The organism is Ancylomarina euxina, assembly GCF_003863355.1.
Taxonomy (GTDB): Bacteria; Bacteroidota; Bacteroidia; order Bacteroidales; family Marinifilaceae; genus Ancylomarina; species Ancylomarina euxinus.
Genome location: NZ_QQWG01000025.1, coordinates 1 through 42361 on the forward strand (window position 1 = coordinate 1; position 42361 = coordinate 42361).

Here is a 42361-nt window from a genome sequence, read left to right on the forward strand (position 1 = left end):
CTTAACTCAACAGCATTTAATTTAAACTCTCTACTAAATTTTCGTCTCTCTTTTTCCATTTTCTAAGATATAAATTATTAAGATAATTATACCTTAACTCACTGTCCAAGTAAATGTAGCAACTCCACACATTTATACTCGTCCTGTTACTTTTTACCCCACCCTTTTGAAAAAAAAGTCGCCATGTTACTTTTTAACCCGTCATGTTGAACATGGTGGATAAATAATTAACATGAGCATCAGAAAAGTAACATGGGCACTCATAAAGTAACATGGAGAGGCAAAAAAGCAGCAGTGGCAGGTAAAATTCGACATGGCGCTATCTAAATCAACATGGGGCTTTTATCGCTTATCAGATATAATCGAAAAAGACTTCCCCATTCCTTTTTAAATCTTAATAAAGCGCTTATTTTTGTGATCCATTTTTATAAGCGTTATTTTGAGTGGTATGGGTATTCCCTATCGCGAAACATACCATCTCCGCAAAGACTAAACCTTTTATTTAGTTTGTAAGCAAAATATCATGATGAGAGATAAGTACAAAGACATATTCGAAGCCGGAACCGATTTACCCTTGGTTGAGGACTTCTATACCATACAAGGCGAGGGTTACCACACGGGTAAGCCAGCTTACTTCATCCGTATTGGCGGTTGCGACATCGGTTGCCGTTGGTGCGACTCTAAAATTTCGTGGAACCCCAAAGAGCATCGTTTAATCTCGGTTGAAGAGGTTGTTCGAAAAGCTGTTGAGTCACCAGCCAAATCGGTTGTAGTGACAGGTGGTGAGCCATCGCTATACAATTTGGAGCCTTTGTGTTCGGAATTGAAGAAACACAATATCGAGAACTTCCTTGAAACTTCAGGGGCTTATGAGATCACTGGTGAGTGGGATTGGATTTGTTTATCGCCAAAAGCGAATAAAGCCCCGGTTGAAAGCTCATACAAAAAAGCAAACGAGCTGAAGTTTATCATCTTCGATTTGGAGAAAGATTTTGCTTTAGCTGAAGAGCATGCCAAATTGGTTGGTGATGATTGTCTGCTTTACCTTCAATCGGAATGGAGTCAGTACGTTCACAACATCAAAGCCATTGTGGAGTATGTGAAGAATAATCCAAAGTGGAATATTTCTTTGCAATCGCATAAGTTTATGCGTATTCCATAAGCAGAAATTCAAGCAGTACAAAAGATATAATGACCATGAATTAGACAGATAAATTTCTCTCTAATTCATGGTCATTCTTCATTTATTGCCTAATTTTCGGATTCAATTTATTATTATCTTAACACCCCTCTGTCCTTCGGACATCTCCCCTGAAAAGGGAGAAATAAAAAGTTAGAAATTAAATTTTTCCCTTTTAGGGAAAATGTTGGCAGACAAAAGGGTGTTTTTTTTGTTCAATTATGAATAAAAAAACTAATTACAGCTAGAAATAAATAATCACAAGCGTGAAGAAAACAATCCTTATTCAATATGCCATTCCAAAAGAAGGACTCAAAGCACTCAGTCAATCATTTGATCTCATTTATCCTGATAAAGACTGTTTCACACAAGAGGAAATGCTCAAGCACATTCCCAATTGCGAAGCCTTGCTTTCCATCTTTAATCAGCCCGTGAATGCAGACCTGATTGAAGCAGGAAAAAAGCTTGAGATTATTTCCAACTATGGTGTAGGCTACAATAATATTGATGTGGAGGCTGCGACACAGAGAGGTATTGCGGTTTGCAACACGCCCGAGGCCGTTTGTGAACCAACGGCAGAGCTCTGCTTATCGCTAATGCTAGCACTTACTCGACGAGTAGCTGAGTGTAACCATCGCCTTAAAACCGAAGCTGATTTCAAATGGGGTGTGATGCGCAATCTGGGCCAAACCCTAAGAGGAAAAACGCTAGGCATTATTGGTATGGGTAAAATTGGTAAATCAGTTGCGCTAAAAGCTCAGGCCTTTGGTATGAAAGTAGTTTATAACAATCGTACACAATTATCGGCCAGCAAAGAAGCAAGCTTGAATATTGACTATTTAGGCTTTGAAGACCTACTTAAAACTGCTGATGTCATTTCATTACATTGTCCTTTGAATGAATCGACACATCATTTGATTAGTGAAAAGGAACTTAAGATAATGAAGACTTCAGCATACCTGATTAACACGGCTCGTGGGCCTGTTGTTGATGAACAAGCTTTAGCTGTAGCCTTGAAAAATAATCTAATTGCAGGTGCAGGCTTGGATGTTTTCGAAGATGAACCCCACATCACAGAGCAACTAATGACACGTAATGATGTGGTGCTAGTGCCTCATATTGGAACGGCTTGTATTGAGACCCGAATTGAAATGGCTGAGGAAGCCGCACAAAACATATTGGATCATTGGGAAAAAGGGAAATCAAAGAATCAGGTTAATTAGATGATACGTTGATTAGAGAATGCGATGATTAGAGGATTTGGTGATGTGGATTTTTAAAATAATTTTCCACAAGTTATCTCAAATTACACAAATGGGTTTCTTATAAAACTGGATAATGAACGCACTTCGAAATTTAAGACGCGATAAATCGCGATCTCTACAGTTTATCTTTATTCCTTTATCCTTATCAACTTTAACCTTTACAATTATGGCAACAGAAATAGAACACAAATACCTCATAAAAGAAGATCTTCTTAATTTACCGGCTGAAGGGAATCGTATAGTGCAAGGCTACCTTTGGAGTGAAAAAAGCAAAAGTATGCGCATTCGCATCACTAAAGGCAAAGGCTTTTTAACTATCAAAACAGGAACAAATCCTTTATCGAGGTTGGAGTATGAGTATGAGATTCCATTGACTGAGGCCGAGGAACTTTTAGCTCAATGCGATAAGAAGATTGAAAAGTGCAGATTCATTATTGAGTTTGCAGGAATGAATTGGGAAGTTGATGTGTTTGAGGGAGAAAATAAGGGGCTGGTAATGGCTGAAATTGAATTGGAATCGGAAGATCAGGAATTTGAAAAACCAGAATGGTTGGGATTGGAAGTGACTCAGGATAAACGCTACTTAAACGTCAATCTGATTAATCAGCCAATTAGCTTATGGTAGATTAAGCTCCACGACATTCTGCGTCGTATCTTCTACCACAGGAGGGTTTATAGCATCGTAAAGACACTCTTGAATTTTTGTTCTAACGTCCATTTGCATCAGCTTGGTATTCCAATCATCAGGGAAAACACGATTCGAGAGAAATACATAGACCAAGTCATAGTCTGGATCAACCCAAACCAAGGTTCCTGTATAACCGGAATGTCCAAAACTATTAGGTGAAGCTTTTGTTGTGGTTGGTCCATTGGTATCGGTACGATCCAAAAAAGGCTTATCAAAACCGATTCCTCTTCTGTTTTCACCATCAGGATAAGCTCTCGAAGTAAATTGCTCCAAAGTTTCTGGTTGAAAAAAAGTTACGCCACCATAGGAACCTTTTTGCAAATACATTTGCATGAGCTTAGCCACATCAGTCGCATTACCAAAAACTCCAGCATGACCAGCCACACCACCCAACATCGCTGCTGTCGGATCTTGGACATAGCCTTTGATCAACTGCTTTCTGAAAAACTGATCGTTTTGAGTGGGAATAATACGTGACAAACTAAAACGCTGACGAGGGTGATAGCCTAAAGTTCCTGCCCCAAGCTTGCGATAGATATTCGTTTTCACATAGCTTTCCATACTACTAGTTAAATGCTCTTCAAACATTTTCTTAAGTAAGATAAAGCCCAAGTCACTGTATTTATAACCATTGGTTTCACTATAATCAGTAGCCAGAATCTGCTTGTAGATGGTATCACTAAATCCCTCGTGAATATACATATTCTTCGCAATCTGAACAGGGAACTCTTTTGAAGCACTTGCATTAAAAAGCCCCTTACGGAATCGATAATTTTTATTGGCAAAAAGATGATTCCCAAGCCTTACTCTATAGATCCTTGAAGAGTCACAACTATATAAATCACGACGTAAACGAGCCGTATCTACCGCCTCTCGATGGAAAGGTTTCCAAGGAAGAAGTCGGGCTTCGTGGGCCAATATCTTTCTCAGGACCAAAGTATCCTTATTAGTACCCTTTGCAGCTGTTAAATAATCGCCCAATTGGCCATCAATATCGATCTCCCCTTCATCAACCAACTGCATCAGTATAGGCAACGAAGCAGCCACTTTGGTTACCGATGCCAAATCATAAATATCGGTAGTTTTTACATCCACATTCTTTTTATAAGTGTGATATCCATAAGCTTTATTGTGAATGATTCGTCCCTTATGAGCAACTAAAATCTGGCAGCCAGGTGTTGCCTCTTGCTCTATAGCGTCATAAACTATAGAATCAATCTTCTTGAATTGTGAACCATCAAATCCCGTCTGACCCGGCAAAGCGTATCCTAATCTGTTTTTTTTTGTATCCTGTCCTGTTCCTTCAGGAATGTCCTTATTAACCGAAACCGGCAAGCGACCTTTAGCTCCTATTCCACCAAAAATAATTTGAGCTGATGCCTTTTGAGTTTCTTCATTGTCCTCATATGAAACAAGAGTTGCCTCTAGTCTATCCAGTTTTTTATAGAAATCCAGCGCATAAGGACTAGCAAACAAATCGAAAATAACCTTCTTCCTTTTCGAAAGGTTACTCACAAATGAAATGGTTTGGTCTGTTACACCAAACTTTTTAGAGGCTCTTAAATTGCTATCGTGCTTGCTGACAATGACCAAATTGTAGGACTCCAGATTTTTCAAAAGCGTATTGTATTGCTTTTGTGAGGCATTCTTATCAATCTGATAAAAATCAATATCGGTATAACGACCTATATACTCTTGAAAATGGTTACGCTTATGAGCTCCCATAGCTACAGAAGCAATTCGTAAGGTATCCAATCGTTGCAGAGGCAATAAGTCATTCTTATTGCTCACCACTGTCATAGCATTCTCAATCAGCATGCTTCGTAAAATCATTCCCTGCTGCGTATTCAATCCTGACCACAAACGATCTGATGAAACAGGCTTATACTGGTTTAATCCCAACCAATACTTCGTTTTAAGAATTTTTAAACAAGACTGATTGATATTCTCCTGAGATAGTTCACCTCTGGCAATGGCTGCCATTATTTCTTTGATGGCCTTAGGCACATCTTCTGAAAATAAAAGGACATCGTTTCCTGCAATAGCTGCCTTGGCATCAACCTCGCCTGGCTTATAAAATTTACGAACACCTTGCATATTCAAAGCATCGGTAAAAACCAAGCCTTTAAAACCCAACTCATTTTTCAATAAATCAGTTACGATAGGTCGAGAAAGGGTCGCGGCTTTTGCCTCTTTGTCAAGAGCTGGCACATTAAGGTGAGCAACCATTATACCCCCGATGCCAGCTTCAATAGATTCTCTGAATGGGTGTAATTCTAAATCATCAAGCTCTTCTCTTGAGCGACCGACAATGGGTAAATCGTGGTGAGAATCTTTATCTGTATCACCATGACCTGGAAAATGTTTTCCAACGGCTACTACGCCTCCAGATTGCATACCTCTGGCAAAAGCAATACCTTTTTCTGCCACATTCACTTTGCCTTCTCCATAAGAACGTGAATTGATGACTGGATTCTTTGGATTACTATTGATATCCAGAACGGGTGCAAAATTAACATGTATACCCATTCGACGACATTCAACCGCCATCTCCTTACCTAACATGAAAAGTAAGTTGGTATCCTGAACGGCTCCCATTGTAATCTGCTGCGGGTATTTGAGTGTTTGCGTCAATCGAGCGCCCAAGCCGTATTCAGCATCCATTCCAATCCACAAAGGCAAAGTCGATTTACTTTGATATATATTAGTCAGCCGAGCTTGCTCCTGAGGAGTGCCTTGAAAAAAGATTAAGCCTCCAATTTGATAATTTTCAATCAGATTCAATATCATTTTTTCCTCGGCAGAGGTTTTGTTGGAATAGGCCGCCACCATAAACAGCTGGGCAATTCGCTGCTCCTGGTTCATTCCCGACATGATAGAATCCGCCCAAGCAGTATCTGTTCCATAAATTGAACTCAGAGGCTGTGAACTTACAAAGTCAGACTGTGCGATACTTGACAAACTCATAAAACAGAAAGTAGCTAGGACTAAATGTTTTAAGTTTGGAATCTTTAAAATCATATTCAATAAAAGGATTTAATTAGACTTGATATTTCTAATTGTTGAAGTATCTAACAAAAATAGAAATCCCAATTAGAATAAAATAGGAAAAGCCAAGAATAATATCAGAGAAGGGGAAAATAAAAAAAGGGGCTGACGACCCCTTTTTTATTACTTACAACTAAACCATATTTAAAACTCGATCGAATGATACAAGCACTAATATGTATTTTAACATCTTAAAGATGTTCAAGCTAAAAGAGGAAACTACACCTCTTTTGAACTCTACTTTCGTAAAAGTATTCGATAAGGACATGATATGCAAGTGTCAAGTTTGTCAAGTTTGTGACACTGAACATAAATACATCTTCTTCGATTTCGAACACTAGAAACATAAGCATATATATACCAAGCCTTACAGACTCTTAATAAAAAAAACCACTTGGAATTATCGTAAATAAAAGCTACATTTAAGAGTCTTGCAAAAAAATCCCATTTCTAACTTAAATTCATTTCCTATGAGAATATTCATGATTATTTCCATTTTAATTCTGAGTCAATTCTCTATTTTGGCACAGAATGAAGTTGACATCAAATCTCAATTGAAAACCAATGGGGACTTGCAATTTGAACTTCAGCTGGAAAGTCAGCCATTCCAATTAGAAACATTTCACAATTGGATACAATCTACTAATCACTATGTATCAGGTGAAATTGTACGAATCAATTCGAAGGAATTTATTTACAAAGGAAAATCACATATCTATTTGAGTCAAAAACCTTCAACTTTTCAAACGGAGATTTTATTCACTCTCCATATTTCTAAAAGCAATGAAGGCACTCATTATGTCCTAAAGGATATTCATTACAAATCGATTCCTGAGTATGGAAAACAAGGGACTCCAGCTTTTCACACTTATTGCTCTGATTGGTTTACTCACAAAAAGCTTTATAAGAAATCTGGTAAGATGAAGTCACTCAATCAAAACCTGATGAAGAACTCAACAGAATTTGCTGAAGAACTGATACTCTCTTGTATCGATTAAAAAGTCATTGCATATAACTAAAGAAGATGTCAAAAAGTTTTTGGCACCTTCTTTTTTTATTGTCTCGTCTTAAAAGAGTCTAACACAAAACACTCACAAAATTCTCATAATTATCAGGACAAATATTTCAATATGTCCATTCTGAAAATTGTGTCAGTATGGAAAATTTATTTACTTTTTCAGTCAACTTCTTTTCTTAGTTAGGAAATCTATTTCTTCCCAACATACCTGATTACAGAAGCGACACCTTGATGAAACTCACCTTCAGAAAGCTCTACATCCAATTCTTGCAGCTTTACTGTTTTTAATTCTGAAAAATCATCCAATAAATTCTCTTTTGAGAAAAGCATACCTACTTGTCCTGGTCCTCCGGATTTCTTACCCAACTGCTCTTTCGAAAAACCTTCAAGAATCAAAACACCGCCAGGTTTCAAATATTTTGTGATCAATTGATGGTAATCTTTTCGCTTGTTCTCTGGTACATGTGCATAGATTAGAGCAATACAATCGAAGCTCTCTTTTTCAAAGCTGAAATCCTCAAAACCTGCAAGCTCATAATCAATATCAACCTGATTCTTCCTAGCTAATTCCAGTGCTTTCAATCGTCCCTCTTTACTTAGATCGAAGGCCGAAACCTGCCATGACTGGCTTGCTGCAAAAACAGCATTTCGTCCTTCTCCCTCAGCAGGAAGTAGTAGTCGGCCAACACTTAATTTCTGAAGTTCCTCCTTAAAGAACAGATTAGGATCAATACCATAAACAAAACTTTCGCTCGAATAGCGTTCATCCCACATTTCACTTTGTGATTTATCCATCTTATTCCCTTAATTTTTGAACAGCTTCTATAATTGCCTTTGCAGCTTGATCAATTTCATCTTCAGTACTGTATTTACCTACTGAAAAACGAATGGTCCCCATGGCATAAGATTGGTCTAAATTCATAGCCGCCAGTGTTGCTGACACCGAAATTGAATCGGTATGACAGGCAGCACCAGCTGATGCTGCAACCTGAGGCAGGTTAGATAGAAGCGTATTCGCTACGATATTTTTGAATGAAACACTTAAGGTGTTAGGCAAACAGAAGTCTGTATTTCCATTAAACTGAATATCATCAAGAACCGATAATGCTTGTTTCATTCGATTAACCAAAGATTTATCGTGAACGAAACTTACTTGCAAATTGGCTTTGGCTAATTTGGCTGCCCTACCCAAACCTACAATTTCCAAAACATTCTCTGTGCCTGCTCGTAAGTTATTTTCATGATCGGCTCCATGCATCAACTTTTGCAATTTAATGCCCTTTGCTATATACAAAGCGCCTATCCCTTTAGGCCCATAAAACTTATGGCCTGCAACAGTCAGCAAATCAACACCTAATTCTTGAATATCAACAGGCACTTTTCCAACTGCCTGAGCACAATCGGTATGAACAGCAATGCCATGCTTTTTTGCCAGTTCACTTATCTCAGTAATAGGCTGAAGGGTTCCAACCTCATTATTAGCATACATGACTGAAATCAAAATGGTTTCCGGACGAATAGCCGCTTCAAGATCTGAAAGCTGAACGCGCCCCGTATTGTCAACGGGAAGATAAGTCACTTCAAAACCTTCTGTTTCCAGATATTTACAGACCTCGCTAACAGCGGGATGCTCAATGGTAGAGGTGATGATATGATTTCCTTTGCTTCTATTTGCAAAAGCATAGCCTTTTAGTGCATAATTATTAGACTCCGTTCCTCCACTGGTGAATATCAATTCCGAAGCTTCGCAATTGAGCAAAGCTGCCAATTGTTTACGCCCCTTCTCCACCGCTTTTTTACATGCCCTACCGTAAGTGTGAGAACTGGATGGGTTCCCAAAAAAATCATACAAATAAGGTCTCATCTCATCAGCCACTTCTTTTGCGATTGGTGTCGTGGCATTATAATCCAAATATATCGGTTGCATAGCTTATATTATTTTAAGGTGTGTTTTCTATTTCTGGTTCTATTCTGTTTTTAATGGGAAAACAATTTAGAAGTACTTAAGGCACTTTAAATACTTTAGCCACTAATTATTATTTCTTTATGACTTTGAATTCAGTTCTACGATTCATCGCCTTTCCTTCTTCAGATTGATTATCTCCTATAGGTTTTGTTGACGCATAACCTTTATAAGTCAAACGATTTTCGGAAATACCTCTCTCAATTAAGGCAGTATAAACAGCCTTAGCTCTATTCTCCGATAAGCTTATATTTTGAGTCTCAGAACCTGTAATATCAGTATGACCAGAAATTTCAACACTGATACTATGATTCAAAACCAGGAACTCATAAAGGCTGTTTAACTCGCTATCTGACTCAGCTTTGATTTCCCAGGAATCTGTTTCGAAGAAGATATTTTTCAGAACGACTTCTTTTCCGATCTGAATTCGCTGCAAAGCAATATCTTTTTTCTGAGGCTGATCATCATTTCCCGTTTTCATTTGAAAATGCTCGGAATAGAACAAGTAACCATCAGCCTCAGCATGAAACAGATAATCTTTCCCCTTCGGCAAACAAACAAGATACTCACCTTCTTTTCTATCTGATTTCACAAAGGCAATCGTATCACGAGAGTCAATATCCAAAAGAACTAATGATGCCGCTAATGGCTTCTTCGTTTCTTCATCAAAAACATGTCCTTTTAGATAGCTAACCTTGGGTGGATGCAATTCGAGTGGCATTTCAAATTCATAGATGTCACGACCTTTGCCAGCGACCCTATCAGATGAAAAATAAGCCTTATCGCCTTTTGCATTGATAATTAAACCGATTTCATCATTATGTGTGTTTATGGGATAAGACAAATTCTTTGGCACGGACCATTGTCCATCAGCTGATCGATCAATCTGGAATAAATCATAAGCCCCCATACCAACTAAACCGTCAGAGGCAAAAACCAGGTAATCGTTACTGGCATGGATAAAAGGTGACATCTCATTTTCGGAGGTGTTTATTTTCAAATTCTCTGCTTTAGACCATCGCTGCCTTCCATCTTCCAAAATCTCAATCAAATTGGATTTCCATATGTCCATCTTCCCCTTTCCTGATTTACGATTGCTCACAAAATAAAGGCTTCGTCCATCAGAAGAAATACTAGGCTGAGCCTCCCATGCTCTTGTATTGACATTTGCGCCACAATTTATAGGCTCCGACCAGGTATCACCTACTTTTTTTGAGTAGTAGATATCACAGCGTCCTTTACCATCCACTCTTCCGTTGGCTGTAAAATACATGAAACGCCCGTCTGCCGTAATGCTCTGTGCACCTTCATTCCCACTTGTATTGATTCTCTCTGATAAGGCTTTAGCATTCGTCCATAAATCATCCTCATTCTCAGAGTAACACAAATCTTCCTGAAAAACGGCTTTATGGTTTCTACCTATTTTCCCGGTTGGAAGAAGACGCGTAAAAATTAGAGTCTGCTCATCAGCCGTTAAACTTGGCCAATATTCATCAGCCTTTGTGTTTATTGAATCGCTAATGCTTTGCGCATTTAAGTCCTTTGGATTTTTTAAAGCCTCAATGGCAAACTCACAGCATTTGATTTTATGCAGACTGAGGTTTCGATTTCTATTTGATATTTTTCCAATATTTAAAAAAGCACGGTATGTAGCTGAGGCCTCCTCATATCTCCCATCCTTTAAATATGCATTAGCAAGATTAAAGAGCGCATTGGGGAAAAAGTTGGCATCTATAGCAATAGCCTGTTCATACATAGCGATCATCTTTGTATCATCCCCTTTATCACTATAAAGATCTGCAGAAAATAGCAGGGCTTCAATAAAACGACTATCTCGTTCTAACGCTTTCACGAGAAAAGATAAGGCCTCATCAGACTTTCTCAGCCTGCTGGATTCCTGAGCTATTTTATAGTATCTAATGGCTTTTTTATCTTCAGTGGAATATTTTTTCTGTGCTGAAAGTCCAAAACAAAAACTCGAAAGAAGGAGAATTAAAATGATGCGTTTCATGATCTGGTGTTATAAAATCTAAACAATACTTATCTGTGACAAACCTCAATATAAGGACAAGTTCGACAAACATCAACATCCTCAACTTGCGTAAAGGGTATATCAGGATTAAAAATCTCTTCCAGAAGATCAGAAAAACCATCTAAGAATTCCTGCTTATAGGCTAAATAACTCCCAACAGGAACGCCCTTAGCTCTCCCCTCTTTTTGCTCAAGTACACACGAGAACTTCGGATTAAAAATCGACTTTAAGCCATAAACATTAGGCGATATAGCTAAATCTTCGCCATGTTTCATGTCGTAGAACAAACAATACAGCAGGGTTTGAAAAGCGGCCTTGTTTCTCTTTTTATTCTCTGAGTCAAACAGAGATTCAATATCCTTAAAAATTAGCTCTGCCGCACCTGTTTTATAATCAATTACACGAATTGTATTCTCAACCTGATCAACCCTATCGATGATTCCTGCAATATTAACCTTTCTACCATCGGATTTTAGAGGGATTTGTATCTTATAACGGCCTTCTACAGCAATCATTTTGAAAGGAGCAAATTCAGAATCAACTTTCAATAACCTATCGATAAATTTTAAGATGATATTAAATATCAGACGATTCCTACCAGTAACTTCAACAGATTTCTCTTTATCTAAGTTGAAATAAAGTTCTTTAAAGGCATCTTCCAGAATTTTGTTTTGCACCTTTTTATTTTTTCTTAAGCCTTCAAGATCAGCCTTACTTATTGTCTTGCCAATATAGGGCTCATACAATTTCTCCATTGCCTGATGAAAAAGATTTCCAAACATAGGCGGATCAATTTCCTCAAGAATAGTATCAGGCTCTTTCATCCCTGCCAAATAGCGATAATAGAATCTCAAATTACAGCCCATATACGAATTTAGTGCAGAAGGTGAAAAGCTTCTCTTATCGCTTACACAGTATTCATGAAGCTGTTTCAGTATCCTTTCATTTTTCGCAATACTTATGGGTTTTGCATTGGTAATAACAATATCGTGTGAAGGGTGCTTTTCTTCAATCTTAAATACCGATTCGTATTTAAGTTGGTAAAGAAAACGACTCATTTCACCCGTTCTAATCCCATCACTTTGTGTACTATATAATAACTTGATTTCTTCAGGTCTCTGAATTAATCTATAGAAATAATAGGCAAAAATGGCATCCTGATGGTCGATGGTTGGCATACCAAAGCCCTGACGCAAATGATAAGGAACAAACGAATTGGTGGTTCCTGTTTTAGGGAGCTTTCCCTCGTTCATAGAGAGGACTATAATCTTTTTAAAATCGAGTAAACGCGTTTCAAGTATACCCATTACTTGCAATCCTGCCAATGGTTCCCCCTCAAAAGGAATACTCAATGACTGAATCATCTTATCCAATAAACGATAAAAAGTATCGAGCTTAATCTCAATCTTATGCTGATCCAACAGTCCCGTCAATCGTTTTATGGCTAAAAACAGATGGTAAATATATTCACGCTCAATCTTATCTAAACGTCCCTCATCTTCTTTATCCAGATCGAGGTTTTTATAAATTGCTTGCAATAAATCAAGCAGGTAGGAAGAAACTTGTTCGACTGATTTTAAGGGGATGAATAGTTTTTCAATGACCGGATCGCCAACAAGAATTACACGATTAACGTGTACCCAATTGCTCTTTATAATTTGCTGAGCTAAACGATCTGCCAATTCTGGATTAATCGCATTCAGATATTGATGATTCAGAAGCGCCAAGACTTGTTTGTGATGAAATACAAATCCTGAACCTTGCTGACGTCCACCCTTTTGCAAATCGATAATCAAGCCTAACAAACTAGCGACAGGAGTGTTCTTTGCTGGATATCCCATGGTTACGTTCACATGCTCCACATTTTTTGGAATCGAATTCAAAACTGGTAAAAGCAATTCCTCATCAGCCAAAATAACGGCTGTCTCTTCCAATTTCACATCCTTCTGCTCAGCATATTCCTTTAAGTATTGATGAGCAAATTTTGCTTGTCCAACTTCTGACGAAAGTGAAATAAACTCTATTGGCTCTCTATCTGCAACAATATTCTCAAAAGAAATTTGACTCTCTGGTGATGGAAATCGTCTTAAGTTATCACGCATAAACAAGCCGGCTTCATGATAAGGATTTTTCACATACGACTTATCGTAATCCCAATAGAATTCGGCTTGCTCTCTTTCTTTAAGGCATGAAAAGATATCCTTTTCGCATTTATTCAGAGCATTGAAACCCGCAAAAATGATTTTCTCATATTTAATATCAATTTCCTTCTTCTCCAATTTATCAACCACCAACCTGCTTGCCATTCCCTCATAAGCTAAATCTTCATTTTCCAACTCTTCTCTTAAGTTGGAGTAAATGGTAAATAAAGATTCCCAAACGGAAACGAACTGCTGTTGATGCTCTGATAGTTTTTCAGGATTGAAAGTGCTCCAAAAAGAACGAATGGCTTCAATCTGTTCCTCATCCAGATAGTCAAAGATGTTTTCGATCTCTTTCTCATCGGCCAAATTTTGAAATAAATGTTTCGCATCGACGCGATATTTATCCAGATCATCAAAATCACCCAAAATCATCTCACCCCAGTGATAGAATTCATCAAAGGTTTCTTCTGATTTACAAACAGAGCAATAGATTTTATACAAACGACACAATAGAGCCAAATTATCCTCAACCATCAGTGGAGACCATTTCTTTATCAGGTCATTAATAGTTAGAACCTCTGGTGAAAAAGTGGGTTGTTCAACTAATTCGTTAAGGTATTTTGAGAAAAATAAGCCTGCACGACGATTGGGGAAAACCAACAAACAATTGGATAACTGATTGCCATATCGCGTGTATAATTCGTTTGTAACTTGTTGTAAGAATGAGGACATATATATATTGAAGATGTATGTGTTTAAATTTGACTTTAGACGCGACTAATCGCGTTTCTAACGTTATTTTTTTCTTTCTACTTTAACCTTTTTACTTTATCCTTGTTTTCTATTTACTGTAATCAAAAACCCAATCAATTTCTTTTGATTCAGACATACCGTTGGGGTTACATCCAGGTTTTCCTTCAGGAATTTCAACGCCTAACTCTTTATAATAATCGACCCAGACAGAATGAAAGGTTCCTGTTTTAGAATCTTTAAAGGTCATAGCATTTAATCTGAAAATTTCCGATCCATCACCAGAATGTTTAAACATCTCATAAATTAATTCAGAACAGTAATAAGTTGAATCAGACATGATATATATAGGATCGTAAGGTAAACCAACCAGACTTTCCCCAAACCTAATTGCCTTTTCAATTCGAGCGCGATGTTGTTCTTTAAGTCGAGCCACACGTACCTTAGGCATTCTATCTAAATTAAGGCTTCTTGTTAAAAAGCTATCCAGAGAAGTATATTGCACTGCATCACCAATAGCCTCCAAAACGACTAAAGAACCATCAAGCTTTGGTACTATGATTCCAACATGAGAAAAACTCATGGACTTTTCTTCTGCTGTTACCTCTTCAATAGCGTCAGACAAAGAACTTCCATCCAAATCTTGGAATAGCAGATCACCTGCTCGTAATTCAAAAGTTTTTGTTGAGTTTTGGTTTCCACAAGCAAAAAGAAATAGTGAGAAAATCGCAAGAACAAAACATGATATATGGCTGGTTTTCATAGGATAGTTATGGTTAAAAAAGAATAGATTTTTTATCTAGCTCAACCAAAATTAATCAATTAGAATTAGCCATCAAATATTGAAGGATAAACTATCCTATAAACTTGAAAATCGAAGAGCTTATCCACTGATAGAAAACCTCTATGTGCTGATTAAAAAAAAAGATGATTTTTTTATCTTTTAATCCTTTATAAACATTCGGATAAAACTCAATTTTAATACATTTGTTAGTGTACAGGCTTTCTTAATTATTTTTTATAATTTAATACATCTGTTTATAGACAGGAAAGGAGCTTTAAATATTTAAATAATGGATATTAAAACCATCCTCTAAATAGTCTTAAAGTCATTACATCCTGTAGATTGAATTGAATCAAAACAAAGAAAACAAAACTTGACCCAACAACTTAATACTTTTATGGATAAATTCAGTTTTTTAGGTAATAGCGAAATCGAATACATCGATGACTTATACCAATCCTATAAAAAAGACCCTAATTCGGTTGAAGAATCTTGGCAAAAATTTTTCCAGGGCTTCGACTTTGCTTCTGAAAAATTCTCAAGCAAACCTCAAACAGAAAACATAAGCACTCTTCCTGCTGAGTCGATGAGTAAAGAATTCAATGTGATTAACTTGATTCAAGCTTATCGCCAAAGAGGACATTTGTTTACTAAAACCAACCCCGTTCGTGTTCGACGTAAGTATTTCCCTACTCTTGACATTGAAAACTTCGGGCTTTCTCAAGCAGATATGGAAACCGTTTTTCAAGCGGGTAGTGAACTGGGAATTGGTCCATCAAAACTTAAAGACATTCTGGAGCATCTTCAGGAAACATATTGTCACTCTGTTGGCGTTGAGTATCTCTACCTACGTACGCCTGATAAAGTAAAATGGCTGCAAAACAAGATGGAAATCAGCAGAAACAAACCAAATTTCACCGATGAACAACGCAAGCATATCTACTACCATTTAAAATTGGCGGTTGGTTTTGAGAATTTTATTCATAAGAAATTCGTCGGACAAAAGCGTTTCTCCCTTGAAGGAACCGAAACTCTAATTCCTGCACTTGATGCCTTAATTGAAAAAGGAGCTCAGTTGGGAGTTGAAGAGTTTATTTTTGGTATGGCACACCGTGGTCGTTTGAATGTTCTTGCTAACATTATTGAGAAACCTTATGAAAATATCTTCAAGGAATTTGTAGGTGAAGAATTTGAAGATGATATTGCACTTGGTGATGTAAAATACCACTTAGGCTATGGTAATACAGTTAAAACCGATGATGGTAATGAAGTGAAGCTTCATTTAACACCCAATCCTTCGCACTTAGAGACTGTAGGAGCTGTAGTTGAAGGTATCTCTCGTTCGAAAATTGATAATGATTACAAGGGGGATGAAAACAAACTGGTTCCTATCATCATTCATGGTGATGCCGCAATTGCTGGTCAAGGTATCGTTTACGAAACCATTCAGATGGCTGAACTTCAGGCATACAGAACTGGCGGAACGATTCATTTGGTGATTAATAATCAAATTGGTTTTACAACAAACTACCTGGATGCCCGTTCGAGCACGTATTGTACTGACGTCGCTAAAGTAACCCGATGTCCTGTGTTCCATATTAATGGTGACGATGTTGAAGCTCTGATATACACAATTGGCTTAGCAATGGAATACCGTCAGGAATTCAAAACGGATGTGTTCATTGATATTTTATCGTACCGAAAGTATGGTCATAACGAAGGTGATGAACCTCGTTTTACTCAACCTTTATTATACGATCAAATTGCCAAGCATAAAAATCCAAGAGATATTTATGGTGATTACTTAATCAGCAAAGGGATTTACAAACCTGAAAATATTAAGGAACTCATTACAGAATACAACAACAAACTCAACGAGAAGTTTGATATTTCAAAAAATATTGAAAAGCTTTACATTCAGCCATTCTTAGGGGATAATTATAAGGACATCCGCTATTCTAAAGATGCTGATTTTGTAGAAACGCCGGCTTTCAAAACAAAGAAAAGCAAACTAATTCAATTAGCTGACAAAATAACGACTCTACCAAAAGACGTCGAGTTTTTCAAAAAAGTAGGCAAGTTGATGGCTGATCGTAAGAAAATGGTTAGCGAAGATCGCTTAGACTGGGCGATGGGAGAACTCCTGGCCTATGCAAGTCTGGTCGATGAAGGACATGGAGTAAGAATTAGTGGTCAGGATTCGGAGCGTGGAACTTTCTCACACCGTCATGCATCACTAACAATTCACGATTCTGCACAAAAGTATTTTCCGTTAAAACATGTTAGCGAGAATCAAGCACCCTGTCATATTTACAACTCACATTTGAGTGAATATGCCGTTCTGGGTTTCGAATATGGTTACGCGTTAGCACACCCTTCAGGCCTTACCATTTGGGAAGCGCAGTTTGGTGATTTCCATAATGTGGCTCAAGCCGTAATCGACCAGTATATCAGTGCTGCAGAAGACAAGTGGGGTGTTAAGAATGGTCTGGTTCTTCTCTTACCACATGGTTACGAAGGACAAGGTGCCGAGCATTCAAGTTCAAGAATTGAGCGTTTCCTTACGCTTTGCGCCAACAACAACATGCAAGTGATTAACCCGACAACACCAGCCAATCATTACCATGCTTTGCGTCGTCAGGTTAAGCGAGATATTAGAATTCCTTTAATATGCTTTACCCCTAAGAGTTTATTGAGAAACGCCAACTGTGTTTCAACAATGGACGAATTAGCTGAAGGCAGATTCCAGGAAGTGATTGATGACACGAATGTGAAAGCTGAAGAAGTGAGTCGCGTGGTATTCTGTTCGGGCAAAATCTATTACGATTTGCTAGCTAAGAAAACGGAACTCGATGCTCAGGATGTGGCTCTGATTCGTATCGAACAGCTATATCCTTTCCCACAAAAGCAGGTTGATGCTGTGTTGGCACGCTACCCTAAAGCTCTTCTACACCTATGGGTACAGGAAGAACCTGAAAATATGGGCCCTTGGCAATTTATTAACTACAACATTAAGAATGTGAAGTTGACACCAATAGCACGACTAGCTAGTGGTAGTCCAGCAACAGGTCTTGCTAAAATTCATAATATTGGACAAAATGAGATTATCCGTAAAGTTTTTAGAAGATGTGATTGTGACAGAAAATTAAAATATTGTGGTTTACAATGTGTGGTTGGTAGCTCGAAAGAAGATATCCACCGCCAACATGAATATTTCCAAGACAAAAAAAGTAAATTACTGATGTAGTTTAATTAAAGGAAAAAGTATCGAAGGTTAAAGGCTAAAGTTTGAGAAAAAGGAACAAAAACAAAACAACAATAAATAATATCAAAACATGCTTGAAATAAAGATTCCCAGTCCGGGAGAATCCATATCCGAAGTTGAAATTGCCAATTGGTTTGTAGCCGATGGTGATATTGTTGAAAAAGAACAGGAGATTGCTGAAATCGAATCTGACAAAGCAACACTTACACTTGTTGCCGACGAGGGAGGTAAAATTTCGATCAAAGCTAACGAGGGCGATACAGTCGCAGTTGGATCAGTTGCTTGTACCATTGACACGAGTTTTGCTAGTACAGCAGCATCATCAAGCCCAAAGGCTGAAGCCAAAGAGGAAGCTCCTAAGCAAGAAGCAAAAACGACTGAAGCTACACCTATCAAATCTTCTGATGAATTTAAGGATGTTAAGATTTCTCCTGTTGCTAAAAAGCTGATGGAAGAAAACCAACTATCTGTTGATGATGTGATTGCTGGTCTTCACCGATTATCGAAGAAAGATATTGAGCAAGTTATTGAAAATAAAGGACAGGCTCCAGCAGCTTTGGCACAGCCAGAACCTGTTGAACGCAATATTGATCGTAAGAAAATGAGCAATCTTCGCAAGAAGTTAAGTGCTCGTTTGGTGTCGGTTAAGAATGAAACAGCGATGCTAACAACCTTCAACGAAGTTGATATGTCAGCTGTGATGCAACTGAGAAAGAAATACCAGAAGCAATTTGTAGAGACTCATGATATCAAACTAGGTTTTATGTCCTTCTTTACCAAGGCTGTGAGTATTGCCCTGAAAGCACACCCTGCCGTTAATTCAATGATGGATGGTGATGAGATTATCACACCAAACTATATGGATGTAGCTATGGCCGTTCAAACCCCAAAAGGTTTGATGGTTCCCGTGATTAGGGATACTCAAAATCTTAGTTTAGCAGATATTGAAAGAGAGTTAATGCGATTGGCCAATAAAGCGCGTTCAAGTAAAATCAGTTTGGACGAGATGACAGGTGGAACCTTTACCATTACCAACGGTGGGGTTTTCGGTTCACTTTTGAGTACGCCAATTATTAACCCGCCTCAATCAGGAATTTTGGGTATGCACAATATTGTTGAGCGACCAATTGCCGTTAATGGCAAGGTTGAAATACGCCCAATGATGTATATTGCACTATCCTACGACCACCGCGTGATTGATGGTAAAGACTCCGTTGGTTTCCTTGTGAAAATTAAGGAACTGATCGAAAATCCTCATCGCATGATTACTATGGGACAAGATCCTGATAGCCTACTTTTAGGAATCTAAAAATATATTTATCCAGATAAAAGGCCAGAACTCAATTGAGATTCTGGCCTTTCTTTTTACTTCAATTTCCACGTAGTGATGTGTCAGCCATTCAGGCTGTGATTTGTATGCAGTCAAGATCTAGGGGCGCAGCCTCAAGTTAAAAGAATGGAAGGCTTTCAGCCTTTTTATGAAGCGATTATCCAATCGTAGTGAGCCTGAAGGGCTCTTATCCTTTAACTAGAGGCAAAGCCTCAAGCTTACCAAGCTGATAATCCACAGCCTGAAGGGCTGAAACTGACTAAGTCCAAAAATACTTCTCATCATATTCAACCACATCACTCTCCTTTATGTAGGATTCTAATTCTGATTTATAGGTTTTTGATTTATGATGCTCCTTTTGATGTTCAATATAGCTTTCAACTATATGTAATGCTCTGCTACTAACCGAAAAAGCACCATAACCGATTTGCCAAGTAAATTCTTTAACACCTTTCTCTTTCATCCACTTCGAACTTGACTTTTTCACTTCCTCTACAACTTTAGCCAAGGCATAATTCTTCGATAATCGAAAAAGAATGTGAATATGATCAGGCATAGAATTAACTCTTAATGATGGACTTTCCATTTTCCTCAATATTCCGATGATGTAGGCGTGCAGTTCTTTTTCGATTTCGGATCTGATATATGGCTCTCTAAATTTAGTCCCGAAAGTTAGATGGACGTAGAGTTGTGATAGTGATTGTCCCATGATTTTTTTGCTTTTGTGAGTTCGAGGTGATGCCTCTTGTTCTGGAATACCTAGAGTCGATACCTCAGCTCTTGAGTACCCAGGGGCGATGCCCCTAGTTAAAGAATAAGAGCCTTTCAGGCTCAAATAAAAAGAAGGCTGAAAGCCTGATATTCCTTAACTCGGGATGAAGTCCCGAGATGATACTCCATGTGAACCACAGCCTGAAGGGCTGATATCCCCTAACTCGGGATAGAGTCCCGAGATAAGGGATAGAGTCCCGAGATGAGAGACTGAGTCTCTAGATGATGCCCCATGTAAATCGCAGCCTGAAGGGCTGACATATATAGAATTCAGAAGAAAACCTACCCAATTACGAGGTAGGCTTTACTCTATTATTCATTCTCTTCTTATTATTCAGCAGAAACTTCTTCGTTCTCTTTTTTGCTACGAGCATTAACTACAGAATTGTATTTTTCGATAAGGCTATTGCATTCATTAATGATTGCTGCATAAGCTGGCTCTTCGCCAATTGTAGCAAAAGCCTGAATTCTATTGGTTAGCGTTCGGTAAGATTGAATAGCCTCTTTACGCAAAGCGATAAGCTTCACATCAGGAGCTGCAGCGTCTTCTTTAACACGATCTATGTAATGTGTATCAAACTGAGAATTAGCTGTGCCTAACTCCCCTACCCACTCGTTTAAACTCAACTTACTTAAACCTGCAATCAAATTCGTTTCTCTTTTCCATTCTTCGATTATGGCAGTGATCGTAGCCGTTTCAGCTTGGTAATTCTGCCTAGCAATACCCGTTCCAAATTTCTTAAGTGAAAGCGCTAAGGCTAAAGCAGCTTCTTTTTTGGCTTCATCGTAATGGTTGGTATAAGCCTCAATTAGGCTTTGAATACCCACAAGTGCACGATCACGTCTTTCATCGTCTTGTTCCAATAGTTTGGTTAACTGACTACCCAAATCAGGTTTATACAAAGCCGTTATGGTAGCCAAAAGTGCCGTTAGATCATCCGATTCTGATTTCAATTTTAGAGTTTCAAGGTCATTTGCATTTATAATTCCCGATAAATTCGTAATGAATTGGATAAACTCGTTGTGACGCAAAAGCGTTAAATGAATAGAAGAAAACATAAATTTAGTTTTTGAGTTAACATTAGAAACATGAAGTTATAAATTTCATTTTGATATTAAAAGTTTTTTATGTTTTAATACCAACCCATAAAATCCACCTATATACTGACAGACAGGACATAATAAAATATCGTGGATTTCTAAATAAGCGATTCCCAGCTTCTTTATATTGAGAAAGCTTCAAACACGAGTGCAACAGGCTTTCTACCCTTTGATAAAGCTCCAAACACCAGTACGAGAAGCTTTCTCCAACCTGAGAAAGCTTCAAACACCAGTGCGAGAAGGTTTCTCAAACATGAGAAGGCTTCCCCCGCAGTGCAGGAAAGTTTCTCAAGTGTGTGGCGGTTTTAAACGATAAGAATGGTGCAAATATGATCTTGAGGGTCTCACTATTTTTGTGAGGCTCTCAATATGATAATGTAAGGGTAGTCATACCCTGACATATGCAACCTACTTAGAGACAGAGCATGACGAATTCAAGGCTGTCTTTGCGAGGACGAAGAATGAGGACGTGGCAATCTCATAATAAATGGACTGAGCATGCAGTAAGCAGATTCGCTTCTTTTGAGGGTCTCAATAGTTAGCTGCCCCAGATTTATAATCGCCTAATCTGAAAAGGGGATTATAAATCCCCAAAGCAAAACCTGCAGATAAGATATCTGCAGGAGCATGAATCCGTAGGATTCGAATGTTTATAGAAATAATGATGTGAAAAAAAATACGACTCCGAAGGAGTCGCATGCGTACAATAAGATATTGTCTATAAATATATAATCCCGATGGGATTGATACAATCGTGTACTAAAAAGACTAATATAAATTAAACCTACATTATATTTAACTAAACATTCTTTCTTCTTAATTACACATGTATCTTTAATGTACTAACTTAAAATACGCAAGTTTATAACCCAAAAATAAATTCATGAACAAATTAAAAGATTTTCTCCACAGACACCCAATGAAGGAGAAGGAATTAGGCCTAGATGAAGACCATGTAATAATAAATAAAGATCACTGGCAACAAGTTCAGACATTCTTCACAGGTGTATCCCAAATTATTAATACAGAAACAAAAGAGAAACTAAAACCTACTAAAGCTCCAGTACAGCCTAGACAAAAAGTTATCTGTCCTGAATGTGAAGGTAGAGGATATAAACAGGCTCTTAGATGTGATCGATGCTGGGGTGAAGGCAAAATACCTGAGCACAATTTACGGACTAACGAATTAAATAATAACTATTAAAATTGTGATGAGCAAAAATCACAAAAACCTAAGCTGAAATGAGGTTAGAAATCCCACCCCTGCTCCTTCAGATAATATATTTGCAGGAGCTAATTCACATTGAGGGTCTCACTCTTTTTGTGAGGCTCTCAATAAATAGTAATACTTAGTCATACCCTGATATTTACAGCTTGCCTATAGTCAGAGCATGACCGTCTAGGATTGATGCAAGGTTTGCGTTAAGGATTACTCATTCGAAAATATTTTGAATTGTATTCATGAATCGCTACGCTTATTTGCAGCGAAAACCCCACAGGATGGATTGAGGTACGAAAGGCATACGAGGAGTTGTAGCGGAAAGCCTGACCGAAGGGAACGCCCTAATTTGTTTCTTTAAACCACCTCCCCCTCACAAGTTCGGGTACTCCTCCTTGAAAATAAGGAGGAGAAAATAAAATGTTATGACATAAAAAAGCCCCGATAGTTTAGAACTATCGGGGCTAATAATATATAGTGATTCGCTATTAGATTTTAGCGTTTACCATAGCTACAATCTCGTTTTCAAGAGCTACAGCCTTGTCAACAATTGCTTGTCCTTTTGCAAGGATATCGGCAGCCCAAGCTTTGTCAGCTAAATCGGCAGCGTTAATCTTCACATTCATATAAGCACCCAATACGCCCGAACGAGCAGCTAATGCACCAACGCCAGCGTCGGTAATTGAATTCGGGTTTCCGATTTCAGCCATAGCCTTACATACATCCATACAGCCTAAGCACAATTCCATAGTTTGGAAAGGAACCATAGTCGCAAATTTAGTTGCTTCTTCCATTGCCTCAGTACGTGCAGTTTTTTCAGCATCGGTAGCTTTAGGTAAACGGATAGCATCCATAATTTTATTGAAGGCATTTGTGTCTTCGTCAACCAACCAATTTAGCTTCGTGTGGTAGAATTTACCCTTCTCAGCCCAATCAGAAAACTCTTCCCAACGCTCGTCCCATCCTGGCTTGTGAGCAGAAAGGTTAGCCACCATTGAACCCAAAGCAGCACCCATTGCACCCATATAAGCAGAGATAGATCCTCCACCTGGAGCCATAGATTCAGAAGCGGTTTCTTCAACAAAAGCCGTTAAGCTCATGTCAACCAATTTCTTTGATCCTTTTTTAGCTTCGTTCTCAAGAATATACTCAATGATTTTCTTGTCAGCATCGAATGGATAAAGCTCGTCCAATCCTAAAGATTTAACAGCAATTTTGATAATCTCACGATCGGCAATACCTGTAGAACGCTCCTGCATACGTAGATAGTGCTTACCTGCATCTAACATAGCCTGCAACGGCACAACACCAACTAACTCAGATCCTGTAACACGGATACCACGAGCTTGAGCCTTAGCACAAACTTCGTCGAAAGCTTGATGAATAGAAGTTACTGAGATATCAGTCATATTCATTGAGATTTGAGCAACGCCAAACTCCTCGATGAACCAACCAATCGCCTTAGTCGCTTTCAATGTTCCTGGCTCCATTACTGGATTTCCGTTAGCATCTGTTACGATTTTACCTGTTGATGGATTTCCTTCGCGCTTAGTACGACCTCTTTCGCGAACATCGAATGCGATTGCATTGGCACGACGAGTTGAAGTGGTGTTCAAGTTGAAGTTATATGCTACTAGGAAGTTACGTGCACTTACTGCAGTAACACCAGACTTAGCTACAGCTGGAGTAAACTCAGCAGGGCCAAAATCAGGCTTCCAACGCTCAGTTCCAATACGATCTTTAACCGCCTCGTATTCACCAGCACGACAAGTAGCCAAATTTTTACGCTCTTCGATAAGTGCTGCATTCTCGTAGCAATATACAGGAATGTTCAACTCAGTACCAATACGCTCAGCTAATTTGTGAGCATAAGCTACGGTCTCTTCCATAGTAATATTGGCAACAGGTACCAATGGACAAACGTCAGTTGCACCGAAACGTGGGTGAGCACCAGAATGCTTACTCATATCGATCAACTCAGCTGCCTTTTTGATAGCACGACAAGCGGCTTCCAAAACCTCATCAGGAGTTCCAACCATAGTTACAACCGTACGGTTAGTCGCTTTACCTGGATCAACATCAACAAGGCTTACACCTTCTACAGATTCAATTTCGTCAGTAATCTGCTTAATGATATTCATGTCGTTCCCTTCAGAGAAATTAGGAACACATTCGATTAATTGTTTCATTATATTGTAATTAGTAATTATCAATGAGCAATTAACAATTGGGGACTATTACTAATCCTTTTTTGTTAATCATTAATTATTTAAAGTATTTGTCCATTTAGGATAACTGTATCAACCAAATTACTACCATAAGCATATGGCATAAACTCAATTGAAGGAATTTCCTTAGTGATAAATACGTTGGCGATTTTACCGCGGGCAATACTTCCTACTTCGTCCTGAACACCCATAGCGTAAGCAGAGTTTATGGTTGTTGCGTTAATCGCTTCCTGTGGTAACATCTTGTAATTAATACAAGCCAACGACAAAATAAATTTCATATTACCTGATGGTGACGAGCCTGGGTTAAAGTCAGACGCTAAAGCCACGGGTAAACCAGCATCCATCATTTTACGAACTGGTGAACACACCATATTTAGAAAGAAAGCTGCACCTGGTAATACAGTTGGCATAGTCTCCGATCCTTTTAAAGCTTCAATTTCAGCATCGCCTACAAACTCAAGATGGTCCACTGAAAGCGCATTATATTTTACGCCAACTTGAATACCGCCTGAGTAATCCAACTCATTCGCATGAATTTTTGGACGCATACCGTGTTTCATACCGGCATTCAAAATACGGTCAGTCTCTTCAACCGTAAAGAATCCTTTATCGCAGAATACATCGATATAATCTGCCAAATCTTCAGCAGCAACCATAGGAATCATTTCGCTGATCACCATATCGACATACTCAGCCTGACGGCCTTTGTAATCAGCAGGAACAGCGTGAGCACCCAAGAAGCTTGATTTAATTATAAGCGGCGTTGTTTCCTTTAATCGCTTGATGACACGAAGCATTTTCAATTCATCTTCAAGGGTTAAACCGTATCCTGACTTAATCTCAACAGCTCCAGTCCCCATTCCAATAATCTCGTGAAGTCGCTCCATTGCAGATTCATAAAGCTCATCTTCAGTCGCCTCGTGCATACGCTGAGCAGAATTCAAAATTCCACCACCACGCTTAGCAATCTCTTCGTATGAAAGACCTTTGATTTTATCGGTATACTCAATTTCACGAGACCCGGCATAAACCAAGTGTGTATGTGAATCGCAGAAAGATGGGAAAACCATACGGCCTGTTGCATCAATTTCTTGCATCATATCAGTACCTTCCACCTCATCAAAATTTGGCAAAGCAGACATAGCACCAAAGTCTTCAATCTTACCTTCGTCAATTAATAAAAAAGCATCATTAATACAGTTTAGCTTAGCCATATCAGCACCAGCGACCCACTTTCTTGGTTCATCTTCAACCTGAACCAATTGTTTTATATTCTTAATAAGTAATTTCATCTTATCGTATTCAATTAATAACTAATGATTATCAATTCATTCACTGGTGTAATGAATTGATAATTGTTAATTTAACTACTTTGCGAAAGTAGGAAAAAGGATACAATATTACACTCAAATACAATTAAAAATCATGAGAATGCAAACCTTTTCGATAACATACAAAAGCCAGCTGATTATCTACTCAATATTGGCTGTATTCTATGGAATGTTTTTATTTTTACGGTTCGAAAATATGACGATGCGAGAACGAAGAGTTTAGATACGAAAACGAAGTATAAAAACCCATATTCCATTTCGGATTCTAAAAAAAAGAACTAACGCCATCCTTTAGGATGGTGTGCTAAAAAGATATGCAAGTGGGCTTTAGCCATACAGCTTTGAGTTTATATATAAAGAATATTGTGGGCTAAAAGCCCATTATTACCATACACATACCCCAGCATTTATGATGGGGTTAATTAAAACTTCTAAAATTAATTATATATCATAACTATGTTTAAAAAAGTACCTCACACCTACGTTATTGTATTTGCAATAGTGATTCTCTCTGCCATCTTAACCTGGATTATTCCAGGTGGCGAATACGACCGAACTGTTGTAAATGTTAACGGCACCGACCGTTCGGTTATCATTCAAGACTCATACCATCAGGTGGATAACAGTGGACAAAGCTGGGAAGTTTTCTCTTCATTTTTCAAGGGCTTTGTCGATAAAGCGGATATCATCATGTTTATTCTGATTATTGGTGGTGCCTTTTGGATTATGAATGCCAGTAAGTCGATTGATGTGGGGATCTATTCCTTTTTGGAGTTCACTAAGAAACTCGAAAAAAACAAGTTTATTCGAAAGATAGGTGTCAACAATATTATTCTGACTCTAATCATGCTCATATTCTCCGTCTTTGGAGCCACTTTTGGGATGAGTGAGGAAACCATAGCCTTTACCATTATTTTTGTGCCAATGGCTATTAAGATGGGATACGATTCCATTGTAGGTGTTGCAATCTGTTTTGTTGCAGCTGGTTTAGGTTTTGCAGGAGCATTATTGAATCCATTTACCATTGGTATTGCACAGGGGTTATCCAATCTTCCACTATTCTCAGGTATCGAGTACCGTCTGTTTTGTTGGTTTGTAATTAATATTATTGGCTTCACATTTATCTTGCGCTATGCGGCTAAGGTTCGCAGAAACCCTGAAAGTTCTTTAGTTTACACCGACGATAGCTTCTGGAGAAAACACCACAGCTCAGATGTTGAAAATATTGAATACCATACACCTGCTTCAGCTTGGGTGACTTATATTATTCTTCTTGTTGGTATGATTGGGTTCTCATTTTATTACCCACAAAGCACATTAAAAATTGGTAATTCGGAAATGACGACTTACGTTCTTCCTTTTGTTACAGCCTTATTTGCCATTTTTGGATTGGTTTCATTACGTAAATCAGTTCACTTCTTTATACTCAACCTTCTTCTATTCACCATTATCTATCTAATTGTTGGTGTTATGGGGTACGGTTGGTATATCATGGAAATTTCTACCCTGTTCTTTGCAATGGGTATTTTCTCAGGTATTGCTTATAGTAAATCGGCTAACGATATCACAAAATTATTCCTCGAAGGTGTTAGTGATATTCTATCTGCAGCACTTATTGTTGGTTTAGCAGGCGGTATCCTAATTGTACTTGAAGAAGGTCAAATCATTGACTCTATCCTATTCTACATTTCTAAGTCGATGAACGATTTTGGTAAGATTGCCTCGGTGGGTATGATGTACTTTATCCAAAATGTGATTAATGTGATTATTCCATCTGGTTCGGCTAAGGCCGCTCTAACGATGCCAATGATGTCACAGTTTTCTGATTTAATTGGTGTATCGCGTCAGGCTACTGTTATGGCTTTCCAATTTGGAGATGGGTTTACCAATATGATTACACCAACCTCAGGTGTTTTAATTGGGGTACTTGGTGTTGCAAAAATCCCTTACGACAAGTGGGTGAAATGGATTGGTGGATTTATGGTCATTCTTCTATTACTAGGATTCTTACTTCTGATTCCAACAGTAACTATGGAGTTGAATGGCTTTTAATTAAGGATTCTAAACGAATTTTAAAAGACGAAACGGGATGTATTTCCGTTTCGTCTTTTTAATATCAAAATTTTTATAAAATAAATATTGGTTCATACTTTATTATTCATACAAAAGGTAATGAGGTCTTCAAGGATTAGAAATAGAAACTAAATTGTTTTTTACACCATATTTTCAATTACGTTCATGGGTAAATATTATTGCATTACAACTTTGTTAATAAAAGTCTTTCTCGTCACCTCAAATTTACTCCAAATTAAGCTGACAAGACTCAACAGCTTAACGGATAGAAATACCGAAAGAAAATTAAATATTTAATTTCTCTTCATTTATAAATTTCACCAATTCTATAAGAAATGCTTTATTTTTTGGTTTCACTTTTTTCTGACTAAAAAACTGTTCTATTTTCTTATTCTTCCTAAATTGTTTCTTGAACTTAGCTTTACTCTTCTCAAGCTTTATAAGATTTTCATCAACAAACAAATAGAAAAATTCTTGCTGAATAATCTTATCATCCCTACTTCCTGAATTGGTGATGATATTAAAATCAGCACGCTCAACCTTAACTTTGGGCTGGCATAGCAAAGAGTATTTATCATCTACTATGATTTGATAAAAACCACTAGTAGGTGACTTCACAATATTTTCAGTAACAAAAACCATAGCTGTTTCTTTGAAGAAGAGACTCTTAATACGATAAGTTGGCAATACCAAAGTATCTTTCTTCGTTTTTATTTCTAATACATTATTACGTAAATCTATTCTGGTGTTTATATCACACAAAACAAGGCTATCATTTATTAAATAGATGTCAGTACCTGCCCAATCATCATCCAAATAAAAAGAACCCAAGAGCTGCTTTTGGTAGGCTATTTCATTAATTTTTGAAGTTTTACTTACACCTCTGGAAAAAGGGGCAGCAGATGTTCCACCTACAACAATAACCTTTTCTTGAGCAGAAAGGGATAAAGCAGATATAAAGAAAGTAAGAATCAGAAAAACTCTATAAATAAGTAAAGTTGATTTTGACAATTGATAACACTCTTCTAAAATAGGCTCTGTTTTCATCACGATTGATTTAAATAAAAAACACACCTTAAGTTAATCAGAATAATCATATAAGAAAAGAGCTGAATTCGAAAATTCAACTCTCTAATTAAAAGGACATTATAATACTATTCGTGCTCATCTTCTAAGAAACCAGTACGTCTTACTCCTGCAACTATACGAGTTACAGGATCGGGATTTCCATCACCATCAACTTCGTTATACGTAATCTCAAAGTAAATACTATCCGTAACATTACCTGCGGCTGTGGTTCCTGCACCAGGAAGGACCTTACCATTTACAACATCAACAGTAATCCCATAGTACAATTCAGCAGCACCTGTGGCAGAAAAAGTATTATTTTCAGTATTACAATCAAGAACACTCTTAAGTCCCCAGTAATTCTCTTCATCATCAATCCACATCTGCGTACCGTTATCTGTAGCAGTGTTAAATGTTGATATTTTAGAATTAACTGCTCTTACAACACCAGCAGTGGTAGTGTAAGTTACGTACCATTCACCTGCTAGCATTTCGCCAACAGAGGTATACTCTGTCTTGTAGTCCTCAATGGTGTCGTTAGGATCACAAGCACCAAGAGCTACAAGCATAGCTAATAAAATATAAATATATCTTAGTTTCATAAATTTAATTTTTAAATGAATTAACTTCTATCCTTTTGTTAAAGTAATAGCAAAATCGTAGTGACCTAACCACATGAAATTGTAAGTGAATACATCTGTTGCAACATCATAATTCCAATTAATCACCTCATCTGCAGGATCTCCCCAAGGATTTGAAGATTCAATATGACGAAATTCTGTTGGTGAAACCATTTCAAAATAGCCTGTAAATGCATAACCAGCACCGTAACCATATCCAACATTATAAAATCCTGCAATCCAATCGCTGATATAGAATAAACCAGGAACAGAAGTCGCAGAAATTACAACCTCGTTACCAGCAAAGCTACGAGTTGCGTTATTATTTGTATCTAATCTAAATACATCTCCTGAATAAGTCCCTGAAATATCTGTAGCAGATAAACCAGCTGAATAAACAACAACTTTTCTACTTACAGAACCTGCATATCCATCCGAATTTACAGCTGAATAAGTAAGTGTATAACTACCAATATTGTCTATATCAGGAGTTGTTGCAACTACACCATCAGTGACATCTACACCTGCTTCAGTAGCGGAGAAACCTGGATCAACCCAAGGAGTACCCTTTTGATGAAACACAACGTCATCACCATCCAACACAATAGTCACATAAGACGTTAGTGTTGATACATCTTCTGATTCTTTATCACATGAAACTACTCCAAAAAATAAAGTCAGAAGAAAACTATATAATAATATTTTTTTCATAATTGTATCTTTTATTATTTAGCCCACCAAACTTTTTCAGTTACAGCAACTTTTGCAGGCGTATTAGGATTACGGTTAATCTCAATATCAGGAAATACTAAACGCTTAGGAAAAAGACCTCCAGTAACACCTTCCAAAGAATAAGTGAATTGTCCAGCAACATAAGTTGGATCTGATCCTGGAACAGTGCTCACTTGAGGATAACCTGTTCTGTTTTGTTCAAAGAAAGACTCTAAAGAGTGAGAACCAACACATGAAACCCATTTTTGAACAATAATGGCTTCAATCTTATTCTCAAGACTTCCTCCAGACGGGTACTCATACTTACCACCAGCGGCAATAAAAGGAGCGGCATCTAAATTATACTCATTATACTGAGCATCGAAAGCAAATTGTTCAAATGCAGCGGTTACACCAGCATCATACATAGCTTTAGCATCACCAGTTACACCAAAACGCTCGATAGCTTCAGCTTGCATAAAGTAAGATTCTGCAGCAGAAATAAAACGAACAGGCTCAATAGGAGATTGTTTGGCTACTGAAGGTTGATCAGGATCAATTGCAGTAGAAGAAGCATTAAACTGACCTTGGTACATAGCAAACTGTCCACCCGAACCTGGTTTATAAATCGCATCAAGTCTGGTATCACTATTTGATAATAAGTAAGACATTAATGTATTACTTGCTCTTAAGTTTGTTGCTACATTCAACTGACGGAAGTTATACTCAAAGAAAGGATTACTCTTATCAGGAGCGTCTTCAAACTGAGTCATAGCAGCATCTTCTCCTAAAAATCCAATACCATTAGCAAAAACAGATTCAACACCAGCTTGCGCAGCTGAAGGATCAGCATTTATCATTCTTAAATACAACTTTAATTTCAATGTATTGGCAAATTGCTTCCACTTTGTAGCATCGCCTTCAAATAAGAAATCTTTTTTACCAGGTACTGTATTGGTTGCGGCACTAAAATCTTTAATTAAAGCAGTATCGATAGAAGCAATTAATTTAGTGTAGATATCTTTTCCATCTTCATAAACTGGTGCCAAATTAGCATCACCTAGGAAAGCTTCATCATAGGGTAGCTTATCATATAAGTCAACCATCACCTGATAATTATAAGCTTTCATAACAGTTCCCATCAGATAATAAATCCAATTCTCTGTTTCTTCAGATTTATCAATTACAAACGTGTAATCGTTCAAAGCACCTGAGAACATTTCAGAAAATGCACCATTATAACTACTAGATGTAATATTATACTGATCGACTGATTTATATTGATTCGCAGCATTAGATTGTGTCCAATGTTGAGACCACATGCCACCAAGAACTGCATATTCGCCTCCTAAACGCCCAGCGCTAGAAGCAACAGCTGAAGGAAAAATTAATTCTGGAGTTCCAACTTCTGAAGGTGGATTATTGGGATCAATATTCACTTCCAAAAAATCCTTTTCACAGCCCCACAATGTAATAAACATTGCCAGACCTAAAATATATATTGATATTTTTCTCATTTTACAAGTTTTTATTGGTTAATTAAAATGCAGCCTTTAGAGACATACCGAATGTTCTCACAGATGGTCCACCAGCAAATTCACCAAACTCACTTCGTAAATCATTTCCGTAAGTTGATCCTTCAGGATCGATGAAGTTATTCTCCTTAGGAGTCCAAATAAACAAGTTACGTCCGTAAGCTGTTAATGATAACTGAGAGAATGGAGTTTTGTTCAACATATTCTCAGGAAAATTATAAGACAATGTCAAATCTCTCATTTTCACATATGTTTTATCTAAAACGTGCTCGCGAGAAATCATCTTATTATTAGTTTGATTCCAATATTCATTAATTCTTTGCTTACCAACTGCAGTAGTATTTGCAGAGTAAGTTCCATCTGAATTTAAATTCACAGAACCTGGTACAATAAATGGATTACGTCCATTATAAGTTGTCTTCGTTGCATTACCCACAAAGTAATTCAAACGAGCGGTATAAGAATACATCAAACCACCTTGACGGTAATCAAAAGAGAATCCTAAATTCCAGTTCTTATATTTGAAATTATTTGTAAGACCCATTTGGAAATCACTTTCAGCATTTCCATAAACTTCTTTTTCACCTTCCAATGGAATACCAGTATCAGCAGACACAACAATATTTCCATTAGGATCTCTTAAAGCAGCATGACCTTTAAATACACCAATTGGCTGACCAACAACTGCATTAAATTCAATACCATAAGCAGAATAAATTTCATACTTATCAAGTCCATCAGGTAATTCAAGAACCTTATTTCTATTATTTGAGAAAGTCCAGTTTAAATCCCAAGTGAAATCCGAAGTTTTAATAGGAACTAAACCTACTTGAAGCTCAATACCTTTATTCTCAACCTTACCAAAATTCACAACTTTAGATGTAAAACCGGAAGTTGAAGCAATATCTACAGGAAGAATCTGTCCATCAGTCTCTTTACTATAGTAAGCAAAATCAAGACTAACACGACTCTCGAAGAAACGAGCATCAACACCAAATTCCCACTCAGTTGTAATCTCAGGCTCAAGAACTGAATTTCCTAACTGATTAGAAATTTCAAAACCAGATACTCCTTTTAAAGGAAATACCAAGCTACCGAATCCACCAGAAATATTACCAGCGACAAGAGTGTTAAAAATATTGTAAGGATCTGCATCGTTACCTGTCTTACCCCAAGAACCTCTAATCTTAGCAAAAGTTATTGTTTTAGACTTTAATGATTCTACAGCATCAGTTAAGATAAAACCTATACTAACACCTGGGTAGAAGAATGAATTATCTTTAGAAGGTAAAGTAGAAGACCAGTCATTTCTGGCAACTAATGCCAAGAATAAGTAATTTCTAAAAGCAAGGTCAGCTTGTGCATAAACACCATACAAACGCTTCTTCTGATAATAAGTATCAGTTGTTGCTGGGTTTGGACTATTCGATAATGAGTAGAAATTAGGGATGGTCAACTCTTCTACAGAACTTGATTGACGTCTGTAATTACTTTGAGTTACATTCCAACCTGCAAGTGCATTCAAATTAAAATCTTCATTAAGATCTTTCTTAAATTTCACAATCAAGTCAGTATTAATCTCTCTGGAATGTCTTGATTCTTCAAGAACACCACCTACATCAGGAGTACGACTAAAGTTAGGACTTCCTGCTTTGGGACGACCAATTGCCTGCCAATCCTTTAGATATGAATTTGTTACATCAGTACCAATTCTAGCAGTTGCAGATAACTCATTGGTGAAATCATAATCTAAAGAAATATTACCGTAAATTCTATCTGAAGTAAAGTCGTTACCATTCTCGTTTAATACGAAATAAGGATTCTGTGCATATGGTGTATAAAAATTATCAACATTGTAAAACTTATTATTATAGTCTTTCATATCAACAATACTCATATCACGAGGCGTTTGAATAATCTCTTGGAATAGTGTTGCACCAGTACTTGATCCTTGTCCTGTTGCTACTGCCTTAGCTTTCTTACGAACATAATTCATAGACGTTGTAGCCGTAAACTTATCAAAATTCGTAGAACCATTAAAGTTGATTGCATTTCTCTTATATGAGTCTGCATCTGTAGGAACGATACCATCAGCATCTACATTGTTAAAAGAAAGAAAGTAAGTTGCCTTGTCTGTACCACCACTAATAGACATAGAATGATTCATAGTAGTACCTAGATCATAAAAGTCTTTTAGGTTATCTTTTTGAGCTTTAAAAGGCTTTAATAATTGTTGGTTATCAACAATATTACCCCACTGACGAATGGCTCCATCTAATCTAGGTCCCCAAGACCCATTTTCATTTGAAGCGTAATGTCCACTCCAACCTTGTCCGAATTCGTTCTGTAACTCTGGCAATCTCAAAGGAGTACTCAAGTCGAATGAACCTGAATAATTTACTTTTAATTTACCAGCTTTACCAGACTTAGTTGTAATCATGATTACACCGTTCGCAGCTCTAGAACCATAAAGGGCAGTTGCCGAGGCACCTTTCAAAATGGTTACAGACTCAATATTATCCGGATTAATATCATTCGCATTATTACCAAAGTCTGTCGAACGAGTTGACCCCGTAGCTCCTACCATTCTATTATCAACAGGCGTACCGTCAACAACATATAATGGTTGATTACCACCAGTTAATGAAGAATAACCACGCAAGATAACTTTAGTAGACGCTCCAGGAGAACCAGAAGCGGAAGAAATATTAACACCAGCGACTTTACCTTGAATACCACCAAGAGCATTCATTGGAGCTGCCTTTGTTAAATTTTCACTATTCACAGATGTTGCTGCATATCCCAAACTTTTTTGAGACCTTGAAACACCTATTGCAGTTACAACAACCTCATCCATTCCTATAGACTGTGTTTCCATAACAATGTTAATTACAGCTTGGCTACCAACAGGAATCTCCTGCGCAACCATACCCACGAAACTAAACACCAGTATATCTGAAGCTTGAGCTTCCAGAGTATACTTTCCATCAATATCGGTACTAGCACCGACTGTTGTTCCTTTAATGACAACAGATACTCCAGGCATTCCCAGTCCGTCATCTGCACTGGTTACAGTACCAGTGATTTGCTTTGTTTGTGCATTAACAACTTGAATTATTAAGAGGAAAGCACAAACAAGAAAGGTCAGTTTTTTCATAGATTAATTTTTTAGTTAATTATAAACTTGTGGTCAACAAGCACATAAATTAACAAATAAAATCATCTTTTAAAAACTTTTAACATTAAACAAGAGACTAAAAACCAGGCAATTACACATATTAAAAATACATGTTCACTTCATTATAATTAAATATGTTTTATATTATTATGATCCATAACTACATGTTAAGATAAATGGATCCCAATATCATTCTATATCATTTACCAAAATTATTCCTTTAAATACAGGCATCACCAACAACTAAGATCATGACAATTAAAATAAATTACTTTACAATCTTAAATATATCATATTAAACTTTATCATACACAGCTCGTAATCAGAAGACTAAATACCCTGAGATAAATAAAATTTGATTTTTCAAGTTTTTTTTCCTCTCATTTAAGAATAAGACAATCTTAAACAATACAAATACTTAACACCCATATAATCAAGATATCAAACAGAAGTATTATTTAATGTCAATATCAGCTTATTATAAAGATTTTAGATATTTAATTCAAAAAATAGATATACAAATATTCAGGAGAAATTAGCGAGCAAAAAAAAGAGGATATTCAATTACAAATATCCCCTGTTATACTTTATGAAAAAAAATCAGATCTCAGAAATAGCATCAACTGGACAAACATCGGCACAAGCAGCGCAATCAATACAATCATCTGCATTGACAATAAATATATCTCCAGCCGAAATCGCATCAACTGGGCATTCATTCATACAAGAACCACAAGCAATACATTCATTGGAAATAAAAAAAGTCATAGTAGGATCATTAAATTAAACGTTCGTCGATAATTATAGTAAATTTAAAACATGATTCTTTCTTTTACAAAAAAATCTAGACTGCTTATTAAGATTTATTCTATATAATATTATCTTTGCATCTCAAGAAACTATAAAACGAAACAAAACAATCTATATGGAATTTGATTATTCAACACTAGCCTTTGCATTCGGACTAACTCTTTTTGCAGGTTTATCTACTGGAATTGGTAGTGCTATTGCTTTTTTTGCAAAGCGAACAAACACCAAGTTTTTATCTTTATCTCTCGGTTTTTCTGCTGGGGTTATGATCTATGTTTCTTTTGTAGAAATTCTACAAAAGGCAAAAGATGCTCTTGTTAGTGCACATGGCGAAGTAAATGGAACAATTTACACCGTTCTATCCTTTTTTGGAGGAATCCTTTTTATAGCCATAATCGATAAATTAATTCCCTCCTATGAAAATCCTCACGAGGTAAAGAAAATTGAAGATCTTGATGAGAAAAAAGCAAAAGATAAAAAGTTGATGAGAATGGGAATGTTTTCAGCATTAGCTATTGGCATTCATAATTTTCCTGAAGGTTTGGCGACATTTGCCGCAGCCTTAGCCGACCCAACTATAGCCATTCCTATTGCAGTGGCTATCGCTATTCACAATATTCCAGAAGGAATCGCAGTCTCTGTCCCGATATTCTATGCAACAGGTAGTCGAAAAAAAGCATTTTTATATTCCTTTCTCTCTGGATTAGCTGAACCTGTTGGAGCACTAATCGGTTTTGTACTGATTTATTCCTTTCTTGGATTAAACGATACGATTTTTGGAAGCTTGTTTGGTGGTGTTGCGGGTATTATGGTTTTTATTTCGCTTGACGAACTTCTGCCAACAGCTGAAGAATATGGCGAACACCATATTGCTATTTACGGTCTGATAGCTGGAATGGCTGTAATGGCTGCCAGCTTATTACTTTTTCTATAAGCCCTTTATTAACCAAACTATAATGCCACTATTCATCGAGTAGTGGCATTATAAGTATATCATATAGTCGGATTAAGGAATAATCCTTTTTATCACTCTAAGTTTATGTGAATATTGCTTAGTATCCACATTAAAAATCCCAAGATGATCCACATTATCAATTCTAACTTTTCCAGAAGCATGAATGATTTTGTGCCGATCCCAAATAATGCCTACATGAGTAATAACACCCGCCTCATTATCGAAAAAGGCTAAATCTCCAGGTAAGGCTTCTTCTACAAAAGTCAAAACCTCCCCTTCCTTTACCTGTTGACTCGCATCACGAGGCAAACAAATCCCATTAAGTTTATATACGATTTGACTTAAACCAGAACAATCAATCCCATAAGGTGTTCTCCCACCCCATAAATAAGGTGCGTTAAAATACTTCAAAGCAGATTCAATAAGAGAATCTCTTAGTTCTTCAGGCTTTTTACCATTAGATGATACAACTCCTTGATAATGGTAAAGCTTATCAGCCAGTACGAAGGTCTTCTTAGCCAAATCACAAAAAGGAAATGAACTACCTGGAACAATTAGTTTATTGGAATAATCTTCTTCTTGAAAAACTAAATTGAACGTATCGTTAGCAACAACAGGGAAATCTTTGTTCAATTTATTAAAAAGTTCTTCGTCAATACGAGTAATCATTTTTGTATCAACCCAACCCTCATAATTGTCAAAAGCTAAGCTTACCTTCGACCACTTCTCAGTAGATTCTATTATTTCAAAATGCTCACCAAAAAGAACTTGACTAACCATCTCACTTTTTTCGGTTGGTTCTCTTCGAACAGGAATAATACTTAAATCAGAAATGCCATAAGTCATTTACAATACAAGTTTTAGGAACAGATTTATACTAATTTAATTTTATTGAACGTAACTGTATCAAATATATAAATAAATCAAATCAATCTCCCCTTTTTTATCTTAAGCTTAATATTAATGCAAAAAGAATCATCTTCTCCTTATTTTAAAGGATAATGATTACTTTTATCTGAACATTTTGATTATAACTGAAGGTTAAAGACAGACTCCAATCTATAAAATATGAAAAAATACATTCGCTGGATTCGACAGAATATCAATGCTATATATCGAGTTTTACTTTTCATTTTCGCTTTAGGTGTTCTATCTATAATATATCCTAATATTGGTAATTTTAGATACGAGTATCAGAAGGGAAAACCATGGATGCACGAAACACTTATAGCTCCTTTCGATTTTGCTATTCATAAAACTGAGGCGGAACTAAATGAAAATAAAGATAGTCTTCTGGCGAACTATTATCCTTATTACCAATACAAGCCAGAGGTTCTAGAAGAAATTAAGAATCAGTTTAATTCCAATTTTGAAAAGAAATGGAACACTTATATTAAGACTGAAAATTTTAAAAAATTAAACTATAAAAAAAACAAAGTCGCAATAGAAAAAAAACGTCTTCTACTATACTTTCATGACATTATATCAGGAATTTATGAAATTGGAATTATAGAAGATTCAAATACTAAAAATCAATTACCTGAGAAAATAAACCGTTCTTCAAATAATGTAAGCGAGAAGGTTGAAACCAAAAGTCTTTATACTTCTAAAATTGCCTATGAGTATATAAGTCAAAGCATAAAAAATGACTTCAAAAATCAGAGCTATCATATCTTTTTTCAAAACTTAAACTTAGACACATACCTAACACCTAATCTTCTATATAATGAAGATATGTCTGAGAAGGTTAAAAACAGTATGCTCAGCAATATTTCACTAACAAAAGGTTTGGTGAAATCTGGTACGCGTATCGCCCTAATAGGTGATATTATTGATGATGATACATTCAGGATTCTTGAATCATTAAAACGAGAATATGAAAGTATATTGGGGTCCTCTCAAAGTCACTACCTTATTATGGGGGGGCAAAGCTTACTCATATTGGCTTGTCTTGTTTTGTTGTTTTTATATCTTCGAAATTTCCGAACGCAAATCCTCGAAGACAATAAAAAGCTTCTTTTTATATTACTTCTAATCATTCTTTTTGTAGGGCTTTCAAGCTTACTTATTAAGTTTCCAAAATTCAACATTTATATTATTCCATTTGTACTAATTCCCATTGTACTTAGAACTCTTCTCGATTCTCGATCAGCCTTATTTATTTTTATTATATCTCTGTTATTGTGTGGTTTTTTGGCACCTAATAGCTTTGAATTCCTATTCTTGCAACTATCAGCAGGGATTATGTCAATATATTCTTTACCGCAGCTTGAAAGAAGAGGCCAACTCGTTATTACAGCCATTATAACTTTCTTCACATATAGTATTGTCTACTTCGCATTTGCTATTACACAAGAGGGTAGCATTCAGGAAATTGAATGGAAGAATTTCTTATGGTTTGCTATAAATGGTTTGCTACTCACTTTCTCATATTCTCTTATTTATATCTTCGAAAAACTATTTGGTTTCATCTCCGATGTAACTCTTATTGAGCTATCCAATCAAAATCACCCAGTTTTACGACAACTCATTCAGCATTCACCGGGCACATTTCAGCATTCCTTAACAGTAGCAAATTTAGCCGAAGCTGCAATTAACGAAATCGGTGGCAACCCACTTTTAGTAAGGACAGGTGCTCTTTATCATGATATTGGGAAAATGAAAAATCCTATATATTTCATTGAGAATCAAATGTCCAATAGAAACCCCCATGATAATCTGGAATTTGATAAATCAGCACAAATTATTACAGATCATGTGAAGTATGGTGTTAAGATTGCTAAGAAACACAAACTACCTCAACAAATTATCGATTTTATTCAAACCCATCATGGAGCAGGACGAGTTCAATATTTCTACACTTCATTCAAAAATAAATATCCTGATAAAGAAATTGATGAAGAAAAATTCACCTATCCTGGACCTGATCCATTTTCAAAAGAAACCGCTGTTCTAATGATGGCCGATTCAGTTGAAGCTGCATCCAGGAGTTTAAAAGAAAAAACACCCGAGGCTATTGAAAACCTTGTGATTAACCTGATTAATAAACAGATTGCTGAAAATCGATTTGAAATGGCAGATATCAGTTTTAAAAATATCCATCAAGTCAAGCATATATTCACTCAGATGCTTATTAATATTTATCATGCACGAATAGAGTATCCTGAAGAGATAAAACGAGATTAATAATAAAAACTTGACTGAATTATACCAGTCAAGTTTTTTTTTGCCTTTATCTAACATTAAAATAAATATCTCGATACATTCTTTTATCTATTGCTTAAAGATGAGCTAGGAAATTTTCTTGTAATTAATCGAAACAATCCTTAACTTAGAAATTAAACAATTCATTATTATTTGTTTGCACAGAATAATTGCTAACATATTCCAATTAATATCTAACGCCAAACACCCTCGATTATGAAACGTTACAACCTTTTTTCCCTATGCATTCTGCTGGTTCTCTTTTCTATTACAGCCTGCCAACCTAATAAAAAAGAGGTTCAAACCACAAAAGACACCGTAATGCAACGCAAGCTTGCAAATTATGCAAAAGTAAAGCTCAGTGCTGATTTAAGCAGCCTATCAGAAGGTCATGCCAAACTATTCTCACACCTTTTAAAAGCAGCTGATGCGATTGATGAGCTATATTGGTTACAAGCTTATGGTGATAAAAATGAACTTTTAAATAAAATGGGAGACGATCCAGATATTAAAGCTTACGCAATGATTAACTATGGCCCTTGGGATAGGCTCGATGGTAATGCTCCTTTTACAGATGACTATCCTCCCCGTCCTCTTGGTGTAGGTTTTTTCCCAAATGATATGAATCAAAATGATTTTTTTGCCATCCCTGGGAATGATAAATTTGAACCATTCACAATTGTAAAAAAAGACAATAAAGGAGAATTAAAAGTTTTGCCATATCACATTGCATATAAAACTCAAATTGACAAAGCCGTTGAGCACATGAGAAAAGGTGCGGAATCATGCGATTGTGAAGACTTCAAGGCATATTTATTACAACGAGCTGAAGATTTATTAATTGATAATTTTAAAAAAAGTGATGCTCTTTGGTTGAACTTAAAGGATAATAAAATTGATTTTATTGCTGGTCCAATTGAAAACTTAGAAGATCATTTAATTTGGACAAAATACTCTTATGGAGCCTTTATTTTATTAAGGAATGTAGAATGGACTGAGAATGTTAAGAAATTCGCCTTACTTCTTCCCTACCTACAAAAGAACTTACCTGTTGACGAAAAATATAAGTCTGAAGCACCTGAAGCAACATCTGATATAGTCATTTACGATGTCCTTTATAATTCGGGCTATTGTAATGCCGGTAATAAACTAATCGGCTTAAACCTTCCAATAGGAACAGAACAAGTTGTTTCAAATTCGAGAAAGGTGCACTTCAAAAATGTAATGGAGGCTAAGTTTCAACAAATTCTTCAACCAATTACCAATCTCGTTATCGACGAAAAACAAAGAAAGCATGTAAAATTTACCTCTTTCTTCCAGAATACAATTTTTTATGAGATTAGTAATAGTCTTGGGATTTCGCAAACAATAAACAATAAAGGAAGCGTAAAGGATGCACTAAAAGAACATCATGCAATAATTCGTGAACTAAAGAATGATGTTTTAAGAATGTTCTTCATAACCAAACTTCACGAAATGAACGAACTAAAAGACGTCGATTTAATGGATAATTATGTGACTCACATGGCAGATGTATTCCGTTCTATCCGATTTGGTGTAACCGATGCTCAAGGTGTAGCCAATATGATTCGTTTTAATTATTTCAATGAACACGAAGCTTTCAAATATGACTCTAAAACAGGCACATACAAAATCAACGATTATAAAATGAAGAAAGCAGTTGAGTCTCTTTCCAAATTGGTTTTAGAAATTCAAGGTAATGGTGATTATGACATGGCTGCAGAAATCATTCGCGATAAAGGTTATATTCATAATGAACTGTTGAATGACCTGTATCGCATTCAGCGAGCTAAAATTCCTAAGGATGTCGTTTACGATCAAGGTGATCAACTTGCTATGAAATAGAACTGAGTTGTTCAAAATCGAGTAGGTAGGGGGATTACTCCCCCGCTCTCTCACACCACCGTGCGTACTCTCGTACACGGCGGTTTCGAATAATGTTTGAACTGTTTATAGATAACTGACATATTATATAATCCTAAATCTATGAACCATTGTAGATTCATAGCCTGATGAGCTTGAGGACAACCTGATAATCGCCACCATCCTTTTCCTGATAGGGCTAA

General features: G+C 36.7%; 28 protein-coding genes. 11 read left to right on the forward strand and 17 right to left on the reverse strand.

Annotated elements, in window-relative coordinates:
• Positions 1-523: 523 nt before the first annotated feature.
• The 3 genes from DWB61_RS16350 (at position 524) to DWB61_RS16360 (ending at position 3070) form a co-directional block, all read left to right on the forward strand.
• Entirely contained in the window at positions 524-1162 is a 639-nt protein-coding gene (locus tag DWB61_RS16350; RefSeq protein ID WP_125032013.1) for a 7-carboxy-7-deazaguanine synthase QueE, read from the forward strand.
• 284 nt (positions 1163-1446) lie between these two features.
• Positions 1447-2403 (forward strand): NAD(P)-dependent oxidoreductase, encoded by a 957-nt coding sequence (locus DWB61_RS16355; RefSeq protein WP_197091213.1) that lies wholly within the window; start codon positions 1447-1449, stop codon positions 2401-2403.
• 208 nt (positions 2404-2611) lie between these two features.
• The gene (locus DWB61_RS16360; RefSeq protein ID WP_125032014.1) at positions 2612-3070 is read left to right on the forward strand and encodes a CYTH domain-containing protein; all 459 of its coding nucleotides are present in this window, start codon (positions 2612-2614) and stop codon (positions 3068-3070) included.
• Here the strand turns inward: DWB61_RS16360 and DWB61_RS16365 are convergent.
• Positions 3062-6154, reverse strand: a complete 3093-nt coding sequence (locus DWB61_RS16365) for a glycoside hydrolase family 3 N-terminal domain-containing protein (RefSeq protein WP_125032015.1) — start codon at positions 6152-6154, stop codon at positions 3062-3064. The two genes, DWB61_RS16360 and DWB61_RS16365, sit on opposite strands and share 9 nt — an antisense overlap.
• 497 nt (positions 6155-6651) lie before the next feature.
• Here DWB61_RS16365 and DWB61_RS16370 point away from each other — a divergent pair, with 497 nt between their 5' ends.
• Positions 6652-7179, forward strand: coding sequence for a hypothetical protein (locus DWB61_RS16370; protein WP_125032016.1), 528 nt, complete (start codon positions 6652-6654; stop codon positions 7177-7179).
• Positions 7180-7388: 209 nt separating this feature from the next.
• Here the strand turns inward: DWB61_RS16370 and DWB61_RS16375 are convergent, their stop codons facing one another.
• The 5 genes from DWB61_RS16375 to DWB61_RS16395 form a co-directional block, all read right to left on the reverse strand.
• Positions 7389-7994 (reverse strand): class I SAM-dependent methyltransferase, encoded by a 606-nt coding sequence (locus DWB61_RS16375; RefSeq protein ID WP_125032017.1) that lies wholly within the window; start codon positions 7992-7994, stop codon positions 7389-7391.
• Between the two features lies 1 nt (position 7995).
• The gene (locus DWB61_RS16380; protein WP_125032018.1) at positions 7996-9126 is read right to left on the reverse strand and encodes a cysteine desulfurase family protein; all 1131 of its coding nucleotides are present in this window, start codon (positions 9124-9126) and stop codon (positions 7996-7998) included.
• A gap of 109 nt (positions 9127-9235) precedes the next feature.
• Positions 9236-11173 carry an OmpA family protein gene (locus DWB61_RS16385; protein WP_125032019.1) on the reverse strand — a complete coding sequence of 646 codons (1938 nt, stop codon included), beginning with the start codon at positions 11171-11173 and terminating at the stop codon, positions 9236-9238.
• A 29-nt stretch (positions 11174-11202) separates the two neighbouring features.
• Complete coding sequence (locus tag DWB61_RS16390; protein ID WP_125032020.1) at positions 11203-14070, reverse strand: PD-(D/E)XK nuclease family protein; 2868 nt, start codon at positions 14068-14070, stop codon at positions 11203-11205.
• A 109-nt stretch (positions 14071-14179) separates the two neighbouring features.
• Positions 14180-14851, reverse strand: a complete 672-nt coding sequence (locus DWB61_RS16395) for a YiiX/YebB-like N1pC/P60 family cysteine hydrolase (RefSeq protein WP_125032021.1) — start codon at positions 14849-14851, stop codon at positions 14180-14182.
• A 418-nt stretch (positions 14852-15269) separates the two neighbouring features.
• Here DWB61_RS16395 and DWB61_RS16400 point away from each other — a divergent pair, with 418 nt between their 5' ends.
• Together DWB61_RS16400 and odhB are read left to right on the forward strand one after the other, a co-directional pair.
• Positions 15270-18119, forward strand: coding sequence for a 2-oxoglutarate dehydrogenase E1 component (locus DWB61_RS16400; RefSeq protein WP_125032022.1), 2850 nt, complete (start codon positions 15270-15272; stop codon positions 18117-18119).
• 88 nt (positions 18120-18207) lie between these two features.
• On the forward strand, positions 18208-19446 hold the full coding sequence (gene odhB / locus DWB61_RS16405; RefSeq protein WP_125032023.1) for a 2-oxoglutarate dehydrogenase complex dihydrolipoyllysine-residue succinyltransferase: 1239 nt from the start codon (positions 18208-18210) through the stop codon (positions 19444-19446).
• 280 nt (positions 19447-19726) lie between these two features.
• On the opposite strand, the gene tnpA is transcribed toward odhB, so the two are convergent.
• Together tnpA and DWB61_RS16415 are read right to left on the reverse strand one after the other, a co-directional pair.
• Entirely contained in the window at positions 19727-20176 is a 450-nt protein-coding gene (gene tnpA, locus DWB61_RS16410) for an IS200/IS605 family transposase (protein ID WP_125032024.1), read from the reverse strand.
• Between the two features lie 392 nt (positions 20177-20568).
• Positions 20569-21297: a DUF6261 family protein gene (locus DWB61_RS16415; protein WP_125032025.1), complete on the reverse strand. Its 729-nt coding sequence runs from the start codon at positions 21295-21297 to the stop codon at positions 20569-20571.
• Between the two features lie 925 nt (positions 21298-22222).
• On the opposite strand from DWB61_RS16415, the gene DWB61_RS16420 reads away from it, so the two are divergent.
• Positions 22223-22543: a hypothetical protein gene (locus tag DWB61_RS16420; RefSeq protein WP_125032026.1), complete on the forward strand. Its 321-nt coding sequence runs from the start codon at positions 22223-22225 to the stop codon at positions 22541-22543.
• A 503-nt stretch (positions 22544-23046) separates the two neighbouring features.
• Here the strand turns inward: DWB61_RS16420 and ftcD are convergent.
• Both ftcD and hutI read right to left on the reverse strand, forming a co-directional pair.
• A complete protein-coding gene (gene ftcD, locus DWB61_RS16425) occupies positions 23047-24747 on the reverse strand; it encodes a glutamate formimidoyltransferase (RefSeq protein ID WP_125032027.1) in 1701 nt (566 codons plus the stop codon).
• A gap of 80 nt (positions 24748-24827) precedes the next feature.
• Entirely contained in the window at positions 24828-26081 is a 1254-nt protein-coding gene (gene hutI / locus DWB61_RS16430; protein WP_125032028.1) for an imidazolonepropionase, read from the reverse strand.
• Between the two features lie 495 nt (positions 26082-26576).
• On the opposite strand from hutI, the gene DWB61_RS16435 reads away from it, so the two are divergent.
• A complete protein-coding gene (locus tag DWB61_RS16435) occupies positions 26577-28172 on the forward strand; it encodes a YfcC family protein (RefSeq protein WP_125032029.1) in 1596 nt (531 codons plus the stop codon).
• Between the two features lie 306 nt (positions 28173-28478).
• On the opposite strand, the gene DWB61_RS16440 is transcribed toward DWB61_RS16435, so the two are convergent.
• The 6 genes from DWB61_RS16440 to DWB61_RS16465 form a co-directional block, all read right to left on the reverse strand.
• The gene (locus DWB61_RS16440) at positions 28479-29240 is read right to left on the reverse strand and encodes a hypothetical protein (protein WP_125032030.1); all 762 of its coding nucleotides are present in this window, start codon (positions 29238-29240) and stop codon (positions 28479-28481) included.
• A gap of 107 nt (positions 29241-29347) precedes the next feature.
• Positions 29348-29863, reverse strand: coding sequence for a lipid-binding protein (locus tag DWB61_RS16445; protein WP_125032031.1), 516 nt, complete (start codon positions 29861-29863; stop codon positions 29348-29350).
• A 27-nt stretch (positions 29864-29890) separates the two neighbouring features.
• Complete coding sequence (locus DWB61_RS16450) at positions 29891-30592, reverse strand: BT_2262 family domain-containing protein (protein WP_125032032.1); 702 nt, start codon at positions 30590-30592, stop codon at positions 29891-29893.
• A gap of 14 nt (positions 30593-30606) precedes the next feature.
• On the reverse strand, positions 30607-32109 hold the full coding sequence (locus DWB61_RS16455) for a SusD/RagB family nutrient-binding outer membrane lipoprotein (protein WP_125032033.1): 1503 nt from the start codon (positions 32107-32109) through the stop codon (positions 30607-30609).
• Positions 32110-32131: 22 nt separating this feature from the next.
• Positions 32132-35284 (reverse strand): SusC/RagA family TonB-linked outer membrane protein, encoded by a 3153-nt coding sequence (locus DWB61_RS16460; RefSeq protein WP_125032034.1) that lies wholly within the window; start codon positions 35282-35284, stop codon positions 32132-32134.
• Between the two features lie 621 nt (positions 35285-35905).
• Positions 35906-36073, reverse strand: coding sequence for a DUF362 domain-containing protein (locus DWB61_RS16465; RefSeq protein ID WP_125032035.1), 168 nt, complete (start codon positions 36071-36073; stop codon positions 35906-35908).
• A gap of 157 nt (positions 36074-36230) precedes the next feature.
• On the opposite strand from DWB61_RS16465, the gene zupT reads away from it, so the two are divergent.
• Complete coding sequence (gene zupT / locus DWB61_RS16470; RefSeq protein ID WP_125032036.1) at positions 36231-37049, forward strand: zinc transporter ZupT; 819 nt, start codon at positions 36231-36233, stop codon at positions 37047-37049.
• Between the two features lie 72 nt (positions 37050-37121).
• Here the strand turns inward: zupT and DWB61_RS16475 are convergent, their stop codons facing one another.
• Positions 37122-37916 (reverse strand): C40 family peptidase, encoded by a 795-nt coding sequence (locus tag DWB61_RS16475; RefSeq protein ID WP_125032037.1) that lies wholly within the window; start codon positions 37914-37916, stop codon positions 37122-37124.
• Between the two features lie 222 nt (positions 37917-38138).
• Here DWB61_RS16475 and DWB61_RS16480 point away from each other — a divergent pair, with 222 nt between their 5' ends.
• A complete protein-coding gene (locus DWB61_RS16480) occupies positions 38139-40256 on the forward strand; it encodes an HD family phosphohydrolase (protein WP_125032038.1) in 2118 nt (705 codons plus the stop codon).
• 234 nt (positions 40257-40490) lie between these two features.
• Positions 40491-42140 (forward strand): Zn-dependent hydrolase, encoded by a 1650-nt coding sequence (locus DWB61_RS16485; protein WP_125032039.1) that lies wholly within the window; start codon positions 40491-40493, stop codon positions 42138-42140.
• Positions 42141-42361 lie beyond the last annotated feature (221 nt).

What these genes read in the sequence shown, in the direction of transcription:
- hutI (WP_125032028.1), bottom strand. Translation starts at nt 26,081, where the DNA reads ATGAAATTACTTATTAAGAATATAAAACAATTGGTTCAGGTTGAAGAT.
- DWB61_RS16445 (WP_125032031.1), bottom strand. Translation starts at nt 29,863, where the DNA reads ATGAAACTAAGATATATTTATATTTTATTAGCTATGCTTGTAGCTCTT.
- DWB61_RS16465 (WP_125032035.1), bottom strand. Translation starts at nt 36,073, where the DNA reads ATGACTTTTTTTATTTCCAATGAATGTATTGCTTGTGGTTCTTGTATG.
- odhB (WP_125032023.1), top strand. Translation starts at nt 18,208, where the DNA reads ATGCTTGAAATAAAGATTCCCAGTCCGGGAGAATCCATATCCGAAGTT.
- DWB61_RS16360 (WP_125032014.1), top strand. Translation starts at nt 2,612, where the DNA reads ATGGCAACAGAAATAGAACACAAATACCTCATAAAAGAAGATCTTCTT.
- DWB61_RS16380 (WP_125032018.1), bottom strand. Translation starts at nt 9,126, where the DNA reads ATGCAACCGATATATTTGGATTATAATGCCACGACACCAATCGCAAAA.
- DWB61_RS16400 (WP_125032022.1), top strand. Translation starts at nt 15,270, where the DNA reads ATGGATAAATTCAGTTTTTTAGGTAATAGCGAAATCGAATACATCGAT.
- DWB61_RS16485 (WP_125032039.1), top strand. Translation starts at nt 40,491, where the DNA reads ATGAAACGTTACAACCTTTTTTCCCTATGCATTCTGCTGGTTCTCTTT.
- ftcD (WP_125032027.1), bottom strand. Translation starts at nt 24,747, where the DNA reads ATGAAACAATTAATCGAATGTGTTCCTAATTTCTCTGAAGGGAACGAC.
- DWB61_RS16395 (WP_125032021.1), bottom strand. Translation starts at nt 14,851, where the DNA reads ATGAAAACCAGCCATATATCATGTTTTGTTCTTGCGATTTTCTCACTA.
- DWB61_RS16385 (WP_125032019.1), bottom strand. Translation starts at nt 11,173, where the DNA reads ATGAAACGCATCATTTTAATTCTCCTTCTTTCGAGTTTTTGTTTTGGA.
- DWB61_RS16460 (WP_125032034.1), bottom strand. Translation starts at nt 35,284, where the DNA reads ATGAAAAAACTGACCTTTCTTGTTTGTGCTTTCCTCTTAATAATTCAA.
- DWB61_RS16435 (WP_125032029.1), top strand. Translation starts at nt 26,577, where the DNA reads ATGTTTAAAAAAGTACCTCACACCTACGTTATTGTATTTGCAATAGTG.
- DWB61_RS16390 (WP_125032020.1), bottom strand. Translation starts at nt 14,070, where the DNA reads ATGTCCTCATTCTTACAACAAGTTACAAACGAATTATACACGCGATAT.
- DWB61_RS16370 (WP_125032016.1), top strand. Translation starts at nt 6,652, where the DNA reads ATGAGAATATTCATGATTATTTCCATTTTAATTCTGAGTCAATTCTCT.
- DWB61_RS16420 (WP_125032026.1), top strand. Translation starts at nt 22,223, where the DNA reads ATGAACAAATTAAAAGATTTTCTCCACAGACACCCAATGAAGGAGAAG.
- zupT (WP_125032036.1), top strand. Translation starts at nt 36,231, where the DNA reads ATGGAATTTGATTATTCAACACTAGCCTTTGCATTCGGACTAACTCTT.
- DWB61_RS16480 (WP_125032038.1), top strand. Translation starts at nt 38,139, where the DNA reads ATGAAAAAATACATTCGCTGGATTCGACAGAATATCAATGCTATATAT.
- DWB61_RS16350 (WP_125032013.1), top strand. Translation starts at nt 524, where the DNA reads ATGATGAGAGATAAGTACAAAGACATATTCGAAGCCGGAACCGATTTA.
- tnpA (WP_125032024.1), bottom strand. Translation starts at nt 20,176, where the DNA reads ATGGGACAATCACTATCACAACTCTACGTCCATCTAACTTTCGGGACT.
- DWB61_RS16365 (WP_125032015.1), bottom strand. Translation starts at nt 6,154, where the DNA reads ATGATTTTAAAGATTCCAAACTTAAAACATTTAGTCCTAGCTACTTTC.
- DWB61_RS16440 (WP_125032030.1), bottom strand. Translation starts at nt 29,240, where the DNA reads ATGAAAACAGAGCCTATTTTAGAAGAGTGTTATCAATTGTCAAAATCA.
- DWB61_RS16475 (WP_125032037.1), bottom strand. Translation starts at nt 37,916, where the DNA reads ATGACTTATGGCATTTCTGATTTAAGTATTATTCCTGTTCGAAGAGAA.
- DWB61_RS16375 (WP_125032017.1), bottom strand. Translation starts at nt 7,994, where the DNA reads ATGGATAAATCACAAAGTGAAATGTGGGATGAACGCTATTCGAGCGAA.
- DWB61_RS16455 (WP_125032033.1), bottom strand. Translation starts at nt 32,109, where the DNA reads ATGAGAAAAATATCAATATATATTTTAGGTCTGGCAATGTTTATTACA.
- DWB61_RS16450 (WP_125032032.1), bottom strand. Translation starts at nt 30,592, where the DNA reads ATGAAAAAAATATTATTATATAGTTTTCTTCTGACTTTATTTTTTGGA.
- DWB61_RS16415 (WP_125032025.1), bottom strand. Translation starts at nt 21,297, where the DNA reads ATGTTTTCTTCTATTCATTTAACGCTTTTGCGTCACAACGAGTTTATC.